The organism is Paenarthrobacter sp. NPDC058040 (genome assembly GCF_042885775.1).
Taxonomy (GTDB): domain Bacteria; phylum Actinomycetota; class Actinomycetes; order Actinomycetales; family Micrococcaceae; genus Arthrobacter.
Window position 1 is genome coordinate 55,049 of the sequence record NZ_JBHVRN010000007.1, and the last position, 53,926, is coordinate 108,974.

The 53,926-nt window shown below is 63.7% G+C and carries 57 protein-coding genes (1 of these 57 only partly in view); 25 read left to right on the plus strand and 32 right to left on the minus strand.

Translation table 11 applies throughout. The annotated features are described in order from the left end of the window. Positions 1 to 694 carry the 5' portion of an FUSC family protein gene (locus ACFVSJ_RS10960; protein ID WP_387437070.1) on the minus strand. 389 nt of this gene lie to the left of the window's left edge, so 694 of the gene's 1,083 nt are visible here — the first part of the coding sequence; the start codon lies at positions 692 to 694; its stop codon lies beyond the left edge, outside the window. Between the two features lie 120 nt (positions 695 to 814). On the opposite strand from ACFVSJ_RS10960, the gene ACFVSJ_RS10965 reads away from it, so the two are divergent. Then, positions 815 to 1,285 (plus strand): SRPBCC family protein, encoded by a 471-nt coding sequence (locus ACFVSJ_RS10965; protein WP_387436815.1) that lies wholly within the window; start codon positions 815 to 817, stop codon positions 1,283 to 1,285. After that, positions 1,282 to 1,797, plus strand: coding sequence for a GNAT family N-acetyltransferase (locus ACFVSJ_RS10970; protein ID WP_387436817.1), 516 nt, complete (start codon positions 1,282 to 1,284; stop codon positions 1,795 to 1,797). The genes ACFVSJ_RS10965 and ACFVSJ_RS10970 overlap by 4 nt, the downstream gene beginning before the upstream one ends. Positions 1,798 to 1,800: 3 nt before the next feature. On the opposite strand, the gene ACFVSJ_RS10975 is transcribed toward ACFVSJ_RS10970, so the two are convergent. From ACFVSJ_RS10975 to ACFVSJ_RS10985, 3 genes are read right to left on the minus strand one after another with little or no spacing between them, the layout of a single operon-like run. After that, entirely contained in the window at positions 1,801 to 2,202 is a 402-nt protein-coding gene (locus tag ACFVSJ_RS10975) for a VOC family protein (RefSeq protein ID WP_387436819.1), read from the minus strand. 9 nt (positions 2,203 to 2,211) lie between these two features. Then, positions 2,212 to 2,835: an FMN-binding negative transcriptional regulator gene (locus ACFVSJ_RS10980; RefSeq protein WP_387436821.1), complete on the minus strand. Its 624-nt coding sequence runs from the start codon at positions 2,833 to 2,835 to the stop codon at positions 2,212 to 2,214. Between the two features lie 28 nt (positions 2,836 to 2,863). Further along, the gene (locus ACFVSJ_RS10985) at positions 2,864 to 3,796 is read right to left on the minus strand and encodes a DMT family transporter (protein WP_387436822.1); all 933 of its coding nucleotides are present in this window, start codon (positions 3,794 to 3,796) and stop codon (positions 2,864 to 2,866) included. Here ACFVSJ_RS10985 and ACFVSJ_RS10990 point away from each other — a divergent pair. Continuing rightward, positions 3,795 to 5,327, plus strand: coding sequence for a PLP-dependent aminotransferase family protein (locus ACFVSJ_RS10990; RefSeq protein ID WP_387436823.1), 1,533 nt, complete (start codon positions 3,795 to 3,797; stop codon positions 5,325 to 5,327). The two genes, ACFVSJ_RS10985 and ACFVSJ_RS10990, sit on opposite strands and share 2 nt — an antisense overlap. Here ACFVSJ_RS10990 and ACFVSJ_RS10995 read toward each other — a convergent pair. Both ACFVSJ_RS10995 and ACFVSJ_RS11000 read right to left on the minus strand, forming a co-directional pair. Next, positions 5,324 to 6,943, minus strand: a complete 1,620-nt coding sequence (locus ACFVSJ_RS10995; protein ID WP_387436824.1) for an MFS transporter — start codon at positions 6,941 to 6,943, stop codon at positions 5,324 to 5,326. The genes ACFVSJ_RS10990 and ACFVSJ_RS10995 overlap by 4 nt on opposite strands. 261 nt (positions 6,944 to 7,204) lie before the next feature. Beyond that, positions 7,205 to 7,993, minus strand: coding sequence for a putative protein N(5)-glutamine methyltransferase (locus ACFVSJ_RS11000; RefSeq protein ID WP_387436825.1), 789 nt, complete (start codon positions 7,991 to 7,993; stop codon positions 7,205 to 7,207). A 266-nt stretch (positions 7,994 to 8,259) separates the two neighbouring features. Here ACFVSJ_RS11000 and ACFVSJ_RS11005 point away from each other — a divergent pair, with 266 nt between their 5' ends. Further along, complete coding sequence (locus ACFVSJ_RS11005) at positions 8,260 to 8,457, plus strand: hypothetical protein (protein ID WP_387436826.1); 198 nt, start codon at positions 8,260 to 8,262, stop codon at positions 8,455 to 8,457. Positions 8,458 to 8,502: 45 nt separating this feature from the next. Continuing rightward, positions 8,503 to 8,763: a hypothetical protein gene (locus tag ACFVSJ_RS11010; protein ID WP_387436827.1), complete on the plus strand. Its 261-nt coding sequence runs from the start codon at positions 8,503 to 8,505 to the stop codon at positions 8,761 to 8,763. Between the two features lie 92 nt (positions 8,764 to 8,855). Here ACFVSJ_RS11010 and ACFVSJ_RS11015 read toward each other — a convergent pair whose 3' ends face one another. After that, positions 8,856 to 11,390, minus strand: coding sequence for an ATP-dependent DNA ligase (locus ACFVSJ_RS11015; RefSeq protein ID WP_387436828.1), 2,535 nt, complete (start codon positions 11,388 to 11,390; stop codon positions 8,856 to 8,858). Positions 11,391 to 11,428: 38 nt separating this feature from the next. Here ACFVSJ_RS11015 and ACFVSJ_RS11020 point away from each other — a divergent pair, with 38 nt between their 5' ends. Beyond that, entirely contained in the window at positions 11,429 to 12,295 is an 867-nt protein-coding gene (locus ACFVSJ_RS11020; RefSeq protein WP_387436829.1) for a Ku protein, read from the plus strand. Between the two features lie 103 nt (positions 12,296 to 12,398). On the opposite strand, the gene ACFVSJ_RS11025 is transcribed toward ACFVSJ_RS11020, so the two are convergent. The 4 genes from ACFVSJ_RS11025 to ACFVSJ_RS11040 all read right to left on the minus strand — a co-directional run bounded on the left by ACFVSJ_RS11025 (position 12,399) and on the right by ACFVSJ_RS11040 (position 16,749). Further along, entirely contained in the window at positions 12,399 to 13,235 is an 837-nt protein-coding gene (locus tag ACFVSJ_RS11025; RefSeq protein ID WP_387436830.1) for a carbohydrate ABC transporter permease, read from the minus strand. Continuing rightward, complete coding sequence (locus ACFVSJ_RS11030) at positions 13,232 to 14,200, minus strand: carbohydrate ABC transporter permease (protein ID WP_387436831.1); 969 nt, start codon at positions 14,198 to 14,200, stop codon at positions 13,232 to 13,234. The genes ACFVSJ_RS11025 and ACFVSJ_RS11030 overlap by 4 nt, the downstream gene beginning before the upstream one ends. 7 nt (positions 14,201 to 14,207) lie before the next feature. Further along, positions 14,208 to 15,506, minus strand: a complete 1,299-nt coding sequence (locus ACFVSJ_RS11035; protein ID WP_387436832.1) for an ABC transporter substrate-binding protein — start codon at positions 15,504 to 15,506, stop codon at positions 14,208 to 14,210. A gap of 61 nt (positions 15,507 to 15,567) precedes the next feature. Continuing rightward, positions 15,568 to 16,749 (minus strand): aminotransferase class V-fold PLP-dependent enzyme, encoded by a 1,182-nt coding sequence (locus ACFVSJ_RS11040; protein ID WP_387436833.1) that lies wholly within the window; start codon positions 16,747 to 16,749, stop codon positions 15,568 to 15,570. A 280-nt stretch (positions 16,750 to 17,029) separates the two neighbouring features. Between ACFVSJ_RS11040 and ACFVSJ_RS11045 the strand changes: the two genes are divergently transcribed. After that, entirely contained in the window at positions 17,030 to 17,722 is a 693-nt protein-coding gene (locus tag ACFVSJ_RS11045; protein WP_387436834.1) for a FadR/GntR family transcriptional regulator, read from the plus strand. 38 nt (positions 17,723 to 17,760) lie between these two features. Here ACFVSJ_RS11045 and ACFVSJ_RS11050 read toward each other — a convergent pair whose 3' ends face one another. The 4 genes from ACFVSJ_RS11050 to ACFVSJ_RS11065 form a co-directional block, all read right to left on the minus strand. After that, positions 17,761 to 18,027 carry a Rho termination factor N-terminal domain-containing protein gene (locus tag ACFVSJ_RS11050; RefSeq protein ID WP_387436835.1) on the minus strand — a complete coding sequence of 89 codons (267 nt, stop codon included), beginning with the start codon at positions 18,025 to 18,027 and terminating at the stop codon, positions 17,761 to 17,763. A gap of 26 nt (positions 18,028 to 18,053) precedes the next feature. Next, a complete protein-coding gene (locus ACFVSJ_RS11055; RefSeq protein WP_387436836.1) occupies positions 18,054 to 18,758 on the minus strand; it encodes a DUF6766 family protein in 705 nt (234 codons plus the stop codon). A 3-nt stretch (positions 18,759 to 18,761) separates the two neighbouring features. Then, entirely contained in the window at positions 18,762 to 19,262 is a 501-nt protein-coding gene (locus tag ACFVSJ_RS11060; protein ID WP_387437071.1) for a DUF6328 family protein, read from the minus strand. A 139-nt stretch (positions 19,263 to 19,401) separates the two neighbouring features. Further along, entirely contained in the window at positions 19,402 to 19,572 is a 171-nt protein-coding gene (locus ACFVSJ_RS11065; protein ID WP_347109261.1) for a hypothetical protein, read from the minus strand. 272 nt (positions 19,573 to 19,844) lie between these two features. On the opposite strand from ACFVSJ_RS11065, the gene ACFVSJ_RS11070 reads away from it, so the two are divergent. After that, positions 19,845 to 20,324, plus strand: a complete 480-nt coding sequence (locus ACFVSJ_RS11070) for a Dps family protein (protein ID WP_387436838.1) — start codon at positions 19,845 to 19,847, stop codon at positions 20,322 to 20,324. Positions 20,325 to 20,345: 21 nt separating this feature from the next. Continuing rightward, positions 20,346 to 21,302: a DNA topoisomerase IB gene (locus tag ACFVSJ_RS11075; RefSeq protein WP_387436839.1), complete on the plus strand. Its 957-nt coding sequence runs from the start codon at positions 20,346 to 20,348 to the stop codon at positions 21,300 to 21,302. On the opposite strand, the gene ACFVSJ_RS11080 is transcribed toward ACFVSJ_RS11075, so the two are convergent. Further along, on the minus strand, positions 21,303 to 22,055 hold the full coding sequence (locus ACFVSJ_RS11080; RefSeq protein ID WP_387436840.1) for an FCD domain-containing protein: 753 nt from the start codon (positions 22,053 to 22,055) through the stop codon (positions 21,303 to 21,305). 170 nt (positions 22,056 to 22,225) lie between these two features. On the opposite strand from ACFVSJ_RS11080, the gene ACFVSJ_RS11085 reads away from it, so the two are divergent. From ACFVSJ_RS11085 to ACFVSJ_RS11120, 8 genes are all read left to right on the plus strand, one after another. After that, positions 22,226 to 23,185 carry a polysaccharide deacetylase family protein gene (locus ACFVSJ_RS11085; protein WP_387436841.1) on the plus strand — a complete coding sequence of 320 codons (960 nt, stop codon included), beginning with the start codon at positions 22,226 to 22,228 and terminating at the stop codon, positions 23,183 to 23,185. Further along, positions 23,182 to 24,636, plus strand: coding sequence for an aldehyde dehydrogenase family protein (locus ACFVSJ_RS11090; protein WP_387436842.1), 1,455 nt, complete (start codon positions 23,182 to 23,184; stop codon positions 24,634 to 24,636). The genes ACFVSJ_RS11085 and ACFVSJ_RS11090 overlap by 4 nt, the downstream gene beginning before the upstream one ends. A 2-nt stretch (positions 24,637 to 24,638) precedes the next feature. Further along, on the plus strand, positions 24,639 to 26,027 hold the full coding sequence (locus ACFVSJ_RS11095; RefSeq protein ID WP_387436844.1) for a dihydroorotase family protein: 1,389 nt from the start codon (positions 24,639 to 24,641) through the stop codon (positions 26,025 to 26,027). After that, positions 26,024 to 27,112, plus strand: coding sequence for an NAD/NADP octopine/nopaline dehydrogenase family protein (locus tag ACFVSJ_RS11100; protein ID WP_387436845.1), 1,089 nt, complete (start codon positions 26,024 to 26,026; stop codon positions 27,110 to 27,112). Before ACFVSJ_RS11095 ends, ACFVSJ_RS11100 begins: the two co-directional genes overlap by 4 nt. After that, positions 27,109 to 27,846: an SDR family NAD(P)-dependent oxidoreductase gene (locus tag ACFVSJ_RS11105; protein ID WP_387436846.1), complete on the plus strand. Its 738-nt coding sequence runs from the start codon at positions 27,109 to 27,111 to the stop codon at positions 27,844 to 27,846. The genes ACFVSJ_RS11100 and ACFVSJ_RS11105 overlap by 4 nt, the downstream gene beginning before the upstream one ends. A gap of 178 nt (positions 27,847 to 28,024) precedes the next feature. Continuing rightward, on the plus strand, positions 28,025 to 29,467 hold the full coding sequence (locus tag ACFVSJ_RS11110; RefSeq protein WP_387436847.1) for an MFS transporter: 1,443 nt from the start codon (positions 28,025 to 28,027) through the stop codon (positions 29,465 to 29,467). Continuing rightward, positions 29,460 to 30,446 (plus strand): ABC transporter substrate-binding protein, encoded by a 987-nt coding sequence (locus ACFVSJ_RS11115; protein ID WP_387436848.1) that lies wholly within the window; start codon positions 29,460 to 29,462, stop codon positions 30,444 to 30,446. Before ACFVSJ_RS11110 ends, ACFVSJ_RS11115 begins: the two co-directional genes overlap by 8 nt. After that, a complete protein-coding gene (locus ACFVSJ_RS11120) occupies positions 30,427 to 31,530 on the plus strand; it encodes a membrane dipeptidase (RefSeq protein ID WP_387436849.1) in 1,104 nt (367 codons plus the stop codon). The genes ACFVSJ_RS11115 and ACFVSJ_RS11120 overlap by 20 nt, the downstream gene beginning before the upstream one ends. A 74-nt stretch (positions 31,531 to 31,604) precedes the next feature. Here the strand turns inward: ACFVSJ_RS11120 and ACFVSJ_RS11125 are convergent, their stop codons facing one another. The 5 genes from ACFVSJ_RS11125 to ACFVSJ_RS11145 all read right to left on the minus strand — a co-directional run bounded on the left by ACFVSJ_RS11125 (position 31,605) and on the right by ACFVSJ_RS11145 (position 36,869). Then, entirely contained in the window at positions 31,605 to 31,880 is a 276-nt protein-coding gene (locus ACFVSJ_RS11125; protein WP_387436850.1) for an HPr family phosphocarrier protein, read from the minus strand. A gap of 29 nt (positions 31,881 to 31,909) precedes the next feature. Further along, positions 31,910 to 33,925, minus strand: a complete 2,016-nt coding sequence (locus tag ACFVSJ_RS11130; protein ID WP_387436851.1) for a fructose-specific PTS transporter subunit EIIC — start codon at positions 33,923 to 33,925, stop codon at positions 31,910 to 31,912. Between the two features lie 2 nt (positions 33,926 to 33,927). Further along, positions 33,928 to 34,914, minus strand: a complete 987-nt coding sequence (locus ACFVSJ_RS11135) for a 1-phosphofructokinase family hexose kinase (RefSeq protein WP_387436852.1) — start codon at positions 34,912 to 34,914, stop codon at positions 33,928 to 33,930. Further along, entirely contained in the window at positions 34,911 to 35,705 is a 795-nt protein-coding gene (locus tag ACFVSJ_RS11140; RefSeq protein WP_387436853.1) for a DeoR/GlpR family DNA-binding transcription regulator, read from the minus strand. The genes ACFVSJ_RS11135 and ACFVSJ_RS11140 overlap by 4 nt, the downstream gene beginning before the upstream one ends. A 732-nt stretch (positions 35,706 to 36,437) precedes the next feature. After that, positions 36,438 to 36,869, minus strand: coding sequence for a hypothetical protein (locus tag ACFVSJ_RS11145; RefSeq protein ID WP_387436854.1), 432 nt, complete (start codon positions 36,867 to 36,869; stop codon positions 36,438 to 36,440). Between the two features lie 160 nt (positions 36,870 to 37,029). Here ACFVSJ_RS11145 and ACFVSJ_RS11150 point away from each other — a divergent pair, with 160 nt between their 5' ends. The 3 genes from ACFVSJ_RS11150 to ACFVSJ_RS11160 all read left to right on the plus strand — a co-directional run bounded on the left by ACFVSJ_RS11150 (position 37,030) and on the right by ACFVSJ_RS11160 (position 39,669). Beyond that, a complete protein-coding gene (locus ACFVSJ_RS11150; protein ID WP_387436855.1) occupies positions 37,030 to 37,803 on the plus strand; it encodes a GAF and ANTAR domain-containing protein in 774 nt (257 codons plus the stop codon). Between the two features lie 241 nt (positions 37,804 to 38,044). After that, positions 38,045 to 38,503: a hypothetical protein gene (locus ACFVSJ_RS11155; protein WP_387436856.1), complete on the plus strand. Its 459-nt coding sequence runs from the start codon at positions 38,045 to 38,047 to the stop codon at positions 38,501 to 38,503. 38 nt (positions 38,504 to 38,541) lie between these two features. Next, entirely contained in the window at positions 38,542 to 39,669 is a 1,128-nt protein-coding gene (locus tag ACFVSJ_RS11160) for a glutamate--cysteine ligase (protein WP_387436857.1), read from the plus strand. Positions 39,670 to 39,745: 76 nt separating this feature from the next. On the opposite strand, the gene ACFVSJ_RS11165 is transcribed toward ACFVSJ_RS11160, so the two are convergent. Together ACFVSJ_RS11165 and ACFVSJ_RS11170 are read right to left on the minus strand one after the other, a co-directional pair. Further along, entirely contained in the window at positions 39,746 to 40,147 is a 402-nt protein-coding gene (locus tag ACFVSJ_RS11165; RefSeq protein WP_387436858.1) for a VOC family protein, read from the minus strand. A 19-nt stretch (positions 40,148 to 40,166) separates the two neighbouring features. Beyond that, a complete protein-coding gene (locus tag ACFVSJ_RS11170) occupies positions 40,167 to 40,601 on the minus strand; it encodes a helix-turn-helix transcriptional regulator (protein ID WP_387436859.1) in 435 nt (144 codons plus the stop codon). A gap of 26 nt (positions 40,602 to 40,627) precedes the next feature. Here ACFVSJ_RS11170 and ACFVSJ_RS11175 point away from each other — a divergent pair, with 26 nt between their 5' ends. The 4 genes from ACFVSJ_RS11175 to ACFVSJ_RS11190 all read left to right on the plus strand — a co-directional run bounded on the left by ACFVSJ_RS11175 (position 40,628) and on the right by ACFVSJ_RS11190 (position 45,662). After that, positions 40,628 to 41,251: an alpha/beta hydrolase gene (locus tag ACFVSJ_RS11175; protein WP_387436860.1), complete on the plus strand. Its 624-nt coding sequence runs from the start codon at positions 40,628 to 40,630 to the stop codon at positions 41,249 to 41,251. A gap of 281 nt (positions 41,252 to 41,532) precedes the next feature. Continuing rightward, the gene (locus ACFVSJ_RS11180) at positions 41,533 to 42,531 is read left to right on the plus strand and encodes a LacI family DNA-binding transcriptional regulator (RefSeq protein WP_387436861.1); all 999 of its coding nucleotides are present in this window, start codon (positions 41,533 to 41,535) and stop codon (positions 42,529 to 42,531) included. Positions 42,532 to 42,539: 8 nt separating this feature from the next. Continuing rightward, complete coding sequence (locus ACFVSJ_RS11185) at positions 42,540 to 43,271, plus strand: HAD family hydrolase (RefSeq protein WP_387436862.1); 732 nt, start codon at positions 42,540 to 42,542, stop codon at positions 43,269 to 43,271. 30 nt (positions 43,272 to 43,301) lie between these two features. Beyond that, complete coding sequence (locus ACFVSJ_RS11190; protein ID WP_387436863.1) at positions 43,302 to 45,662, plus strand: glycoside hydrolase family 65 protein; 2,361 nt, start codon at positions 43,302 to 43,304, stop codon at positions 45,660 to 45,662. 3 nt (positions 45,663 to 45,665) lie between these two features. On the opposite strand, the gene ACFVSJ_RS11195 is transcribed toward ACFVSJ_RS11190, so the two are convergent. From ACFVSJ_RS11195 to ACFVSJ_RS11205, 3 genes are all read right to left on the minus strand, one after another. Next, positions 45,666 to 45,857, minus strand: coding sequence for a YegP family protein (locus tag ACFVSJ_RS11195; protein ID WP_387436864.1), 192 nt, complete (start codon positions 45,855 to 45,857; stop codon positions 45,666 to 45,668). Then, positions 45,857 to 46,252: a hypothetical protein gene (locus ACFVSJ_RS11200; RefSeq protein WP_387436865.1), complete on the minus strand. Its 396-nt coding sequence runs from the start codon at positions 46,250 to 46,252 to the stop codon at positions 45,857 to 45,859. The genes ACFVSJ_RS11195 and ACFVSJ_RS11200 overlap by 1 nt, the downstream gene beginning before the upstream one ends. Before the next feature lie 133 nt (positions 46,253 to 46,385). Further along, positions 46,386 to 47,126: an ANTAR domain-containing protein gene (locus tag ACFVSJ_RS11205; RefSeq protein WP_387436866.1), complete on the minus strand. Its 741-nt coding sequence runs from the start codon at positions 47,124 to 47,126 to the stop codon at positions 46,386 to 46,388. A gap of 350 nt (positions 47,127 to 47,476) precedes the next feature. On the opposite strand from ACFVSJ_RS11205, the gene ACFVSJ_RS11210 reads away from it, so the two are divergent. Then, the gene (locus ACFVSJ_RS11210; protein WP_387436867.1) at positions 47,477 to 48,004 is read left to right on the plus strand and encodes a MarR family winged helix-turn-helix transcriptional regulator; all 528 of its coding nucleotides are present in this window, start codon (positions 47,477 to 47,479) and stop codon (positions 48,002 to 48,004) included. Here ACFVSJ_RS11210 and ACFVSJ_RS11215 read toward each other — a convergent pair. From ACFVSJ_RS11215 to idi, 6 genes are read right to left on the minus strand one after another with little or no spacing between them, the layout of a single operon-like run. Beyond that, the gene (locus ACFVSJ_RS11215; protein ID WP_387436868.1) at positions 47,999 to 49,297 is read right to left on the minus strand and encodes a prenyltransferase; all 1,299 of its coding nucleotides are present in this window, start codon (positions 49,295 to 49,297) and stop codon (positions 47,999 to 48,001) included. The genes ACFVSJ_RS11210 and ACFVSJ_RS11215 overlap by 6 nt on opposite strands. After that, a complete protein-coding gene (locus ACFVSJ_RS11220; protein WP_387436869.1) occupies positions 49,294 to 49,650 on the minus strand; it encodes a lycopene cyclase domain-containing protein in 357 nt (118 codons plus the stop codon). The genes ACFVSJ_RS11215 and ACFVSJ_RS11220 overlap by 4 nt, the downstream gene beginning before the upstream one ends. Beyond that, the gene (gene crtI / locus ACFVSJ_RS11225; RefSeq protein WP_387436870.1) at positions 49,650 to 51,317 is read right to left on the minus strand and encodes a phytoene desaturase family protein; all 1,668 of its coding nucleotides are present in this window, start codon (positions 51,315 to 51,317) and stop codon (positions 49,650 to 49,652) included. Before crtI ends, ACFVSJ_RS11220 begins: the two co-directional genes overlap by 1 nt. Then, entirely contained in the window at positions 51,314 to 52,219 is a 906-nt protein-coding gene (locus ACFVSJ_RS11230; RefSeq protein ID WP_387436871.1) for a phytoene/squalene synthase family protein, read from the minus strand. Before ACFVSJ_RS11230 ends, crtI begins: the two co-directional genes overlap by 4 nt. Further along, positions 52,216 to 53,322, minus strand: coding sequence for a polyprenyl synthetase family protein (locus tag ACFVSJ_RS11235; protein ID WP_387436872.1), 1,107 nt, complete (start codon positions 53,320 to 53,322; stop codon positions 52,216 to 52,218). Before ACFVSJ_RS11235 ends, ACFVSJ_RS11230 begins: the two co-directional genes overlap by 4 nt. Further along, positions 53,319 to 53,867, minus strand: a complete 549-nt coding sequence (gene idi, locus ACFVSJ_RS11240) for an isopentenyl-diphosphate Delta-isomerase (protein ID WP_387436873.1) — start codon at positions 53,865 to 53,867, stop codon at positions 53,319 to 53,321. The genes ACFVSJ_RS11235 and idi overlap by 4 nt, the downstream gene beginning before the upstream one ends. Positions 53,868 to 53,926 lie beyond the last annotated feature (59 nt).

Consider the following 53,926-nt stretch of genomic DNA (forward strand, 5'->3'; position numbering starts at 1 on the left):
GCACTGCGGCTGCGGCCATGGCCCAGTGCGGATGGCCGCTGCCGCTGAGGACGCCGATGGTTCCAGCAGCTCCGACAGCCAGAACATAGCGGGCTGCGTGGATCAGTGCTGTTTGACCGAACGGCCCCCGGAACATTGGCATCTCCCGGACAGCCCTGCGATCCCAAGTCCTGGTCCGGATCCAGCCCGCGAAGCCAACCACCATGGAGAAGGCGGCAGACCCAGCTCCGATGAGTACCGCCGTCGTGAACGGAACGCTGGTGGGAACCGACGCGCAGGCGCCCAAAGCAAGGATCCCGAAGAACGGACCGATGGGCCTCAGCCGTGCGGAATCCGCATAGAGGGAGCCCAGGCCTGCGAACATCGTCGCCACCAGGACGAGCCACCAGGAATGGATATGGTTCACCGACAGGAAGACGCCGATGGTCAGTCCGCCCACCAACAACAACGCCGCCTGTGCTTGATGCTTGAGCCGAAGTTGATGGGTCTCATTGCGGCCATACATTCCCGTCAGGGCACCAAAAACGGCGTACATCATGAGATCCGGGCGGCCGGCAACGATCAACACCAAGGCCGGGACGGCGACGCTGAGGGCCACCCGGACTGCCGAAAGCCGATCGTTGTTGGCCGGCCCCAGCCGGTGAAGTTCCCGCGCATGCGTCATGAACGAGGACACAGGAACACCACCAATCATTCGGGGCTTGTGGGTGAAGGTCTCAAGTTCGAAAATTATCAGGATCGGATTGTGGCCGCCATAAGCCCGGTCACACGCCGTTAAAGCCACGCATCGTTTGGAGTCTGGGAAAATCGAAGTATGCCCGTAGCTTTTGTCTGTCGCACCCGCTCCACCATGTCCCCGCAGGAGCTGTTCGACCTCTCCAGGAACATCGATGCCCACGTGGGCTCCATGACCAAAAGCCGGGAACGGGCCATCGCCGGCACCACTACGGGCCTTATCTCGGAAGGTGAGACTGTCACGTGGCAGGCGTGGCACCTCGGGGCCCGGTTCCGCATGACCAGCCGTATCGTACGGATGGAGGCGCCGACGTCGTTCTCCGATGAACAGGTCGAGGGCCCTTTCAAGTACCTCCGCCACACGCACGAGTTCCGGCCCGACGGCAGCGGCACCTTGATGGTTGACACCATTGAATTCGCCGCTCCCTTTGGGGCGCTGGGCCGCTTGGCAGAGAAGCTCGTGTTGGCCCGGTACATGCAGAACCTCATCGAAGAGCGCAACGAATTCCTCGTTGCCCAAGCACCGCCGGTGCCGGAGCCAAACACATGATCCGGCTGGCCCACACAGATGATCTGGGGCAGCTGCAGGACATTGAGCAGGCTGCAGGGGAGTTGTTCCGTGCCTTGGGAATGGACCAGATCGCAGATGACGAGTCGTTTCCGGTGGAGACGCTGCAAAGCTATGTGACCGGCGGGCGGGCCTGGGTGTACGCGGACGGCCTCGACTTTCCCGTGGCGTACATCCTTGTGGATGTGGTGGACGGCAACGCCCACGTGGAGCAGGTCAGCGTCCATCCGGACCAAGCACACCAAGGCTTGGGCCGCGAATTGCTCCATGCAGCCCGAATCTGGGCCAGGGGCCACGGAATGCAGCGCCAAACCCTGAGCACCTTCCGCGATGTGCCGTGGAACGCTCCGTACTATCGTCGCCTCGGCTTCGAAATGCTCGACGCCGGCAGCTGGGGTCCCGAATTGACCCGCCTCATGGAGCACGAGGCGGAGTTGGGCCTGACCCGCTGGCCCCGCGTCGCGATGTGGCGCCCGGTGGTCCCGCCCAGATAGTTACTACCCAGCCACCAACTCAACCTCGTAGCTGTCCGTGTTGATCAAGTACGCAGCGTAGTGGTCCGGGCCGCCGGCGTGCGGGTACTTCGACTCGAACATTTCGTACCAGCCCGCGTCGCTACCGAGCTCACGGATCCGGTCAACGTCCTCCCGTGTTCCGGCATGAAATGCCAGGTGGTTGATCCCAGGGTCGGTGCGACGGTGGGCGGTGGCGGTGATGGCATCGGAACATTCCACCACGATGTACATCCCGCCAAGCCGCCAACTGCAACCTGTTGGCCACTCCTGGAATGGCTCGTAGCCGAGCTCGCCCAGGAGCCACCCCCACTCCGCCCTGGCACGCTGAAGATGCGGTACCCAGATTTCGATGTGATGGATGGACCCCGTCTGAACCTCACGCATGGGGCGAGTCTATGGGGTCCGGGCGCGCTCCACAGCGGTGGCGCTCGCCGCGTCGCCCACCGAGCGGAGTCCGGCGACCACCCCGTCCACGTCGGCCGGAGTCCGGTTCTGGCTGAGTTTCGACTTAGCCTCTACCCGTGTGATCACGAGTTCGACGCCGACAATCGCCTTGAGCTGTCCGGCGATGAACCGTTCGGGTGCTTCGTCGACGGTCCATGGCCTGGGCATGGCTTCCTCGTGCTGGTTGGACAGTTGCCGGACGTGCCTGCCCAGCCACTCGGCGTCGTCGTGGATGACCAGCTCGCCGTAGACGTGCGCCGTGGAGTAGTTCCATGTGGGAACCACCCTGCCGTGTTCGGCCTTGGATGCATACCAGGTCGGTGAAATGTAGGCGTCCGCGCCTTGCACGATCATCAGGGCCTCGCCGTTGACGGGGGATGACCATTGGGCGTTGTTCCGCGCCATGTGGGATTGCAAGGCGCCGTGCTCACCTATGGTCGGATCGAACACAAAGGGCAGGAGCGTGGCCAGCAGCCCGTCCGGAGAATAGGTGACGAGGTTGGCTGCACCGGAGTTCCGGAGCAGTTCCTCAACGGCCGAAGCCGAAGCGGCGAAATGGGCGGGGGTGTACATGGATTCTTCCTTTCGCTGGTGGAGACGGTTACGAGCCCGACGGCGGTGCGAGCCTGACGCGGACAGCGGCACCTGCGCAGAGGACCACGAAGAGACCGCCAACAACGGTGGTCAGAGTCAGGGATTCGCCAAGAAGCAGTGCAGCCCACGCGATGGTCATGACGGGCTGGACCAGTTGGATCTGGCTGACCTGCGCCATGGGGCCGATCGCGAGTCCGCGGTACCAGGCAAAGAAGCCCAGATACATGCTGATCACGCCCAAGTAAGCGAAGGCCAGCCACTGGACGGGCGTCGCAGACGGCATTCCGGAGCCCAGGGAAACCACAGTCAGCGCGATCATTACAGGCGAGGCCACCACCAATGCCCACGAGATGGTCTGCCAGGAGCCAAGTTCACGGGCCAACAGTCCGCCTTCCGCGTAGCCGATGGCCGCTGCGAGCACGGCTCCGAGCAGCATCAAATCAGCCCAGTGCAAGGAGCCGAAACCGCCCGACTGAACCAGGGCGAAGAGCAGCGCCGCGATCACCCCAATAACAGTCAGGACCCAGAAGATGGGGCGCGGACGTTCCCGCCCGCGCAGCACTGCTATCGTTGCCGTGGCTGCGGGCAGTAGCGCGATCACCACAGCTCCATGGCTCGCCGATGTGCTGGTGAGGGCAAAAGTGGTCAGCAGCGGAAACCCTGCAACAATCCCGCCGGCGACAACGGCCAAGCGGAACCACTGCGTGCCGCGGGGAAACCGTTGCCGGGTGAGAGCCAACGCTGCGGCGGCCAGGACTGCGGCCACCACAGCCCGTCCCGCGCCAATGAACAGTGGCGACATGCCCTCGACTGCAACGCGTGTCAGGGGAACAGTGAAGGAGAACGCGAAGACACCCAGCAGGCCCCACAACAGTCCGGCGGACGTGCGGGTGGATACCACTGGTGGCGAAACAAGAGTAGCGCTACTATGTTGACTCATGAATAACGATAGCAGCTCCCGCATCGTCTCGCGACTGAAGGAATGGATCGCACGTGCTGCTCCGGGGGCCAAACTGCCATCAACCCGCCAACTCGTTGCGGATTACCAAGCGAGCCCGGTCACCGTGCAGAAAGCGCTGCGGACCCTCACCTCCCAGGGCCTCATTGAGAGCCGTCCCGGAGTCGGGACGTTCGTCAGGGCCTACCGCATGGCCCGTCCCTCCGATTACGGATGGCAGACTGCGGCGCTCCGTTCCGCCCAGGCAGCCAAGCCGTTGAACTCCGCCGCAATGCGCAGCGCCTCCAATGATGTCATTGCGTTCCACTCGGGCTATCCCGCCCGTGAACTGCTCCCCGAAAGACTCGTCCGCGCCGCGCTCACCCGGTCGGCAAGGGGAGATGCCGCCCTCTCCCGCCCACCTGCGCAAGGCCTCCCGGAGCTCCAATCCTGGTTCGCGCACGAACTCAGTACCTCTACGCCAGTGGGCGTCACGCCGCCCCAGCCGAGCGACGTCGTCGTACTTCCCGGGAGCCAGAGCGGACTGAGTTCGGTCTTCCGCGGGCTGGTGGGGCACGGGCAGCCGTTGTTGGTGGAGTCGCCCAGCTACTGGGGCGCGCTGCTGGCAGCCGGCCAGGCGGGAGTCCGCGTGATTCCGGTGCCGAGCGGTCCGGAGGGGCCGGATCCCGATGAGCTGGACCGGGCATTCGCTGAATCCGGGGCCCGGATGTTCTACGCGCAGCCGAACTTTGCGAATCCAACAGGCGCCCAGTGGTCGGCCCAGCGCGGTGAGGAAGTCCTGCGGATCGTCCAGCAACACGGCGCTTTCCTTGTGGAGGACGACTGGGCGCACGACTTCGGCATCACTGCCCCCTCCGCACCGATCGCCGCCAAGGACGATTCCGGCCACGTGGTGTACATCCGTTCGCTGACCAAGAGCGTCTCGCCGTCCATCCGGATTGCCGCGATCATCGCGCGGGGACCTGCGCGGGAACGGATCATGGGCGCACAGGCTGCGGAGTCGATGTACGTCAGCGGCCTGCTCCAGGCTGCAGCGCTCGACGTCGTGACGCAGCCCGGGTGGCAAACGCACCTTCGCGGCCTCAGCCAGCAGCTGCAGTCGCGTCGGGACCTGCTGGTCACCAGCTTGCGCGAGCATGTACCGGAAGCGCACTTGAGCCATCTGCCCAAGGGCGGCTTGAACCTGTGGCTGCGGATGCCTGACGGGTTCGACGCCGAACAGCTCACCAAGGACTGCGAGGCGGCGGGCGTCCTGATCGCGGCCGGAACGGAGTGGTTCCCGGCCGAGCCCGAGGGCCCCTACGTCCGGCTCAACTACGCCGGGCCCAATCCAGGGGCGTTCCCTGAGGGTGCCAGGATCATCGGCGGGAAGGTCCGCGCCCAGTTGGGGGACTTAACGGCCGTAGCCACCAACCCCAAGGAGAGCGCCTTGTGGTTGGTGGCTACAGTGGGCGGCTGTGGACCGCGGACTATCGGAAGCGCTGCGCAGAAGTTGCAGGCAAGTGGCTCCTAGACGCCGGCGAGGTCCTTCTTATCGTTGCCGAAGGACACGTCGCTGACGGGCTGGCCGTCGAACGGCATCTCGTCCAGGTTGATCAGCGGGTTCTCATCCTGCGTGGCGACGAGTTCGCGGGCTTCGGCCTCAGTGTCCACGCTGGGCATGGAGCCGGGCAGCGGACGCTGCGCGGATTCACGCAGGAAGAAGATCGCGATGGCGCCTACGATCGACGTGGCCATCAGGTAGTACGCGGGCATCATGTCGTTCCCGGTGCCCTCGATGAGGCCCTGCACGATGAACGGCGTGGTTCCACCGAAGATGGCAACCGAGAAGTTGTAGGCAATGCCCATTCCGCCGTAGCGGCTGGACGTCGGGAACAAAGCCGGCAGCGCGGACGCCAGGTTGGCAACGTAGAACGTCACGGGGAAGGCCACCAGGGCCAGTCCGGCCAACGTTGACCAGATGTCGCCGATGCCTATGAGCATGAACGCGGGAACAGCGAACAAGACGGTGCTGCCCGCGCCGATCCACAGGACCGGGCGGCGGCCGATGCGGTCGGACAGCTTGCCGGTCAACGGGATGCAAACAGCCATGATCACCAGGACCGGGATGGTCAGCAAGGTGCCGTGGACGGGGTCGTAGCCCTTGGAATCCGTGAGGTACGTCGGCATGTAGGACGTGAGGGCGTATCCGACCGTGTTGGCTGCAGCGGCGAGGATCATGGCCAGCACAATCTGGCGCCAGTAGGCCTTGATGATGCCGATGGGTCCCTTGGCGACATCGGCATCCTGTGCTGCGGCGTCCTTCGCGATGGCCTCCTGGGCATCCAGGGTTGCCTGGAACTGCGGAGATTCTTCGATCTTGCTACGGAAGTACACGGCGATCAGGCCCAGCGGGCCGGCGATCAGGAACGGAAGCCTCCAGCCCCATTCCTCCATGGCTGCCTGGCCCAGCGTGAGCTGCAGGATGGAAACCAGGGCTGCACCCAGCGCGAAGCCGATGTAGCTGCCCATATCAAGGAAGCTGGCAAAGAAGCCACGGCGCTTGTCCGGAGCGTATTCGCTGACGAAGGTTGTGGCACCGGCGTACTCGCCACCGGTGGAGAAGCCCTGGACGAGCTTCAGGATGACCAGCAGCGCGGCGGCCCAGATGCCGATCTGCGCGTAGCCGGGCAAGAGTCCGACGGCGAACGTACTTGCCGCCATGAGCATCAGTGTTGCTGCGAGCACCTTCTGGCGGCCCACCTTGTCGCCAAGCCAACCGAAGACGACGCCGCCGAGCGGGCGGGCGATGAAGGTTGCGGCGAAGGTGCCCAGAAGGAAGAGTGTTTGGACGGACTTGTCGGCTTCCGGGAGGAAGACGGGTCCCATGGTGGTGATGAGGTAGCCGAACACGCCGACGTCGTACCATTCCATGGTGTTTCCCACGATGGTGCCGCCGAGTGCCTTCTTAAGCATTGGCTGGTCCACCACGTTCACGTCGGATTCCTTCAACCGGCGCTTCGGGCGGAGCTTCATTTTCTTCGGGTTCTTAACAGTGTCGGCGGCGGCCGGGGTGGTGGCTGCAGCCGGGTTTCCGTCGGCGTTCCTTGCGCCGTCCGGAGAGACGATCTTGCTTTGGTCTATGGGCATTTGGGCTTCTCCTAGGGAGGTCATTTGCTTGCGACTTCTGCTGCCCCGCTCTGGGCAGGGTTTCAATTTTACGCGTTTCTGGCCCGAAACCCGAGTTGAGATCCGATTTATTGGCCATTTCTGGGTCAAAATTGCCCAGATTCCTTACTTCTTTTTGCCCGGTCTTGCCCTGTGATCACGCGGTTTTTGGCCCTCGTGGGTGCACTGTTACCAAATTGTTTAGCCGAGCCCATGCAACGGGGCAGATTTGAGCGGAAAAGCTTACGGATGGAGCGAGGCGCCCGGCGCCAGGCCCAGCGCCACGGTGGCGTCCACGTCCATGTCGAAGGCAAGCCGGACCGTGAGCCCTGCCCCGGACATTATCCGCGCCGTTTCCGGGGCCTGTTCAGCCGAGGACTCGATCAGCACCAGTCCACCCGGCGCCAGCCACTCAAGTGCCCCCTCCACAACCCGACGCTGGACCGCCAAACCGTCAGTGCCGCCGTCGAGCGCTGTCCGCGGCTCGTGAAGGCGGGCCTCCGGCGGCATGGTGCGGATCGAATCCGTGGGGACATAAGGAGCGTTGACCAGCAGGACGTCTATCCTGGCCATGAGTTGGCGGGGGAGCGGGGCGAAGAGGTCGCCCTGGTGGACGCTTCCACCGCGGGGTTCGATGTTTCGCCTCGCACAGGCCACAGCCACGGGGTCGATATCTGCCGCGTACAGCTCGCTTGTGCCCAAGGCGTCATGGACAGCGGCGCCTATCGCTCCGGAACCGCAGCAAAGATCGACGACGACGGCACCCGGCTTCGCCAGCGACGCCGCCTGCCGTACCAGGAACTCCGTGCGCCGCCGTGGGACGAACACGCCCGGTTCCACGATCATGCGGGTTCCATGGAATTCCACCCATCCAAGGATGTGTTCCAGCGGCATGCCCCCGATGCGTTGCCCCACCATGCGTTGGAGGTGTGCGGCGTCATGGGCAGCCTCCATGAGCAGTGCTGCCTCGTCTTCCGCGAAGACGCAACCGGCAGCCCGGAGTGCGCCGACAATCGAAGACCCAGGAGACATTGCGCCCATGCTAGCAAGGCGTCCGTCCGCCCGGGGTTCCCAAACGTGCCGGTCTTTGGTTAGGGTGTGACGCATGGGAACACTGATTTTTGAGTAAACCGCCTGCGCTCATTGCGGCGCAGCCGAGTTTCACCTGACAAAAATCCACGCCTGTTGAGGCCATGCCTCCATGCCGTTCCCGTTGTCTTTTAAGCACCCTGACCACACCGTGACGCCGTGGTTCGCGCACCTCTTTCAGGCTTTCGCACCTCTTTAGGAGTCTACGAATGACTGCCAATACGCCAGACACCAACCAAACCGCCGAAGGCGGAATCAAGTCCAAACTGACCGACGCCCAGAAGGCAATGCTCGCCAGCAAGTCAGGCGGGGGCGCTCCCGGCGGATGGCAAAGCACCGGGAAGGGCCACAAGCCCACCCACGCCAGTGGAAAGCAAGCCAAGACCGTGAAAAAGGTCCGCTGGTAGGCCTAAACTTGAAATCCCTTCGTTTCACTGAGGAAAGGAAGAACCATGACTGCGAACCACCACGACGGAAGCATCAATCCTGAGGTCGCCAGCCACTTGGTGGAGTCCATGGATATGGCTCCGATGCCCGAGCCGGCCGCCGTAGCAGCAACGCTCGGCACCGAGCAGGGAAACCAATGGCCGGATGGCAACGGAAAGCGGCGGCACCCCAAGGACCGCGACCAATCCCACGGACGCGCAGGCCAAGGAGCCGCCGCCACCGCTGTCCACCGGACCAGCCGGCCGCAGATGCCGCACTCCTCCTGACCGGCCCCTGACTGAAACCCACCCGACCCCGCCGGCCCAACTGGGTCGCATTAGTGCGCGTTTTGAGCCGTCATAACGCGCACTAATGTCACCTAGTTGGGCTGGCTTACGTCGTCCGGGGACTTGTCCGGGCGCCAACCCCGCCAGACCGGATGGCGCAACCGCCCCGGGCCGGTCCATTCGCCATAGCTCACTTCCGCCACGAGCTCAGGATCCACCCACGTGGCTCCGGCTGCGTCTTCGCGCGGAATGTCCAGGAAAGGCGATTCGCTTGACTTCCGGGATTCCAACTTGGCCAGGATGTCTTTGAGCTGCCAGTCGGAGAACCCGGACCCCACTCGTCCCACGTACCGCAGTTTGCCGCCATCGGGAATGCCCAGCAGCAGCGAGCCGAACGTCCCGCTCCGTGCACCTGAGCCAGGCCGCCAGCCGCCAATGACCACCTCCTGGCTCTGCTCCAGTTTCAGCTTGATCCACGAGCGGCTGCGCCGGCCCACGACGTAGCGGCTGTCCGCCTTCTTGGCCATGACGCCCTCGAGGCCAAGCTCGGCCGCCACCGCCAAGAGATCGTCCACGTCGTGGTCCAGGACTTCGGACACGCGGACGGGACAGCCACCGCTGATGCGCCCGGCGAACGAGGTCAAACGCTCGCGGCGCTCGCGGAAAGGCTGGCCGCTGAGGTCCGCCCCGCCGTCGTACAAGAGATCGAACAGCATCAGCTGCACCGGGACGGCGGAGCGGGCGCGCTCGATGTCCGCCGCTTTAACCAGGTTCATCCGCTGCTGCAGCCTGCCGAAGTCTGGCTTGCCACCTTTCCCGAAAGCCACGATCTCCCCATCTGCCACGAAATCGCCGTCGGGCCAGCAGGAACGGTCGGTTAGCTCCGGATAGGCGGCAGTGAGCACATTGCCGTTTCGGCTCATCAGCCGGATCCCGCCCGCCGTGCCGGTGATGATGGCGCGGATCCCGTCCCACTTGAGTTCGTACAGCCAGTCGCTGCCACGCAGTTCTCCCACGGTTCCGGCCGAGGCCAGCATAGGGGCGTAGCCGGGCATGGGTTGAGGCACGACGACGGATGGCGGCTTCGTTTCCGGAGGCACCTTCGCGGTGGTCTTCTTCCGCGCACCCGGTTGCTCCTTCATCAGGTGGATCAGCCAGTTCTGACCTGTGTTGATCAGCGCAAAGCGCTTGGTGCCACCCAGGCCGCCGCCCGGCTCGCCGGTGAGAGTGGCGATGACTTCCTTCCCGTCGCGCCACTTCTCGCAGGTGTACTCGCCGCGGTCCCAGATGGTCACCGTTCCGCCGCCATACTCGCCTTTGGGGATCACCCCTGCGAAGTTGGCGTAGTCCATGGGGTGGTCCTCGGTATGGACGGCGAGGTTGTTGCGGTCCGGAGTTTCAGGAACGCCACGCGGCAGTGCCCAGGAGACCAGGACGCCATCGTGTTCCAACCGGAAATCGAGGTGGTAGCGCCGGGCGTGGTGCTCCTGGATCACAAAGATTCCACCGGGCGGCAGGGGGTCACCGGGCTTGGGCTGATCGGATGACCCCTGGGGGGTGTTCCCAGCCGCCGACGACGACGGGAACGGTTCCGGAGTCTTGCCCGGATCACGCATTCCAACGTACTTGGCGAGACGGCCCTCGACCGTCACCTTTTCCCGGCCACCCGGTTTGGGCGACGCTGAACCGCCGGCGGGAGTACCGCCGTCGTTCTCCTCGCTGTGGGGCGGCAGGTGCCTGCCGGAGATGGACACGAAGTGGTCTTCGCCCGTGGCGACCCTTTCCATGACTTCCGTGAACTCAAGGTGGTCGAGGCCCGGGTCATTGAGCTCCTCCCAGGTCCGGGGCGCCGCGACGGTGGGGTGCGCCTTGCCTCGGAGCGAGTACGGGACGATGGTGGTCTTGTTGCCGCTGTTCTGGCTCCAGTCCACCAGCACCTTGCCGCTGCGCAGCGACTTCTTCATATCGCTGACCACGAGCTTGGGATGGTCGGCTTCAAGCGCTCGGGCGAGCTCGTGGGCGAACGCTGAAACCTGCTCGGACTTCAGCGTCCCTTCCAGCCCGGTGTAAAGGTGGATGCCCTTGCTCCCACTCGTGACCGGCACGGGTTCCATGCCCATGTCCTGCAGGATGGAGCGTGCCAGCCTGGCCACTTCAACGCACTCGGGCAAACCCGCGCCGGGACCGGGATCGAGGTCCAGGACAAAGCGGTCCGGCCGCAGGGGGTTGCCCGCCGGGTCCACTTGCCACTGCGGGACGTGGATTTCCAAGGAAGCGATCTGTGCCATCCAAGTGAGCGTGGCCAGGTTGTTGACCATGGGGTAAACGTTGGCGTGGTCCGAGTGGTGGATGGTGGCACGCGGGATCCACTTCGGAACGGAGCTTTCGAGGTTCTTCTGGAAAAACACCTGCCCGGGGTTGTCAGCCGTGCCCACGCCGTTGACCCAGCGCTTGCGGGTCACGGGCCGGTTGGCCGCTGCGGGAATCAGGAAGGGTGCAACGGCAGCGTAGTAAGCCAGCACTTCAGCCTTGGTGGTGCCGGTTTCCGGGTAGATGATTTTGCCCAGGTTGGTGAGGGTCAGCTCGTGGCCCTCGACGTTGACGCGTTCCTTCTGGTTGCCTGCCACCTCTTCTCCTCTGCTGGCTTGTGCTGTTGACTGGGTGCATGAGGGCCATATGGAAGGGATCTATCGCGTTCGGTCTGGTCAACGTACCAGTTAAGCTCTACAGCGCCACGGAGGACCACGATATTGGTCTCCATCAAGTCCACAATAAGGACGGCGGCCGCATCCGGTACCAGCGGAAATGCGAAATTTGCGGTGAAGTGGTGGCGTACGAGGATATCGACAAGGCCTACGAGGAAGAAGGCCGGACGGTTGTCCTCACATCCGCGGAATTGAAATCTCTGCCGGAAGAAAACAGCCGCGAAATCGAGGTAGTGGAATTCATTCCGGCCGAACAGCTGGACCCGATCATGTACGAGCGCAGCTATTTCCTTGAACCCGATTCAAAATCGCCCAAGGCCTACATGTTGTTGCGGCAAACCCTGGAAGACACGGACAGGATCGCAATCGTCCAATATGCCCTGCGCCAAAAAACCCGCCTGGGTGCCCTGCGTGTGCGCGGTGACGTATTGCTCCTGCAGGCTCTGCTTTGGGGCGACGAAGTGCGCGAGGCCAAGTTCCCCTCCCTGGAAACGGACTTCAAGATCTCTGACAAGGAACTCGAAATGTCCTCCGCTCTGGTGGAATCGATGGCCCACGATTTCGATCCGGACGAATACACCGACGACTACCAGGTCCAGCTGCGCACGCTTATAGAGGCCAAGCTGGAGAAGGGCGAGGCCCTGGATACCGAAGCCACCTTCGGTGTGGTGGAAGGCGAAGGCGAAGGCGGGGACGTCATCGACCTCATGGAAGCTCTCAAGCGCAGCCTCGACAAGAAGCGCGGCAAGGAAAAAGCGTCCGACGACGATGCTGCCGCCGGCAAAGCCGAAACCAAACCGAAGGCGCGGGCCAAGAAAAAGGCGTGAACCGGCGTCGTACCATCCGTCGCAGACCCAACTGGGTCGCATTTGAGGTCGTTCCCAGCGCTGGGAACGACGCGAACTGCGACCCAGTTGGGTGATTGGGGGCTTAGCCTTTGACGGACCCGGCCGTCAGTCCCTGGACGATGAACTTGCTGGCGAAGGCGAAGATCACCAGTGTGGGAACCACGGTGAGGACCGCGGCAGCGGACATGGAACCCCAATCGATGTTGAAGCTGGAGATAAAGCCGGCCAACGCCGTCGGAATGGTCTTGTTGCTGTCGCTGTTCATCAGGGTTACCGACAAAAAGAGTTCGTTCCAGCAGTTGACGAAATTGAAGACGAAGCTCGCAGCAATGCCGGGCAGCATCACCGGAACGATGACCCTGAAAAGCGCGCCCAGCCGGGAACAGCCATCGATCATGGCGGCTTCCTCCAGGGCGTCAGGGACGTTCTCGAAGAACCCCCGAAGCATGATGGTGCAAAACGGGATGCAGATGGCGATGTAAATCAGGATCAGCCCGGTCTTGGAATCGACCAGCCCGAAGTCGGTCATCATCAGGTAGAGCGGACCCAAGGCGATGAAACCGGGGATCATTTGCGTGATAAGGAACGCGCCCAGCACTGCCCCGCGTCCGGAAAACTGGAACCGCGCCAGGACGTAGGCAGAGAGCAGCGAGATGAGCGTGGCCACAGAGGCTGCAGCCAACGCCACCACCAGGCTGTTGAGCATGTACTGGCCGAAGTCGGACTTCGTGAAAAGCCCGACGTAGTTCTCCAGCGACAACTGCCGTGGCCAGTAGTCCAGGGGCAGGGAATAGATGGCACCTGGCGCCTTGAGGGAAGTCACCACGATCCAGTACAGCGGGAAAACAGTGACGATCAGGCACAAGCCCAGAAACAGAACCTTTGAAATGCGCCCTATGAGCGTTGGACTGTTGATCATTGGGCTCCCTTTCGAAAGCGGACAGCCATGAGGTAGAAGGCTGCAAACAGCATGAGGGTGACCATCACGATCAAACCGAGGGCGGATGCCTTCCCGTAGTCGCCTTCCTGGGTAATTTTGATCATGTACGTGGTGATGATGTGGGTCTGGTCCGCCGGGCCGCCGCCGGTCATCGCGAAGATGATGTCCGGGAAGTTGAAGATCCAAATCACCCGCAGCAGGATGGTCAGCGCCAGCGTTGTGGAGATGCTGGGCAGGGTGATGCTGAAGAACGTCCGCACCTTGCCGGCACCGTCCAATGCTGCGGCCTCATACATCTCGTCCGACACCGACTGCAGGGCGGCGAGGATCATGATGGCGAAGAACGTCACGCCGTACCAAATGTTGGCGATGATGATGGCTGTCATGGCAAAGCCCGGGTCGGACAGCCAGGGAATGGGCGAGCTGATGAGGCCCGACTTCATCAGGAGGTCGTTGACCACACCGAACTCGGCGTTGAACATCCACCGGAACAGCATTCCAATGAGGAAACCGGATACTGCCCAGGGGAAGAAGATCATGGCCTGATAGGCCCCGCGCATCCTGAACCGCTTCTTCAGGAACAGCGCCACCGCGAAGCCGATGACCACCTGCGGCACAAGGGAGCCAACCACCCAGACAACGGTGTTGCGGACGATTGTCCCGAACTCGGGGGCATCGAACAAGCTCTGGAAATTCCCGAAACCAACCCAGGACGTATCGGAAAGGTCATTCAGGTTCCAGTTCCGGAAGGCCATCTGGCTGCCCGCGATCATGGGGTAGTACGTGAAGATCCCCACGAACACCGCGGCCGGGGCCAGGAAGGCCAGCAAGGTCAGCGCCGTCCGGGCGCTGAACCGCCTTTTTGAGTTGCCGCCGCCCTGCTCCGGTTGCACGTCCCTGCGCCCCGAAGGGGGCGAAGTGGACCGCTTGACGTCGAGACTCATGGGGCGGCTAGCCCTTCATCTTTTCTGTCCAGTAGTTGTCCCAGCTGGCCAGCAGTTCAGTAGTGCTCATCTGGCCCGTGAGCACCCGCTGGAGTTCGCCGTCGGACTTCTTGATCCATTCGGTCCACCAGGAAACGCTGCGTGGCTGGATGGCCGAAACGTAAGTGTCGGGGTTCTCCGTCATCTTGACGTAGGCAGCCCAGGGGCCGGTGCTGTAGAAGGTGTCCTTGGCGGCAGACTTCAGTGTGGGGACAAGGCTGTTGTCCTTGCTGAACGTGGTTGCGGCGTCGCCCTGGGCCAGATATTTGATGAGCTTGACGGCCTCCGGCTTGGCGTTGGAGGACTGTGCAATGCCCCAGCCCGCCGAGGCCACTGGCTGTATTGCCTTACCGCCCGGTCCCACGAGCAGGGGCGCTACGTTCCACTGGTCCTGCTTTATGGCCTGCGACTCTTTGACGGTGGCGATCACCTCGGGGTCTTGGAGCAGGAAAGCCGTGGAACCGTTGCTGAATCCCTGCACCATCTCCGGGTATCCCCATGCCACCGAGGACGGCGGCGAGCCCTTCTTGAAGAGGTCGATGTAAAGATCCATGGCTTCCTGGGCCTTGGGGGAGGAGAAGATCGTCTTGCCGCTGGTCAACTTGAACGCATTCTCGCGGTCGATCTCGTCAGCAACGTAGGCCTCGATGATGGCTACGGCGTTGGAGTTGGCGTTGGTGCCCCCGCGGAATGCGTAGCCGAATTTGTTTTCTGATGGCTTGTTCAGGGCCTCGGCCTGTTTGGCCATCTCGGACCAGCTGCTGGGAGGACCGTCGAACCCGGCGTCTTTGACCAGGTCTGATCGGTAGAAGAGGGAGAGCCCGTAGAAGCCGTACGGGATGTAATAGGTCTTGCCGTTTTGCTTGGAGTAGGTGACGGCGTTCTCCGTCAGGTTGTTCCAGCCATCCCAGCCGTCCAGGTCCTTGGTCATGTCGTAGAGCCAATTGTTGGCGCCGAAGGACCCCACGGTGATGTCACGAGCCTCGACTACGTCGACGCCTTTGCCGGACTGGAGCATTTGCTGGATCTTCTGGTCCGCCTGGTCCGTGGGCGGCGAAATGAGATCGACCTTGATGTTGGGGTTGGCTTGCTCAAAACCGGCAAGGAGCTTCTTCAGGGTTTCTGTCCGGGTGGGGTTGGTGAGGCTTTCCACCATCTTCAAAGTGACTTTGCCATCGGCGGCGCTCTGTCCGCCACCGCCACAGCCTGCCAAGGCCAGAACTGCCGCGAGGCCTGCAGCAGCAGTTGCCATGATTCTGGATTTCACGTGGGCCCTCCGTTGATTGGTTAAAGTGGTTTGCGCCTTGCAGCGGCGCGGACGTTGGTGTCTAAAGGGATCTGGCCAGCCGGACGAGTTCCGGCACGGCCCGTTCTGCGAAGAGTTCGTAGTCCTTGGGGGAGTTGTAGAGGTGGGCGGATAGCCGCAGGAAGCCTTCGCCGTTAAAGGTGGTCACCGCGCTCTCGATGTCCAGCTGGTCCGAAATGAACGCCCGAACGCTGTGGGAATCCTCGTGCGAGGTTGCCAGGCCCGCCGGCAGGCTAAGCAAGCGCAGCGGTCCCACGGGCATGCCTGCATCCACGGTGTGGTTCTCTCCGGTGAGGTCCGCAAAAGCAGCGCCGATGATGGCTTCCCCGTAATCGCAAAGTGCCGTGGCATAGCTGCGGAATGTCGACCAACCGTACCGTTGCGCGATGGTGTTGAACGAGGTACCCGCCGCCATCCAGGATGTGATGTCCTGCGTGCCCACATGGTCGAAGTTGTCCGGGAAGCTGTAGGGAAAACCCCACGAATCGATGAGTGGCGTCAAGGAAGCGGCACGGTCCCCACGGGAAACAAGTGCCGCCGTGCCCCTGGGGGCGCAGGCGAACTTATGGAGGTTGCCAACCCAGAAACCATCAAATTCGGGCACGGGAGCCTCCAGCACACCTGGTGCGTGGGCGCCGTCCACGAGCAACGGCACCCCGACGGCTTGCGCTGATTGTGCGATGGACTCCACCGGAAATGCCCGTGCCGTTGCCGAGGTGATCTGGTCCAGCACGATCAGGGCCGTCTTGGGGCCGACTTCCGCCATAATCAGCGCCGTTGCCGTCTCTGCATCTGCTTCCAGGGGAATGTCGGCAATGCGCACGCTGCCGTGGCACTTCCGCGCTATGCGGTAGGCGCCATGAAGCACGGCTCCGTAGGCGTGGTTGGTCATGACAATTTCCGCACCGGGATCAAAGTCAAGGGAGTTATAGACGGCGGTGACACCTGCGCTGGCATTGAGCACGAGTGCCATGTCCCCGGCATCGACCGCCAGAAAGGCTGCTACGTCGGCCCGGGCTGCCGCGACCGCCTTGTACTGGTCCATGAACCACGTGCAAGGGTTTGCGTCCATTCGTGCCTTGAGTTCCAGTTGAACGTCTTGTGCGGCCCGGGGAACGGCGCCGTAGGAGCCATGGTTCAGGTGGATCTTGGAGGGTGTGAGGGTCCAGTCGGAAAAGGAGGGATTGCCATCGGGTGTTGTCATGGGACGCGGGGCCGTGAGGTTGCTGGCTGGGTGCACAAGGGCCTTCTTGTTCGGTGAGGCGGGACTGCCTGTAAGTTACCTCACATCCCCAAGCAAGACAACAGACCACTATGCAAAGTCATAAGATGACTTTGGGACAATTCCCGGGATGCGGGCCGTTTGACCTATGAATTTTCGCAAGAGGTACGATGTGTCCTATTTTGAAGTCTGATCACTCGTCCCATCGGGGCGCCGCTGCCTGAGTGCTGTAGCGTGTACCAAGTCTGGAGGAGGCGGGTAAATGGGTGCAGTCGAAACGGCCATGCAAGGCCTGCGGAACAAGATCGCTTCGGGCGAGCTGGCACCCGGACAAAAATGCCCCCCGGAAGCTGAACTGTGCGCCCAGCTGGGGGTGTCAAGGAGTTCCCTGAGGGAGGCCGTTCGCGCCATGTCGGCACTCGGGATCATGGAGTCAAGGCATGGTTCGGGAACCTACATATCGTCCTTGGAACCCACTGTGATCCTCCAGAACTTCGCGTTGCTGGTGGACTTGCTTCCTTTGGATGGATTGCTGGAGCTGTTTGAAATCCGGCGTTTGATGGAGTCGCATGCGGCGTCTGCTGCGGCGGCCAACGCGTCTCCTGCCGCACTGGAGTCTCTCACCGCACTGGTTGCGGGCATGGAAAACACGGACGACCCTTCCGAATACTCTGAATTGGACTCACGGTTCCACGAGGAAATCTGCCGGGCAAGCGGCAACTCCACGCTGGCCGGCTTGGTGCGTCTTTTCCGCTCCCGTGGTGGTCACTTCCACATTTTCGACGGCGATGAGGGCACCATCGTGCGGGAAGGCAGCACGGCTGGCCACGCTGCGATCCTGGAGGCCATTGCCCAGAGGAACCCCACCCTGGCCGCCATCGCCATGGGCGCGCATATTGCACAAACCGAGGCCTGGCTCAAGAGGCTGAGGCCTGAACCGCGGCTTACGGATTGACCGGCAGGCGGCGTCTATTGCCGCCAGGCCGGGTAAGTTCAGTGGTTCCTCAGCATTGAAATGAGTTCGGATTTCTTCTTGTCCGAATATCCTTTCAACCCGAGTTCCTTGGCGCGGGACTTGAGCTTGTCCACGGTCCAATCGTCGTAATCACCGGACTTTCCGCCTTTGCGGCCAACTTTGTCGCGGCCCTGTTTTGCCGCGGCATTGGAAATCCGGGCGGCTTTCTCCTTGGAAGCTCCGTCATCGCGGAGTTCCTCATAAAGTTCGGGGTCCTTGAGGCTGGGATTCTTTTTGCCTGGCATGGTGATGTTCCTTTCTTGATGTGTGGTCAGGCGCCCGTCTCATAATGCGGCTCGGCTACGGGTTTGGATTCCGGCGATCCGCGCTGCCGCAAGTAGACGGAGGCGCCGACGAGGACTCCGACAGCCAGGAATTCGCTCTGCCAGTTCTGGAATGATTCGAACCAGAACTGGCTTGAGCCCAGGTATTCCCACGTTGAAACCGGTGGCAGGCCGTGGCTGAGTTGTTCCTCGTTGTAGGCGGAGGTTCCTCCGATTGCGTGCATGGCGAAGGAAGCCAGGAAGAGGATGCCGAGGAGTGCTGCGAGTGAATGCTCGTAGATCTTGAGGACCCAACCGCCGCGCTTTACCGGCCAGGGAGTCTTCTCGCTGGCTTTTGCAGCCCGAGGGTCTTCATCCTGTGGCGCGGCCTTGCCCATGGGCTTGGATTCGGACGAGCCTTTTTGGAACAGGAAGATGGTCAGGACCACGTACATGGCCATCTGCAGGAACTCGGATTCCCAGTTTTCAAATACTGCTTCCACGAAGCTGCCGGTCGTCAGATATTCAAGAATGCCCACGGGCTGGCCTCCGTGGGTCTGCTGCTCTTCGCTGTAGTTCGCCGCTCCGGAAATGATCATTCCGCCGAGGAAGGCAACGAACAGGCCCATGTTCGCCAGCAATAATCCGTGCTCCTTGGCCCACTGGCGCGCGGGGCTGCTTTTTTTGGTTGGCGTGTCTGTTGTTCCGGCCAAAGCTCAGTCCTCCTTGTCCTGGAGCGCCTTGTGATGAATCCAGAAGGGGAGTCCCACAACAAAGACCAGCACCACCAAAATGATGAATGCGCCGGTGAGGAGGCCCGCTGTTCGGCCGATGGTTACGTCGAAAACCAGGGCAGCCGAGCCGACGATCAGGATGGACAGGCCGGCCAGGGCGAGTTTGGTGATCGTGTCCGCGCTGGAAACCAGGGTTGCCTTCAGACCGCGCCGGAAGAGCCGGCGGTGGACGCTGACGGGAAGGACGATGGTGATGGTGGTCAACGAAGCGACCAGGACGTTGAAGAGGTAGAGGCCGGTCTGCCAATCGTCCAATTCCGCGAAGCGCGATTGGAACGGCAGGGTCAGCAGGAAACCACCGAGGATCTGGACTCCTGTTTGCAGGACGCGCAGTTCCTGGATCAGCTCCAACCAGTTGCGGTCCATCTTTTCTTCGGTGGATTCGTTGCGCCCGGTCCTGACGACCGGTTCCGCGTCTGACAATTCAGGCACCTCCGGCTGGCTTGGGTGTGCCGGAGGGCTGTCCCCGGGTGCAGGTGCGCGGCGGGGACAGCCCTCACGGTCTGTTGATATTCAGGGTGTGCCGGCCTCAAGGTCCGGCTGGGTTGTCGCGCTCCGGGCTCTATACCGTGTGGCCTCGGCGACCTGACATGAAGCTGAGAAGCCAGCCGATGGCTGCGACCACCAGGAGGACGATGCCTACCCACAGCAGCCAGTTGAGGGCCGACGAGAAGCCGCCCACAAGAAGAAGGACAATCGCCACTACACCAGCAATGATCAGAAGCGTGTTCATGGTCAGCACATTCCTTTCTGGGAGGAATCCAGCGGTAAGCCGCTGTGGTTCCTGACATGCATTCCGTTTACTTCAATTGAGTTATGCCGGTACCTGGAAACAGTTTCCAAGGTGCCTTTGTCGTGGCCACAAACCGGCTCCCACGGTTTCCCGCTTCGCCAGCTGTGAACAGCGACACTCCTCATTGTACTACTAAGCACCCTTATGAAAGAGTTGTTGATGTAGCCACTTGGACTGGGTGAATGTCCATGCAGCGTCCACGAGAGGAAATTATGAAAGCGTCACAGCAGCTCGCAGACAATCTTCAAATCGTCCTGACGGACCTGATTGAGCTTCAGCTACAGGGCAAGCAGGCCCACTGGAACATCGTTGGTCCGAACTTCCGGGATCTCCACCTCCAGTTGGACGAACTGGTTCTCGCCACGCGGCAGTTCGCCGACGAGACCGCAGAACGCATGCGCGCACTCCACGCACTCCCGGATGGCCGTAGCGGCACCATCGCAAAGGGCACCCGCCTGGAGGAATTCCCCGGCGGGTTGGTGAACACCAAGAATGCCGTCAAGCTGGTCACCGACCGCGTGGAGCGGGCCGTGCAGACCATGCGCGACGTCCACGATGAAGTTGACGAGGAAGACCCCACGACGGCGGACCTCCTGCATGCGTTCATCGCCCGCCTTGAGCAGTTGGCGTGGATGATCAACGCGGAGACCATGGGCGTCGGCACTGCAGTGACCGACCCCGACGAAGCCTAGTCCGCGGACGGGCAGACCGGCGTGGCCAGGCTTCGGCGCAGTGACCTTTCCAAGCCCGGCATCGCCCGCCGCCGTTCGGGCAAGGGCTTCAGCTACCGGCACCCCGACGGAACCTTGCTGGACGCGGAGGATCGCCAGCGCATCAATGCGCTGGCGATCCCACCCGCGTGGACGGATGTCTGGATCAGTCCCTACGGGAATGCCCACATCCAGGCCACGGGCGTTGATGCAGCCGGTCGAAGCCAGTACATCTACCATTCGCGTTGGCGGGAGCGTAAAGACACCGAGAAGTTCCAGCGCGCGGCCGAGCTCGGCTCGGTTTTCCCGTCCATCCGCCGCGCGGTCACGCTGCACCTCAAGGATGGGTCCTCGCCCAAGCAGCAAACGCTCGCGGCGGCTGTCCGGTTAATGGACCTCGGCGCCCTGCGGGTCGGCTCGGAGAGCTACATGCGCCAAAACGGCTCCTACGGGCTCACCACCCTCCGGTGCAGGCACGCGCGCATCAAGGATGATGCGGTCGCGTTGAAGTTCCCGGGCAAGAGCGGCCAGTGGTGGGACACGTCCATCAATGACCCCGTCCTTGCGGCCTTCCTCGAACCTTTGGCGCGCAGGCCCGGCAAGGAGCGGCTGCTTTCCTTCAAGGACGACGGCGGATGGGTCCCGTTGGATGGGTCCATGATCAACGAGTACCTTCGCAGCATCGCCGGTGAGGCCTACACCTCCAAGGATTTCCGTACGTGGAAAGGCACTGCCGCCGCAGCCCTGTGCCTCATGAAGAACGACGGAACGATGACCCGGCCCCAAGCCCTGGTCAAGGCCATGAAAGAGGCCGCGCAGATGCTGGGCAACACGCCGGCCGTGGCCCGCACGTCCTACGTGGACCCGAGGATCGTGGACGCCTACCTCGAAGGCGAACTCGAAAAGGTCAAGCCCACGGAGCCCTCGATCGCGGAGTTCCTGATGGGGAAGCAAAGCTGATCATTTTCCCAGGGTGGCGGTCTTCTCCAGATAGGTTCGGACGGCCTCAATAAGGTGTCCGACGTGCTGGTTCATGAGCTGGCCGGCCAGTTCAACGTCGCGATTCACCAAGGCGGCGGCCAGTTCTGAATGGTCGTGCGCCTGCTCTGCTACGACCTTTGAGTTCAGGGAGACCTCTTCAAGAACGCGTGTCAGGTTGGGGTTGGCCGGTTCAATGAGGAGATCCGCCATGGAGATGAGGATGCGGTTGCGCGTGGCCGCAGCCACGGAGCGGTGGAAAGTGGTTGATGATTCCCGGTCGGGGGACGATCCTGCCTCCACCGCGTCTCGATGGCTCGCCGCCTGACGGGCGATCTCTTCGAGGTCCTCATCGGTGGCATCGGCTGCGGCCAGGCGTGCCCCCTCTGATTCCACGGCCCGACGCACCACCAGGATGTCCAAAAGTTCGCTGAGATCGGTGGTGCTGGCGGCCAGGACAAGGTTGGCGCCATTTTCCTGGACCCGAAGGGCCCCTTTGAGTTCCTCAAGGCGCTTTTGCCCCAATTCGGTGACAACGCGACCCTGCTTGGGGCGGGGGATTACCGTGAAACCTTGCTTGTCCAGGGAGCGCAGGAACCGGCCGGCCGTGGCTTCTGCCAAATGGATGCCGGACTCGTTCAAAGCCTCTGCCAGGCGGGACGAACCAACGGGTCTTTCTGATTCCCGGATAAGCGTGAGGGCCAGGATTTCCATCTCGATATTCGGCGATGTCACCAGGTGCGCCCCACTTCCACGTTGAATCGTCCGCTCGGTTGCATCAAGCCATCTTCCCATAGCCTTACCCGCCGTCGAGCGGTTTTGCGGCCTGTTGACTATGACTTGTTTCTACATCATCATTGGTGATGAAGTAGTCAACGATGACGACCAGGAAAGGGGTGGAGGCAATGACTGATTCTTCGTACGACGCTGGCCCTGCGCGGGACTTCATCGGATACGGGAGGAACAAGCCCAAGGTCTCGTGGCCGGGAAATGCCGCTGTGGCGGTGAATTTTTGCATCGCCTATGAGGAGGGCGCCGAGCGCAGCGTCCTGGAAGGTGATCCGCACGGCGAAAGCCTGGGGCCGGGACGCGACCCACAACCGGGGAAGCGGGACCTCGCCGTGGAATCCATCTACGAATACGGCAGCCGGGCCGGCATCTGGCGGATCGCCGATTTGCTCGACGAATACGGTCTTCCGGCCACGCTCTTTGCGCCAGCCGTGGCGCTGGAGAAGAATCCCGAGGTCAGCGCATGGGTTGCCGAGAGGGGCCATGACGTTTGCGCCCACGGATGGCGCTGGACGGATCCGGCAGAGCTCACACCGGAGCAGGAACGGGACCGCATCAAGCTCGCCGTCGAATCGATTGAACGGACGTGCGGACGGCGCCCCGTGGGATGGCGATCCAGAACCGGCCCAAGCCTGCACACCAGGCGGCTTCTTGTTGAAGAGGGCGGGTTTATCTACGACTCCGACGCGTACAACGACGATCTTCCCTATTTCCTGGAGGTCGGTGCCCGCGAGCACCTGGTGGTTCCCTACACCCTGACCTACACCGAGGGGCGGCTGGTCCAGCCCATGGGGTTCACGAGTCCCTTCGATTTCTGGGAGACCTGCTCACGCGGCCTTGACGAACTAAGGCGGGAAGGCCGCCGGGGCACGCCAAAAATGATGTCCATCGGAATCCACCCAAGGCACACCGGCCAGGCGGGCCGAATGGCCGGCCTCCGCGACTTTGTGGAGCACGCCTTGGGTGCGGGCGATGTTCTGTTCAGCACTCGCGAGGCGATAGCCCGGCACTGGATTCACCAGAGGCCCTCAGTTCAGGGGCCACTGCACGCAGCGCAACCAGGAGGAAAACCATGACGCAGCAATCCCTCGAAACACATCGCCGGATGGCACACATCAATGGCAAGGCAGTGGATACGGACGATTCGTTCCTTGTCCTGGATCCCGCCACCGGACGGCCCCTGGCGGAGGTCGCCGCCTGCGGCGCGGATCAGGTGGACCATGCCGTCACGGTTGCCCGCCGGGCCTACGACGCCGGGTGGAAGCGAACCACTGCCGCCGAACGTGCCACGATCCTCCGGAAGATTTCTGCTGGGATCGTGGCGAATGGCGACGAACTGGCCAGGATAGAAAGCCAGGACACGGGCAAACCGCTGCGGCAGGCAGTGGTGGATGTGAATTTTGCCGCCCGGTTCTTCGAGTTCTACTCGAACATGGTGGAGGCGGTGTTCGGCAGCATCATCCCGGCGGGGACGGACCGGATGACGTTTTCGATCCGCGAACCGTACGGGGTAACAGGCCACATTACTCCTTGGAACTACCCGCTGGGGCTGGCCACGCGGACCATCGCCCCCTCGCTGGCTGCCGGCAATTGCTGCGTGCTGAAACCAGCCGAAGAAGCTCCGTTGTCCACTCTCCGCCTGGCCGAAATCATGAGCGATGCCGGGTTGCCAGACGGGGTGCTCAATGTAGTGCCGGGCAGGGGGGCGGAGGCGGGAGCTGCGCTGGCAGCGCACTCCGGCTTGGGGAAAGTCTCCTTTACGGGCTCGGTTCCGGTCGGCATCAAGATTGGACAGGCGACGGCGGCCAACCTGGTCCCTGCCGACCTCGAACTGGGCGGCAAATCGCCTAACATCGTGTTCGACGACGCCGATCTCGCCACGGCATCCAAAGTAGTGGCCCAGTCGATCCTCCAAAATGCAGGCCAGACGTGCTCGGCTGGCTCGCGCTTGCTGGTGCACCGGAGCGTCCACGATGAATTCGTTGAGCGGCTGGTCCGGATCTTCGCGGACACCACACTTGGCCATGGACTGGACGATCCTGGCCTCGGACCGGTGATCTCGCGCAAGCAGCAGCAAAGGGTGCTTGATTACATCGCCTTGGGACGCACTGAGGGGGAGCTCTTGGTGGGCGGGGGAGTGCCCGGGGACCCGGCGTTGGAGGGTGGAAATTTCATCCTGCCCACGATTTTCGACGCCGTAGCCTCCTCCGCGGCCATCGCCCGGCAAGAGATCTTTGGACCTGTCCTCACGGTCACCACCTTCGATGACACCGATGAAGCCGTCTCGCTCGCGAACAGCACCGATTACGGGCTGGTGGCCGGGGTCTGGACTGCCAATGTGGGCAGGGCCCACCGTCTGGTCCGGGACCTGAACTGCGGCCAGGTCATGGTCAATACGTTTTCGAACGGTGTGGAACTTCCCTTCAGTGGCCGCAAGCACTCGGGTTACGGCACGTCAAAGAGTTACGAGGCATTGCTGGGTTACACCCAGACCAAGGGTGCCGTGATCATGATGTCGGAGCAATGAAAATGCCGACCGAGCTGTTGATAACCGGTGGGCGTGTGGTGCTCCCGGAACGCGTTGTCGAGGCTGACCTCCTGGTGAAGGACGGTAAAGTCGCGGGTCTCCTGGACCGTCGTGTAGCCAATCCTCCGGACGTTTCCCGGTCGGTTGAGATTGTCGACGCGAGCAAACTCGTGGTCATGGCCGGGATGATTGACACCCACGTCCACCTGCGGGATCCGGGGCATCCACACCGTGAAACCTTTGCCACGGGAACCAGCGCTGCCGCGGTTGGCGGCGTGACCACAGTGCTGGAAATGCCTTCGGGGATCCCGGCAGTGGCGGACGCCGAGAGCTGGCATTACAAGTATCAAGTGGTAGCGCCCAAGGCCTACGTCGATTACGGACTGTATGGCGGGGCCGGGCATACCAATACGAGCCGCATAGCGGAACAGGCCGTCGCGGGTGCGGTGGCGTTCAAGTCGTTCATGAATGCCCCCGCACCCAATGCCGATCCCGGGTTCGATACGCGGGCGCTTCCTGACGACGCTTCCTTCCTTGCTGCCATGCAGACGATCGCAGCGACCGGTCGGGTCGCCGTCGTGCATGCTGAAAGCGACTCCATCTGCGGGTGCCTTACCGCGCAGATGAAGAACCTGGGACGGAAGGACCTGCGCGCCCACGCCGAATCCCGGCCGCCCGTGGCTGAAGAGGAAGCAGTAGCACGGGCGATACTCCTGGCCGGTGCTGCGGGTGCCCGGTTGTCCATTGCACACATCAGCACGGGTGCTGCGGTGGAGCGGGTGCGGCGGGCAAAGGCCGAGGGGCAGGCAGTGACGGCCGAAGTGTGCCCGCACCACTTGTTCCATACCCTGGCCGCCAGCGAGCACCTGGGCCCCTACGCCAAGGTCAACCCGCCCCTCCGTGGAGACGAAGACGTCGAAGCACTGTGGGCGGGGCTCGGAGACGGGAGCATCGACTACATCGGAACGGACCACGCCCCTTACACGCCCACGGACAAGGACAAGGGATGGGATGACATCTGGCGGGCTCCCTCCGGTGTCCACGGCCTTGAATCCGTGGTTTCGGCACTTCTGACAGCGGTCAACGAAGGGCTGATCACCTTGCCCCGGCTCACGCGTGCGATCTCCCAGCGGGCCGCCGAAGTCTTCGGGCTGGGGTCCAAGGGCGAATTGCGGGTGGGCGCCGACGCCGACATTATCCTGGTGGACCTGGACCGCGAGGGCATCATTGATCCCCTTGGTCAACATTCGGTGAGCAGGGACGCCGCCAGGCTTTGGGCTGGCCGGCCGACGCGAGGTGCCGTCGTGGCGACGTATGTCCGGGGTAGCCTCGTTGCCAAAGACGGCCAAGTGACCGGACGTCCCGGATACGGCGAGTTGGTCCGCCCATGAGCCGGGTTGGAATTATCGGCTGTGGAAGCACGGGCCTGGCTTTGGCCGCCCATCTCATGCAGCGGGGTGTGACGGTCCAAAGCATGGTCGATCAGAGCCACGCGTTGCTGGTCCGGCTTCGGCAGTCCAGGAAGATTTCCTTGACCGGACTCCTGGGGGCCGGCGACTATCCGCCTCCCCTGTACACGGACGACTACGCCAGCCTGGTGGGCTGCGACGTGATTTTCGTGGCTACTACGGCCGACAGGCATTTCTCCGTGGCCCGGCTCTTGGGGCCTGTGCTGCAACCAGGCCAGCTTTGCGTCCTGGCCACGGGATACGTCAACGGGGCCGCCGCCTTCGCATCCGCACTGTCATCGGCCGGCGCGGCGGTGGCCGAGGAAAGCGTCGTCGCTCTTAACACCACGCCACACCTTTCCTACGCCCCCGGGGACGGGCGGGTGCACATTGCTGCCATCAAGACGTGGTTCGAGGTCTCCGCTGCCACCCAGGCCGCTTCCAAGGAAGCAGCCGCCCGGCTGTCTCCGTGGTTTCCTGCGGCAACGCCCGCGCGCCATCAGTTGGCTTCGTCCCTGAACAATCCCAATCCCATCGCCCATGTGCCGGCGGCAGTGCTCAACGCTGTGCCCGCGTCAAGAGAGGCGCATGGCCTGGTGGCTCCATTTGGCGCCTTCCATTTGGGCGACTTTGGTGCCCCCGCCCTGGAGGCACTGCGGAACGTGCTCGACGCCGAACGGCTGGCTGTGATGCGGGCGCTCGGCCTGGGTGCCCATCACGTGGGCAGAAACGACTTCGGCCTCCGGGCCTATGGTCCCGGCGCCCGTGAAACGGATCCACCCAGAGTCGGTCCGACGTTTCAGCGGCGGTTCGTCACCGAGGATGTTCCTTGCGGCCTGGTGCCGATCGAATCCCTTGGCCAGTGGACGGGTGTGCAGACGCCCTCCATCTCCGCCCTCATTTCGTTGATCTGTGCCCTGGAGGGTCGGGACTTCCGAGTTCACCCAGCCGTGTGGCCGCGCTTGGTCGGATGGCCGGGTGCTGGAAGGGCCAGGCAACCAGTCCGCGAAGGAGCGGCCCTGACATGAACCAACACCTCCCTTTCAGTGGCAAACGGATCGCGGTGACTGGCGGTGCCCGGGGGATAGGCCGGGGCATCGCCGAGCGCTTCGCGGCGGCGGGGGCTGCGGTCTTCCTGCTGGACGTAGATGGCGAGGAGGTGCAGTTGGCTGCGGAGGTCATCCCCAGGGCCACGGCTGTGCACCTTGATGTGGCTGATTCCCGCACAACCCAGGAATTTTTTGCCTCGGAACCCCCGTTCGACGTGGTCATTGCCAACGCCGGGGTGTCACTGCCCAAGGCGTCGGTGCTGGAGACGGGCGACGAAACCTGGGATTGGCTCATGGACAACAACCTCAAGGGTGCCTTCAACACCATGCGCTCCGGGGCAGCGGGGATGCTCGCTCACGGCGTCCCGGGAAGAATCATCGCTACGTCCTCGGTGGCCGGACTCACCGCCGAACCCGGATACGCCGTCTACGCGGCTGCGAAGTGGGGACTCACGGGTCTGGTCAAGTCCATGGCCATGGAATTGGCGCCTTCGGGCATCCTCGTCAATGGCGTGTGCCCCGGCGATGTCCGAACCGGCTTTTTCGATGCGACGGCGGGAAACGACGTTTACAGCGGAGCGCTGGGCAGGCCGGCCGGAATCGACGAAATCACGGGAATCTACCTGTGGTTGGCCGGTCCGGAAGCGGGCTACGCAGTGGGCGAGATGGTGGTGTTGGACGGCGGCCTGTCGCTGTCGGCCATGGCCCGCTAGGTTCTGCGCCAGGTCAAATAAAGGCTTGCATCATCATCGATGATGAAGTACGTTGGTGATACGGATCACAGCGGCACCCATCGGGGCCGGCTCTCCGGTTTCAGGGACAACGCATCGGGCGGCAAAGGTGCCGCCCAATTCTTCGAAGCACTCAGCCCATCTTCAGGAGGCACAAAAAATGAGTTCCCTAGACATCAAGGGCAGCAGCCCCAGACTTAATTCCATGCTGTTGAAGCTCTCCGAATCGGTCGACAAGATCCCGCTCACCAAAACACACTGGGCAACCATCCTGTTGGTTGTAGCGGGCATGTTCTTCGACATCCTGGAGTCCAACTCCCTGGGCCTCGCGGGCCCACAAATCATTGCGGCTTTTGGCATCTCCAAGGCCGAGTTCGCCCTGATCAGCTCCATGACGTTCATCGGACTCACCGTTGGCGCCTACCTGGGCGGCATGCTCTCCGACATCAAGGGCAGGAAATTCGCCCTTGTTGCCAACCTGGTGGTCTACTCCGTTGGCGGAGTGCTGTGTGCACTCGCCCCCAACTACGAAGTCCTCATGGGGTCCAGGCTCATTGTTGGCATTGGCCTCGGCGGCGAGCTGGCGGTGGGCATCGCCCTCATTTGTGAAATCATGCCCACCAAATACCGTGCCCAAGCCGTTGCGGCGCTGAACGTCGGCTCAGGCGGGCTCGGAAACGTCGTCGCTCCGGCCTATGCGGCCCTGGTCCTCGTGGCCCTCGGCAACTTCTTCGGTGGCCCCCAGGTGGCATGGCGCTGGCTGTTCGGCCTGTTGATTCTGCCGGTCCTGCTGGTCCTGGTGATCCGGCGCAACATGCCGGAATCGCCGCGCTTCCTGCTCACCCGCGGTGACATTGAAGGCGCCAACAGAAGCCTCTCCGCGCTGGCCGCCGGCAAGGTTCCGGACCACGAGATCCACATCCGTGAAGACCAGTTGGAAACAGACAGCAGCGTCGCCGCGATCCGCCCGGAGAAAATCCGCCTCGGCGAAATCTTCACCCGTGGACTCCGCCGACGCACGGCAACGGCCAGCGGGGCCTACTTCATGGTGGTCGCCGCGCAGATGTCACTGCTGACGCTCATGCCCACCTTCCTGGTGGCCCGCGGCTCAACCCTTGGCCAAAGCCTCCTGTATACCCTGATCATGCAGATCGGCAGCCTCCTCGGCGCACTCTGCGCAGCGACCGTCACATACCGGTTCCGGCGGCGGACGGTGATGGTTACCGGCGCGATCCTCGGCTGCCTGGTGGGCCTGGGCTTTGGACTCCTGGCGAACACGGATCCCCTCATCCTCATCTTCGGCTCGCTCTTCCAGTTCTTCACCCTCCTGCTGACCACCACCTTGTGGTCCTGGGCTCCCGAACTGTTCCCCACCCGCGTCCGCGGCTTCGGAGTCTCGTTCGTCAAGGGCACCGGTGGCCTTGGCATCATCGTGATGCCGCCACTGATCGCCTTGATCTTCGACCAGGCTGGTTTGCCTGGCGTGTTCACCACCATGGCCATCATGTTCGCGATAACCGCGGTCCTTGCCCTCGCTGGAGTGGAAACAAAGGACCAGACGCTCGAGGAAGCCAACGAAGCGAGGCCGGTCTTCCATGGCTGATCACCACACGGGCCGCTGTGCCGTTCGTATCGCCGCAGCCCGCAACCTTGCCTACCTTCCTCATTACGTGGGTATCTCGCGCGGCTACTTTGCCGAGCACGGTTTGGATGTCCGCATCGTAGAGCAGGCCCCCGGACACGGCACCATCACCGATGCCGTTGTCCGGGGGGACGCAGACCTGGTGCTGGGCAGCGTCATCTTCGCCGACCGGCTGAACAGGACCACCCCGAGCATGGTGGCGGCAGTCAGCAACACACAGACCAGGCACTTCCTGTTCAGGAAGAGCCTGGCCGGGACTGCCGCCGTTTTGAGCTCCGATGCCCAGCGGCAGGAAGGAACGCCGGAAGTGTTCGATTGGCAATCCCTTCGCGGCAGTGTGGTGCTGGTGGCACCCAGCTACGTGCCGACGTCGTGGGTTGCCTTCCTGGAGGTCCTCCACCGGAACAACATTCCGCTGGGTGAGATCAAGCTCCTGGTGGGCTACCAACCGGAGGCCGTGGTGCAGGAATTTCTCACCGGCCCGGGCGACTTTCTCCTGGCGGGCGGCCAGGAGGCCCAGGACCCGCGGTTGGTGGAAGCAGTTCCGCTGGCGGAGGAGCTGGGCCCGGTGCCATGGTCCGTATATTGCGCGACGGGGATCTGGGCGCGGGACCACAGCGGGGAACTTGAGGCGTTCCGCGCGGGCCTCGGAAAAGCACAAATGTGGCTTGCTGGGCGGACCGCCAAGGGTGCGGCCGCAGCCGCGGGGGAATGGTTTCCGGACATTCCAGCCGCAGAACTCGAAGCCACCGTGGCCCAGTTCCTGCGCATCGGATTCTGGGCGAAGTCGCCGCTGCCGGTTCCCGAGCAGTTCGCCGCGTGGAAGACAGCGCTGGTCAGGGCAGGGTTGTTGGCGTCCGACACCGCACTCCTCACCATGATCGACGAGGTTTCTGGACGCCATAAGGAAGGAAAAGACCGTGACACAGACGCAGCTTGAGCACCCTTTCTTGTCCAGGATGCCGGGCCGGGACGAGGAGCAACGGGCTCTGGAGCTCCACGCCCGCGCCACCGTGGTTGATACCTGCGGTGCGATCCCTCCCGGCGGAGACGGCTCCCTTGACGACTCCATCGCTTTGCTGCGCCTCGGCGGTGTTGACTGTGTTGGAATGACGCTATCGGCCGAGGAACACGACCAGCGGGCGGCCATGGACCAAATCACCTTCTGGAACAGGAACATCCGCAAACACTCCGCGGACCTGGTGAAGGCCACCTGCGCGGACGACGTCCGCCAGGCCAAGGAAGACGGACGCATTGCCGTGTATTACCTTTTCCAAAACGCCAAGCCGTTCGGTGATGATCCTGGAAATGTCGAGCTGTTCAGGGACATGGGCGTGGTGTCATCAGCCATTACCTACAACAAGCGCAATTTCCTGGGGGACGGTTGCGCCGAGCCCGAGGATTCCGGGATCAGCACGATTGGCCGGGAAATGATTGCCGAGATGAACCGGGTGGGAATGCTCGTGGATCTTTCCCATGGCGGCAAGCGCACCCAGTTGACGGCCGCGCAGGCTTCCACCTCGGCGCCCTACTTCTCCCACAACAACTGCTTCTCCGTGTTTGGCAACCGGCGCAATGCCACGGACCAGACCATGAGAGTGGTGGCAGAGAAGGGCGGCATGATGAGCTCAATGCCGCTGGAGATCAGTGATCATCCGCAAGCGACGGTAGCGCAGATGGGTGACCATCTCATGCACACGTTGGAGATCTTCGGGCCCAGTGGCGTGGGCATCTGTACCGACTTCCCCAAGGGCAGGCGTAGCGTCTACGAGACCGCGTACATCGACCAACAGGGATATCTCAACATCCAGTACGACGGAACCCTGTACGTCAAGCGAATGAAATGGGAAGGCCCGGGCTGCCTGCAGACACCCCCGTGGTACCCCTACGCCGAGGGTGTCACGAGTTATGCAGGGCTGCCCAACATCACGCGGGAGCTGGTGCTGAGGGAGGTAGAGGACAGCACCATCGTGGCGGCTCTCGGCGGAAACTTCATCGACCTGATGAGCCGGGTGGTTGGCTGATCCAAGCTCGGACGCAAAAACGCCTGGCTACACCCCATCCGGGTGCAGCCAGGCGTTTTCGCGCATTGAAGCGATCAGGCGTCGTGGTCCGTTTCCAGGATCTTCACGAGGCTGTCGAGGGCGGCATCCGCGCCCTCGCCTTCAGCCCGCAGCACCACGACGTCCCCGTGGGAGGCGCCGAGGCTCATGAGGGACAGGATGCTGGCAGCGTCCATGGCGTCGTCGGCTGGTTCGCCTTCGCGGGCGATGGTGACCTCGAGGTCCAGGTCCCCTGCTGCCTCGGCGAAGATGGCTGCCGGGCGGGCGTGGAGGCCGACGCGGCTGGCGATGGTGGCGGTACGTTCAGGCATTGATGCTCCTTTGTGAGGTTGTGGAGAGTCTAGACGGTTGCGGGTACGGGTTCGGCTTCAACAGCCTCCGGCTTGCGGACTGCCCAGCGCTTGAGGGCAACAACAATCAGCGCGGAAGCAACGGTGCCCGCCAGGATGGAGATCACGAACATCGCCAAGTTGCCGATCGCGAAGAAAACGAAGATGCCGCCGCGGGGAGCCTGCGATGTCACGCCGGTCGCCATGCAAAGTGCGCCGGTCAGGGCGCCGCCCACCATGCTGGCGGGGATGACGCGCAGCGGATCCGCAGCGGCGAACGGAATGGCACCTTCGGAGATGAACGAGGCTCCCAGGAGCCAGGCCGCCTTGCCGTTCTCGCGCTCAGCGAGGGAGAACAGTTTCTTGTCCAGCACAGTTGCCAAGGCCATGGCCAGAGGCGGAACCATTCCGGCCGCCATGACGGTTGCCATGATCTGCCAAGGTGCCTGGTTGGCTGCGCTTCCTGCTCCGAGTCCAGCAACGGCAAAGGCGTAGGCGACCTTGTTGACCGGGCCACCCAGATCGAAGCACATCATGAGGCCGAGGATGATTCCGAGGATGACTGCTGAGACTCCGGTCATGCCGGACAGCCAACCGTTGAGGGCTTTGGTGAGGCCGGCGATCGGTCCGCCGAGTACCAGGAACATGAGGCCGGATGCGACGATGGAGGCCAGGAGCGGGATGATGACCACGGGCATCAGGCCCCGGAGCCAGCGCGGCACCTGCCATGTCCCGATCAAATATGCGACATAGCCCGCCAGCAGGCCACCCACGATGCCGCCCAAGAAGCCTGCGCCCATGAATCCGGAGACAGCACCGGCGACGAAGCCCGGTGCGATGCCCGGTCGGTCTGCAATCGCGTAGGCAATGTAACCCGCCAACGCCGGAACAAGGAAGCTCATCGAAAGGGCACCGATCTTGAACAAGACCGCGCCGAGATACAAGGCCAGGTTGCCGTCGGGAAGGTTGAATAGCGTATTGGCTGCGAGGATGTCGTTGGCCTTGGTGCCAAGGGCGATGTCGAAGCCAGCCAGCAGGAAGCCCAAGGCAATCAGCAGGCCGCCGCCGGCAACGAACGGAATCATGTAGGACACACCCGTGAGGAGCGCCCTCTTCAGCTTCTGGCCGATGTGCTCACCCTTTTCCTCGGCCTCGCGTTCGGCTTGCTCTTCAGCGCCAAAGTGGGCGACGCGGTGGGCGTGCGGGTCGTCGGCGGCAGCGAGTGCCTCCTGGACCATCTTGGCCGGCTCGTCGATGCCGCGCTTGACGGGAGCGTTGATGACCGGCTTTCCGGCGAAGCGCTCCTTGCCGCGGACATCGACGTCGACGGCGAAAATCACCGCATCTGCCGCAGCGATCACCGCCGGGTCCAGCGGCTTGGCGCCGGAGGAACCCTGGGTCTCGACCTGCAGGTCAACACCCATCTCCTTGGCAGCGGCAACCAGCGAGTCGGCAGCCATGTAGGTGTGCGCGATACCGGTGGGGCATGCAGTAACCGCTACGAGCCGCTTGGGTGCGGCAGCCGCCGTCGTGCTTTCAGCGGGTGCGGCCGAAGCGGCAGGTGCGGCAGCCGGCTTGTCCGCCAAGGCGCCGTCCACGAGGTCCACGATGTCCTGTTCCGTGGCAGCCGCGCGCAGCGCAGCCGTGAAGTCCTTCTTGATGAGCGAGCGGGCCAGCTTGGAGAGGAGCTTCAAGTGCTCCTGGTCCGCGCCGTCCGGGGCAGCGATGAAGAAGATGAGGTCCGCCGGGCCGTCCTTGGCGCCGAAGTCCACCTTGTGGGACAACCGGGCCATGGCCAGGGCGGGCTCCGTGACGGCCGCCGAGCGGCAGTGCGGAATGGCAATGCCGCCGGGAACGCCGGTTGCGGTCTTCTGCTCGCGGGCGAAGGCGTCCGTGAAGAGTCCTTCAACCTCGGAAGCACGGCCAGCAGCGGCAACCTTCCCGGCCAGGACACGGATGACGTCGGCGGGGGCATCGCCCAGGTTCTGGTCGAGGGTGACCAATTGGGGTGTGATCAGCTGGGTCACTGTTAGTCCTTCTGGAGGGCCGTGATGGTTACGGCGTCTGGGGTTGTCTGGTGAACTGCCGGGACAGTGGAGCCCGGCAGCGAAGCAGCAGCGGCACCATGTGCCACGGCTTGACGAAGGCAGTCCGGGGCGGAACCACCTTGGGTTGCGGCCAGCAGGTAGCCGGCCAAGGACGAATCACCGGCGCCAACAGTGCTGACGGCCTGGATCGGCGGATGCGTGGCGAGCCACGCTCCGTCTGCCGTCACCAGGACTGCGCCCTTGGATCCGAGTGTTGCCAGAACGGCACCCACACCGCTTTCGACGACGGCGGCAGCAGCTTGGGCGGCTTTGGCCGGGTCTGCTTCCAGTTCGTCAGCGGTGGAGACAGCGGCGAATCCCGCGGCGGCGGCAAGCTCTGCGAGCTCTTCCGCGTTGGGCTTCAGGAGGTCCGGCTTTCCGGCGGCGTCGCCCACCAGGGCGGCCGCAAGCGGGGCCCCGGAGGAGTCGATGGCGATGCCGGGGGCAGCCGTTCCGTCGGCGCGTGAGCGAAGCCGGCGGGCGATAGTGGCGTAGAAGTCCGCCGGCACTCCTGGTGGGAGGGACCCGGCGAGGACCACCCAGCTGGCGCCACGGGAGCGCTCCAGCAGCAGCCCGATCAGGGCTTCCTGCTGTTCGTCGCTCAGCTCCGGGCCGGGTTCGTTGATCTTGGTGGTGACGCCGTCCGGCTCGGTAAGCGTGACGTTGCTGCGCAGCGCCTCACCGATTGGCAACGACGCAAACGGCACGCCGCCGTCGCGCAGTCCTGCCAGCACCGGGTCCGAGTCCGCGCCCGGAAGGACGGCAAGTGTTTCGAGGCCGGAGGCCACGAGCGCCCGCGAAACATTGACGCCTTTTCCACCGGATTCCTGGTGGACATGGATTGCGCGCTGGACCTCGCCGCGGGCCAGCGGCCCGGGCAGCTCCACGGTGCGGTCAAGGCTGGGGTTGGCTGTCAGCGTGACGATCATGCGACCACCACGTCTACGCCGGCGTCGGCCAGGGCTGCCGCAAGTTCCGCGGAGGGTTCCCTGTCTGTGATCAAAGTATCCACATCCTTCAAAGTGGCGAACTGGACCAGGGTTTCGGCGTCCAGCTTGGAAGAGTCGGCCAACGCCACCACGCGGCGGGCAGACTTGACGAACGCGGCCTTCACGGCTGCTTCCTCGGGATCGGGGGTGCTGAGCCCGAAGGTGGCGTGGATGCCGTTGGCGCCAACGAACGCGATGTCCGGGCGGAGCTTGAAAGCGGCCTCCACGGTGGACTGTCCCACCGCTGCCTGCGTCAGTCCGCGAACGCGGCCGCCCAGGATCTGGAGGGCGACGCCGGGAGTGGAAGACAGCTTGCCGGCGATGGGAATGGCGTGGGTGATCACCACGAGCTCGTCTGCTGACCCATTCGATGCCGGCGTCCGCTGGGCAAGGAGGTCGGCAAGGGTTTCCGTGGTGGAACCGGCATCGAGCAGGATGCTGCCAGTGGTGGGTTCGGGAATCATTGCGAGGGCGGCTGCGGCGATGCGGAGTTTTTCGGCCTGGCGCTGAATGGCGCGCTCCAGGATGCTTTCTTCGCGGGTGCTGAGCCGGTCCGAGGGGACAGCGCCGCCGTGGACGCGGCGCAGGTTGCCGGAAACCTCCAAGGCTGCGAGGTCCCGGCGGATGGTTTCGGTGGTGATGCTGAATCGGTCTGCGAGTTCGGTAACGCTCACTCGTCCGCGCTCTGCGACGAGTGCGGAGATCAGTTGTTGGCGCTCTTCGGCGAACACTTACCCTCCATTGCGGTAAAGCCTGTCTTCGATGCATCCACTCCAAGTGACTGCTGTCACAACGATGTGGAATTGCTTGACTCTATCTTTGTTTGTGTTGGTAAGTCAAGAGAAAACAACACAAACAAAGATATGGCTCTCGTGGAGGTGGTTACGGTCCCTGGACACACCAAAGGGCATGACGCACTCCCTGTAGTGCGTCATGCCCTGGTTCGGGTCCCGACTGGGGGATTTGCCAGGACCCGGCTTGGGGGTGTTAGCCGCCCGCGCCGCTAGGGATCGCGGGGCGGCCCGTTCTGCCGGGGCGGGTCCGGCTCCCTCTCGGGGGTTGCTCCAGGCGTCGGAGTGGGCTCAGGCACGGGCGGTGGCCCCGGCTCGGGCAGCGGCACAGGCTCGGGCGTCGGCCCGGGCCCCCTTGCCGGCCCGGGCTGGCCTTCCGGCCCAGGTGTCCGTTGGGAGGCGGGCTCGGTCACGATGTGCCGTTCCGTCCGTGGCTCCGGTGCTGCGGGCGCAGGGTCCGCGGCGTGGAAGGGGGGAACTTGCTGGAATCCCAACCCACTCCTGTGTAATCGATGGGGAGGTTGTCCGGGTCCGGTGGATCCGGAAGCTTGTGCTTGCGTCCTGACGGGGGCTCGGAATTGGTCGCCAGTGACGCTTTCCTGCGCTTCTCTGTGTGCATGCATTCTCTTCCTCTAGGTCCGGGCCAGCCCGGATTCGCCGAAGGGACCCGGATCAGTCCGGGATCTCCATCCGGAAGCCACAGGTGCATCCAAGGACGCGGGTGTTGATGTAGGTCTCGTAGAGCCTCAGGGGTGCCCCCGGTTTGAGCGCCAGGGGTGCCTGGATCCGTCGAAGTTCGCAGCTGCGCGTCTTCATGGGGTTGCCGCAGTGCAGGTGCTGCCCGCCGAATTGGAGCACGCCTTCGGATCTTCCCGGACGGTTCAGGATGTCGGCCACCTTCTGGACACTGGCCAGTTGCTCGTAGGAGTACCTGCACGCAACGCACTGGTAGCTGACGTCCACCCTGTTGGGCGCCGGCGGGTAGTGGGACTGGATGGCATCCACCAGGAGATGCTGGTCGGTGTTGCAGCGCGGGCACCACAGCGGCTCGTCGGGTGGCGGGTGTGCTTCATCTGGAACCCTCGAAGCAGGCTGCGCGGGCATGGTATTCACCTTTGTGTGAATTGGGGACGCCCGTCTGCATGAGCTGTGAAGCCTGGTCCGTCGAAGCGGACTGTAGCTAGATTGTGCACATAGGTGCACCCCAGATGCAAGGATTTTGGGGGGATCCGCTGGCCAGGGAAGAGGTGTAGATAATAGGGTCATGGACGATATTCACCCGGACGCGGCCGTGTCCGTAGACGTGCCGGCTACCGATGACGTCCCGGTGGCCGAGCAGCTTCAGGACCTCGTGATCGACAGCGAGGATGTGGGTGGGTTCCTTGGCGAACTCGCTGTGTTTTCGGCTGATTCGGTATCCGCCACCGTAGGGCTGGGCGTGCTCTGTGGCGTCACCCTGAGCCGCCGCCGCAAGGCCCTGACCGTAGCCGGCAACAGCCACGAAGCCCGGTTGATCGACGAGGTCCAGCGGACGTTCGGCGACGGTCCTTGCCTCGAAGCCATGCGGACGCACACCACCGTGCTGGTGGAGGATACGGCCACCGAGGAGAGATGGTCGGACTACTGTGGCGTGATCGCGGACCGCGGGCATTTGTCCGTCCTGTGCGTGCCCTTGCAGTTGGACGAGGGAGCCACTGCCGCGCTCAATTTCTTCGCTCCCCAGGCCCACATCTTCGATCAGGCAACCATCCGTGATTGCGAGCTCTATGCCAGCCAGGCGGAGCGTTCCCTGCGCCTGGCGGTACGCATTGGAACCAAGCAGCAGCACGCGGACGATCTGCGGGACGCCATGGTCTCACGTACGGCGATCGACCTCGCGTGCGGGATCATCATGGGCCAAAACCGCTGCAGCCAGGAGGAAGCTTTCGGCATCCTCAAGAGGGCCTCCAACGGCCGTAACCAGAAGCTGCGCGATGTGGCCGAAGCCATGATCAAGGCCGTTGCCGGGACAGCATCGGTATCCCATTTCGACCTCTAGCCGCCTGCCGTTAAGCCACCCATCTCTTGTGACCCACGGCACTGTTGAACTACATTCATTACTGGGTTAAGCCAATAGCCCCTGGATCCCCACGACCTCGGAGCGCGGCTGACCAGCCGTTCCAGGCACGCAGGTTCCGATAGGAGCATCAGCTTCTCCCGACGCTGTTCAGTGCGTCCCGCAAGGGATTGTTGTCGGAAACCACCGCAGTGGTGGTACTTGCAATAAAAGGAGAATGGCAATGACGCTTGGTTCCCCGATTCCCGCCCCGAAACGTTTACCTGGGGCAACTCCCACAACTGCTGACACCGGCGCCCGTCCGTGGTGCACGGTCTGCGATACGGATTCCTACATCTTTGTTGAAACAGTGGTTGAGGCCGAACCGAACCAGTCCGAAATTGTTGAAGTCAGCTACACCTGCAGCGAATGCGATACGTTCTACGCCCATGCCGTCCGCCTGGCCGAGCTTGTTCCCGAAATCCAGACGGAATTCCTGTCCACCTCCGCGGCGGGCCTGTGGTTCAGCTGCACGCATTGCGGCGAACCCATGACGCTGGGCCGCGCCGCGGAGCGGTTCATCGAAGCGCCCCGGACCACCGATGACCCCGAAACTCCCAGCCTCCTTGAGGTCTACCTGCAGACCCAGGTGCTCCACTGTCGTTGCGGCTTCCAGATGGAGGTTCCGCGACACGTGGGATAAGGGCGTCTCCGACGACCAAGCCGTGGGGAGGGGTGGCTATGCGAACATTCGGCGTAGAGGAAGAGTTGCTCATTGTCGATCCGATTGACGGGATGCCGTTGGCCCTTGCGTCCGGAATCCTGGACATCGCCTCGCAGCAGGACCAAGGCGATGGGCCGTCGCTCAAGTCCGAGTTCAAGCAGGAGCAGATAGAGGTCAACTCCCGCCCGCGCAGCACATCGGCGGGCCTTCGCCAGGAAATCCAGCTGGGGCGGGCCCTCGCGGACAAGGCAGCGAGGACGGTGGGTGCGCGGGTCGCGGCACTGGCGACGCCGCCGGTGTTCCACGCAACACCAACCCTGGGCAACCAGCGCTACGCCACCATGGGCGTGGAGTTCGGCCTGATCGCCAGGGAGCAGATTACGTGCGGCTTCCACGTCCACGTGTCCATCGAGTCCCCGGAGGAAGGGGTGGCCATCCTGGACCGGATGCGCCACTGGCTGCCGATCCTGCTGGCGTTGAGCGCCAACTCGCCCTTCTGGAAAGGCGTGGACACGGGCTTTGCGAGCTACCGCACGCAGATCTGGAACCGCTGGCCCACAGCCGGTCCCATGGACGTCTTCGGATCCGAAGCCGGCTACCGGGCGGTCCTGCGGCAACTGCTCACCACCGCGGTTCCCCTGGACGAAGGCATGATCTACTTCGATGCCCGCCTCTCCCGGGGCCAGCCAACAGTGGAACTGCGCATCGCCGACGTCTGCCTCTACGCCGAGGATGCCCTGACCATCGCGGTCATCGCCCGGGCCTTGGTTGAAACGTCGGCGAGGCAGTGGCGGGAGGGGCTGCCGCCGTCGGATGTCCTGACCAGTGTGCTGCGCATGTCCAACTGGCGCGCCAGCCGCTTCGGCGTCAACGAGCAACTGCAGCACCCCTTGGAACAAAGCCCGTACCCGGCCGCGGACATCGTCAGTGCGCTCCTGCGTCATGTGGGGCCTGCACTGGTGGCAGCCGGCGACGACGATGTAGCCGCGGCCGGCGCCGCGGCCATCCTGCGCCGTGGATCGGGCGAACGCCTGCAACGGCACGCCTACGCCCGGCGCCTGCGCCTGAGCGACGTGGTCTCGGCTGCCATCACCTCCACCAACCAGGACGGCGAGCGGACCGACGCCGGACTTGCCACCCACTAAGGACGGAAAGCTCGACGGCGGTAGCTTGCCTTGGGCGCCCAAGGCAAGCAACCGCCGTCGTACTTGGTGCGAAGCGTCAGCCTTGGTTGATGCGGATCATGTTGCCGGACGGGTCGCGGAAGGCGCAGTCGCGGGGACCCCACGGCTGGTCGATGGGCTCCTGCAGGACCTCGGCGCCGGAGGCCCGGAGCTTCTCGAAGGTGCCGTCCAGATCATCCGTGTTGAAGACGAGCATGGGCATGACGCCCTTGGTGAGGAGTTCCTGGATGGCGTCGCCGTCGGCCTGGGAGCGGCCGGCGTGCGGCGGGGACAGAACCAGTTCAAGGTCCGGCTGGGCATCGCTGCCGAGGGTGACCCAGCGCTGGCCGTCGGAGCCGACATCGTTCCTGACCTGCAGGCCAAGGGCGTCCCGGTAGAAGGGAAGGGATTCGTCCACATCGTTGACGGTGACGTGTGCATATTTCAGTGAGATGTTCATGTCTCACACGCTATTGCAGCTACGGAACGGGCGCTTCTTCGATCCTGCTCTTCTTCGGGTTCCTGTCCGGGCGCGTGTGCTGTTTGGCGATGCAGTTGGGCATGGCCTTCACAGCTTCGTGTTCCCGGGCGCGGTACTCGCTGGGTGTCAGGCCAACGATCTCCGTGAAACGTGAACTGAAGGAGCCAAGCGAGGTACAACCGACCTCCATGCAGGCATCGGTGACGCTGGTCCCGGCCCGCAACAGTGCCATGGCCCGCTCGATCCGGCGGGTCATGAGGTAGTTGTAGGGCGATTCGCCATAAGCGGCCTTGAACTGGCGGGAGAAATGCGCGGGGGACATGAGGGCCCCTGCTGCCATGGTGGGCACATCCAGCGGACGCGCGTACTCCCGGTCGATGAAGTCGCGTGCGCGCCGCAGATGGGCCAGATTGGCCAGTTCCTGCGGTGTCATGCGGCCAGTCTACTAGGCTCATGCCCATGGATTCAGTGGTTTGGTCGAAGCCCGAAAATGAGCGCGCGGGCACTCCTTTGCTGGTGATGCTGCACGGCTACGGCACCAGCGAGGAACGCATGGTTTCCCTGTTTCCGCACCTGCCGCAGGAGTTCACGTGCGCGGCCTTGCGCGGGCCGAAAGTGATCGGCGACCACTATGGCTGGTTCCTGCTGGACTACTTCCTGACCAACGATTTCGCCGACGTGATCGCCTCCACGAACAAGGTCTTTGATTGGATCGGCTCGGTCCGGAAGAACCACAGCAGCGTGAGCCTGCTCGGCTATTCGCAGGGCATGGCCATGGCCAGCACGCTGCTGCGCCTGAAGCCGGAGCAGTTCACTGCGACCGTGGGCCTGTCCGGGTTCGTCCTGGACAACGACCTCCTGGCACTGTCCGAGTCCTTTGATACGCCGCCGCCCTTCTTCTGGGGGAGGGACAAGGCGGATCCGGTGATCAACGAGGACGCCATTGCGCACACCAAGGAGTGGCTCAACGCGAACACGGCCCTCACCGCGCGGACGTACCCGGGGATGGGGCACAGGATCGAGAAGCCGGAACTCGTGGACGTCAGTGCCTTCCTGCGGTTCTACGTGCTGGCACCCAACTAGGTCGCATTAGTGCGCGTTTTGGGCCGTCTAAACGCGCACTAATGCGACCCAGTTGGGTCAGCAGTTGGGTCAGGGAGGACAGGATTAGACGGCATGCGGGGCCTCCGAATCAAGCTCTTGGTGAGATTCCCGTCACAATTCCGCATCCAGCCCCACTCTATTGAATGACAAAATTGTAAGCGCTTACACTTTTGGCTGCGGGCCACCAGCGCGCCGCACCCCAAGGGGTTGTTCGAGTATGGAAAGGGTTGAGGCCGTGTTGCATGGTTAGGACTCACCGGGTGACGATCCAGGATGTCGCCCTCCTCTCCGGATTGTCCATTTGCACCGTCTCCAGGGCACTCCGGAATCTCCCCAACGTTTCAGAAAAGGCGCAGCGGCAAGTGTCCGAGGCCGCTGGCAAACTCGGCTACAAGGCCTCGGCCGCGGCATCCCGCCTCGCAGGCGGCCGCACGGGTTCGGTAGCCATCATTGCTCCCACCGCCACCACTTGGTTCTTCGCCCAAGCCGTTGAGGCGGCCGAGGAAGTGTTCGGCGACAGCGGCTATGACACCGTGTTGATCAGCCTCCGCAACAAGAAGAGCGTCAAGCAGCAGGTCTTCGGCGACCTGGAGCGGCTTGCCCAGCGGGTGGACGGCGTGCTGCTGCTCAATGTTGACCTGGACCCCGCAGAAGTGGAAAGCTTGGAGGCTTCCGGTTTGGCAGTGGCCAGCGTGAGCATGCGCAATGTTCCGTGGGACAATGTTGGTATCGATGACGAGCACGCGGCATGGCGGGCAACTTCCCACCTGCTGGAGCTGGGGCATTGGGACTTGGCGGTTCTTGCGAGCAATGAACCCGTCGTAGCCGGCATTCCCCGTTTCCAGGGCTTCAGCCGTGCGCTCGATGAACACCACCTCACCGTCCACCCGGACCAGGTGGTGGGCTGCGAGCCCAGCATCGACGACGGTCGCCGGGCGATGACCGAACTCGTGGCCCGGGGCGGCAAGCCGACGGCAGTGTTTGCCCATTGTGACGAGGCGGCCTTCGGTGCGCTCATGGCGTTGCGCGAACACGGCCTGTCCGCGCCCAAGAACGTGTCCGTGATCGGAATCGATGACCATCCCATGAGCTGGTTCCTTGGTTTGAGTACCGTGGCCCAGCCCGTTGCGGACCAGGGCGCTTTCGCGGCGAACCTGCTCTGCGAACGACTCGTGAATACCGAAACCCCCAACCCGCCCTCCAACCACCTGCTCGATACCAAGCTCATCGAACGCAAGACCACGCGTCACAAGCGCTGAACGGAACAATGCACATGACTGACCTTCGTACTGCCTGGAGTGGCGCTTCGGCGCTCCTTTTCGACCTCGACGGCGTGCTGACGCCCACTGCCGTGGTCCACGAGCAAGCGTGGCAGGAACTGTTCGACGACTACCTCGCGGAGCAAAACCACCCCGATGGCTACCAAGAGAGCGACTACTTCGACCACATCGACGGCAAGCCGCGCTTCGATGGCGTACGGGACTTCCTGACTTCCCGCGGCATCACCCTGCCGGAGGGGCCAACGGATGACGCCCCCACCAATGAAACCGTGCAGGGCCTGGGCAACCGGAAGAACGCGATCTTCAACGAGATCGTGGACACCCGTGGCGTAGAGCCGTACCCGGGCTCGGTGAAGTTCATCAACGCCGCCTTGGAACAGGGCCTCCACGTTGCCGTCGTTTCGTCCTCCCGCAACGCTCCCGCGGTACTGAAGGCCGCCGGACTGGACCACCACTTCGAGGTGGTGGTTGACGGACAGGTGGCCGCCGCCGTCGGACTTCCCGGAAAGCCGGACCCCGCAACCTTCACCTACGCGGCCTCCCTCCTCGGCGTCCCCACCGAGGAATGCATTGTGGTGGAGGACGCCGTGTCCGGTGTCCAGGCCGGCAGTGCCGGAAACTTCCAAGCCGTTATTGGCGTGGACCGCGGTGCCGGCCGCCAAACCCTTCTCGACGCCGGCGCGACGCTGGTGGTCGACGACCTCGACGATCTTCTCTGACCCAACTTTTTCGAAGGACTTCATCCGCCCATGGCACTCATCAGCTCTGACCGGCTGCGCTTCCCTTGCGAGCCTTGGAAGCTCGTGGAAAACATCCACGTCCCCGGTGACGAGGGAACCCTGGAAACACTCTTCGCGCTGGGCAACGGCCACCTCGGTATCCGCGGCGCCCACTCCACCCGCGGGGACGGCGAACTCCCGGGCACGTTCATCAACGGCTTCCACGAGATATGGGACATCAAGCACGCCGAAAACGCTTACGGATTCGCCCGCACCGGCCAGCGGATCGTCTACGTCCCGGACGCCAACAACTTCACGGTATCGATCGACGGTGAGGCCCTGAGCCTGGCCGAAACCACGGTGCTGGACTACCACCGCAGCATCGACTTTGCCACGGGCGTCTACGAGGAAACCACCACGTGGGCGTGCCGCTCTGGCGCTACCGTCACCACGGTGGAGCGCCGAGCGGTGGGCTTCGATTCGCGCGGCTGCCTTGGCCTGGAATTGTCCGTGAGCGCCGACCGTGACGTGTCCGCGGACGTCAGCTCCGCCGTCGTCAACCGCCAGGACCAGCCTGTGGAGGACCACTCCGTCCACGATCCCCGGCGTTCGGGCCGGCACGCCGGACGCGTGCTCCTGCCGCTTCACCTGCAGGGGGCCGACGGTTCGCTGCGCCTTGCCTGGGAGACATCGGAATCCCGCCAGCGCGTGGCCATGGCCGTGGACCACTGGATTTCCTACGAAGGCCAGCCCTTCGAAACGGCCGTGGCGGAAGACGAATCATCCGTTCGCTATGTCCTGGCCATCAACGCCGGGGAACCGTTCCGCCTGGAGAAAACTGTCAGTTACGTCGTTGCGGGCTCGGCAGGCGACGCCGAAGACCGCGGCGAGACCCTGGTTGCGGAAGCCGAAGCCAACCTGGTTCCGTTCAACGAAGTCCTGGCGCAAAGCCTGGCGCATTACAACACCTACTGGACCACGGCTGACGTTTCCATCGGCGGGCAGCCCGAACTGCAGCAGGCGGTTCGCTGGGCCATGTTCCAGCTGGCACAGGCAACGGCCCGCGCCGGAGTGGCGGGCATCCCTGCCAAGGGCGTGAGCGGCTCCGGTTACGAGGGCCACTACTTCTGGGATCAGGAGGTCTATCTCCTGCCCTATCTGACGTACACCAACCCGGATGGTGCCCGGAAGGTCCTGGAATCCCGCCATGCGATGCTTCCGGACGCCCGCGTGCGCGCCAAGGAACTCAGCGTGGACGGCGCCTTGTTCCCTTGGCGGACCATCAATGGGCTCGAAGCCAGTGCCTACTACGCCGCGGGAACCGCGCAGTTCCACATCGCTGCCGCCATCGCCTTTGCGGCAACCCGATACCGCTGGGCCAGTGCCGACGCGGGCTTCGAGTCCGAAGTGGGCGCGGACCTGCTGATCGAGACCGCGAGGATGTGGGCTTCCCTGGGCTTCTTCGGCAAGGACGGCATGTTCCACATCCACGGCGTCACCGGCCCGGATGAGTACACCGCCGTGGTCAACGACAATCTTTACACCAACGTCATGGCCCGCTTTAACCTGCGTGCGGCTGCGGCACTGGAGCACGAGGGCATCGCCGATACTGAGCGCCTGGTGTGGCGGCAGGCGGCCGAGCGCATGTCCCTGCCCTACGATCCGCACCTGCAGGTCTTCAGCCAGGACAACGATTTCATGACGCTGGAGCCGTGGGACTGGAACACCCCCAAGTCCAAGTACCCGCTGCTGCTGAACTTCCACCCCTTGGTGATCTACCGGCACCAGGTCCTCAAGCAGGCCGATACCGTGCTGGCGATGTTCCTGCAGTGGCAGGACTTCACGGCCGAAGAAAAGCAGCGCGCGTTCGACTTCTACGATCCCATCACCACCGGCGACTCAACCCTGTCCGCATGCGTGCAGGGCATCATGGCAGCCGAAGTGGGCTATGGCGATGTGGCGTTGAAGCACTTCACTGAAGCGTTGTTCATCGACCTGGACAATTCGCACGGCAACACGATCGACGGCGTCCACATCGCCTCCACCGGCGGCATCTGGAGTTCCTTGGTGTGCGGTTTTGCGGGCATGCGGGACCAAGGCGAGGTGTTGCGCTTCGACCCGCGCCTGCCGTCCGAGTGGGAAGGCCTCGCGTTCCGGCTGAAGGTCCAGGGGCGCCTGCTGTCGGTTGAGCTCTCGCAGGGTTCCATGGCGCTTGGCCTGGTTGACGCGGCCGGTTACAGCAATGAGCCATTGCGCGTGCAGGTCCGGGACCTCGACGTCACGGTCGGTTCCACCACGGTTGCGGTGCCGCTCGAGGCGGTGGCCGTTCCGCCGTCGTCGGTCTTCCCGAGTTCGTTCCCGACGGCGGGACTTCCCATTGTAGGTGTGTAACCGCTAGCTGGCGCTGGCTGTGTGGTCCTCGATCAGGCCGCTCGCTGCGATTTCGCGCAGCGAGTAGATGCCTTTCGCGGCTGAGTCCTTGTCATGGAACCGCATGGACAGCGCCAGTTCGGTGCCGTCCGCGTCCACGAGCCGTACACGGCAGTCGCCTCCGGATGCATCGACGACTTCGAAGTGCCCCGCCATTAGAGGGCGCCGCGTTCTTTGGGCTTCGGTAAGGTCAGCGTGGCTGTCGGCTTCCGCGGCGGCCCGCTTGCCGGGTGGGCTGCTTTGGCGGCTTCCCTCCGACGGTCGAGCTCCGAGGAAACGAGTTCCAGGAGGGCCTTGGCGGGTTCGGACAAATGGTGCGTGTCGGCCGAACCGAGTTGGTCGCAGTGAACCAGAACGTGGCGGATGCGTTCGAGTTCCCGTGTGGGGACCAGCGGCCACCGGCGGAACAGTTGCCGCACGGCGATGGCGCCCAGGAGGGCATCGGGTTTGTTGGGCAGATCGTGCGGCCTTGATGCTCCTCGTCGAGCAATGGGGGCGGCAAATGGAGCTACTCCATGGGAATAGGTGGATTTGGCTGAATTGGGGGCCATGCGGACCTCCCGAAAGTAGAGCGAAGGAAGCCGGCTGCGTGACTGTTAAATCAGCTTACAGAATGTGAGTTATGTCATGTCAATCGTTACGTTGGAAATTTGTACATCGGGTTTAGAATACCCAGTTTGCTGACTAATCCTCGAAGTGGGCAGTCTGCGTGTGCGGTTGTCCGGCGAGCCTGTTGACGATGTCCTGGGCAACGTCACGGAGCTTTCGGTTCCGGTCGCTCGAGGCCCGGCGCAGGATGTCGAAAGCTTCGTCGTGCGAGCAACGGTTCTGGGCCATGATCATCCCGCATGCAAGATCGATGATCGTCCGGCTTTCCATGGCGGCTTTGAGATCGTCGCCGCGCTGGTCCGCCGCTGCGATCCGGACCGCCAGGCGCAGGGCCTTGCTGGACATCGCGACGAACAGGACGGCGTCGCTTATCGACTTCTTGGTAAAAAGTCCGGGCTCGGCTGCGAAGAAGTTCAGGACGGCGGCCGACTCGTCGCCGAGCTTCATGGGTACGCCCAGCACGCTGCTGATTCCGGCGGCAAGCAGGGCCTCGGAATACGTGGGCCAGCGCGGATCGGTGGCGGCATCCTCGAGCACCTTTGGCACGCCGCTGTCCAATGCATCGACGCACGGACCCTCACCCAGGCCCTGCTCTATGCGGTCGAGGACCACGGCACGCTCGCTGCTGCCTCCGATGGTGGCCGTCCGCTTGCGGCGACGAAGGGTCACGGCACATTCGACGTGCGAGCCGGTGGCTTGTTTCATCATGTCCGCCGAGAAGCCGGTGAGGCCGTCCAGGAACTCCTTGATGTCTTCAGTGCCGGCGATGAGGTCCACCAATTGCTCGAAGTCCTCGGCCCTGTCTTCCGCAGTCATGGCTCCAAATCTAGAGTGATGTGCCACTGCCTACAAGGCGCTAGCTGTTGCGCCCGCCACGCACCCGCACTGGCACCGCCGTCGAGCGCATCCGAACGATCAGTCTGACCTAAACACGAAAAATAACCCCGGCCGCATCATGGCTCTGGTCCAGAGAGGCGGGTCCGGGGACTTCGGGACCAATCTTACCGAGGATGCAGTTGGTGTCCGTGCTCAGTGCCACGGTAATTTGGCGTACAAAATCCGAGTTCTCCGTCTTCACGTGCAGAGCCTCTTTCCTTGAAGGACCTCTCCGGACTTAGTATCAGATGCTAGGTAAACGAGCTTCACGCTTTGCGAAGGATTACTGGATGGACGCAGACGGCCACGCCAAGGGCTATTGGTACGGGAAGGATCCGGGGCAAAAGGAGCTTGCCGTCGGTGTCCTGAATGCCCTCCGGGACTACCGTGTCTCGGAACAGGCCATGCGGAAACGTACCCGGTCCTCCATGCTGATGGGCGAGAAGGACCTATTGGCCCTGCGGTACCTGTTCGAGGCCGAGGCCGACGGCCGCGTGATGAAGCCGAAGGACCTGGGCGACCGCCTGGGCATAACCTCGGCGTCCATGACCACCCTGATCGACCGGCTGGTGGATTCGGGGCATATCCGGCGCGAAGCCCACCCGACTGACCGGCGTGCGCTGATCCTGCGGCCCACTCCGGCATCGGACCAGGAAGTGCGGCACACCCTGGGCGCCATGCACCGGCGCATGCTGGATGTTGCCAGTGCGCTGAGCTCCGAACAGGCGGAAGTGGTGACGGAGTTCCTGCGCCACATGAGCCAGGCGCTGGACACGATCGACCACGAACCCGCCGCAGACGATCCACAGCCTTCATGAGGCGAGGCTCCACTGCAGGATCAGGATGAGCGTCACCAGGAATCCGGAACCGTAGTTGAGCCAGATGAAACGGCGCCAGGCCGTATTGGTGCGGGCCGCCGTCGAATCCGTGACATTCCACCACGGTGCGCAATTCAGGACGTAGGGCAGCGCGACGACGGCCGCCAACGGCCCGGGCCACGGCGTGGCCAGTATCCCGAGCCCAGCCAGGATCCACAGCACGACGGCGAGCCGCACCGTCGCGCGGGCGCCGATGACCGTGGCGATCGAGCCGATTCCGGCCTGCCGGTCCGGCTCGATGTCCTGCACGGCGCCGAAGGCGTGCGCGGCCATGCCCCATACGAAGAACGCGGCCAGCAGGATGATCAAGCCCGCTGTCGGCTCTGCGCCGGCGAGCGTCAAACCCACGACGGCGGGGCTCACAAAGTGCGTACTGGACGTCATGGAGTCCAAGAGGGGGCGCTCCTTGAAGCGGAGTCCGGCCACGGAGTAGGCCACCACGGCGAAGGCGCTGACGGCGATGGCTACCCACGCCGCCGGGCCACCGGCAGCGGCGAGAACCACCAGGAACGGCACGTTGGTGACCGCCGCCAGCCACAGCATGGGACGGTGCAGTCGAGGCGGAAGGAGGGCGCCCTCGATGCCGCCCTTGCGGGGATTCTGCAGGTCGGAGGCGTAATCGAAAACGTCGTTGATCCCGTACATCGCAAGGTTGTAGGGAATCAGGAAGTAGAAGGTGCCGACAATCAACACCCAGTCGATCTCGCGGTTGGCCAGCAGCATGGCGGCCGCGAAGGGGTAGGCCGTGTTGATCCAGCTGACAGGCCGGGAGGCAAGGATGGCTTGGGGGACCAGGCCGGCGAGGCGGGAGCCTGCGGGATCTCCGGGCTCTGGCCGCGAGGCGCTCCGGGGCTGGCCCTGCCCCGCCGAGGGGTCCGCTTTCCGGCGCGTCAACCACAACCACAGCCCGGGCAGCAGGAGCGCGGCGGCCAGCGGGTACGCAAAATCCTCTATGGGAGCCAAGCCGATCTTTGCCCCAAGCAGGTGGGCGTCGTCATAGTGGAACAGGTCCATGCCGATCATCACGGAATCGAACACGGCCGTGAGTACCGCGAGGGCGGCAAAGGACAGACCCACGGCCCGCCAGTGCGTTGACGTGGGACCGGAGGTGGTGCCGACGGCCGCAGCCCCGCGTGCCGCCGTCGGGCTCGCCGCGAAGGCCGCGCGCGCAAAAGCCGCTCCGGCCACGGCCGCGGCGCCCACGAAAGCCAGCGCAAGCCAGAAGTACGTCATGCGTTTTCCCGTTCCCGCTCGTGGATCCCGGCACGGCTGTGAAGCCGCTCAAGGATCCGCCGCGCTCCTGTGTACAGCACCATGGTGCAAAGGACCAGGAACAGCAGGAACACGGGCTCTTCGAGGGGGAGCTCGGGTGCCAGCAGGATCCCGGTGGCTATGGCTCCCTCGCCTCGCAGGAAAATGCCCAAACCGATTCCGGCGAGGTCCCAGCCGAGGAGGAACGCCAGTCCGACGGCGGTAACGGTCGCCGCTGCTTTGGCGTCGTGCCAGAAGAAGAGCCGGAACCGGTGATCGAGCAGCAGCATGCACGCGATGCCCGTGAGAAGGGCGGCAAGGTAGACGAATCCCATCAACCCACCTTCCTGCCCATCGTGCTCCGGTGGCGGACGGGGGTCGGTCCGGGGCTGTGGTCCCCACGGATCCGCTTCAACACCAACTCGGCGCTGATGAGGCACATGGGAACCCCGACGCCTGGCGCGGTGGTGGCCCCGGCATAGTACAAACCATCCACCTTCTTGGAAGCATTCTGTGCACGGAACATGGCACTTTGGCTCAGCGTGTGCGCCGGTCCGAGCATGCCACCGCGCCAGGAGTGGTAGTCGCGGGCGAAGTCTGCCGGGCCGATGGTGTGCCGGACAATGATGCGCTCGCGGAGGTCTAGGATGTTCGCCCACTCGGCGATCTGGGTGATCGCGGCGTCGGCAATCTCCTCGATCCGCGGGTCACCTGCGCCGTCCGCGCCGCCCGAACCCAGCGCTGGATCGGCCGGGATGGGGACCAGGACAAAGAGGTTCTCGTGGTCGCGGGGAGCGACGCCCGGGTCCGTGGCGCTGGGTTTGCAGACATAGATGGAAGCGGGATCCGGGACCCGGGCGGGCTTGCCGAAGATCGCGTCGAAGTTGGCCTCCCAGTCCCGCGTGAAGAACAGGGAGTGGTGCGGCAGTTGGGGGAGGTGTCCGCTCACGCCGAGCATCACCAGCACCGCACCAGGGCCGCTCGTCCGGCGTTGCCACCAGGAGCGTGGGTAGCTCCGGTCCCCGATGTCCAGGAGTTGGGTTTCCGTGTGGTGGAGGTCGGCTCCGGACACTACATGGTCGGCGACACTGAAGTGCTCCGCCCCGCTTGGGTCCCGCCACTTCACGCCGGTGACTTCCCGGGTTTTGCGCACCCGGAAAGGCGCGGGCCCTTGGAAGTGGCCGCGCGGAGTAAATCGGTCCTGTGTCTTGGGCCGGGCCTCGCGCGTGGCGATCCGGACCACCTCCGCTTCCGTCTGGATCCGCACGCCTGCTTCGAGGGCCAGTGCTTCGAGGCGTTGGACGAGTTCCCAGAAGCCACCCAGCGGATACTGCACGCCATCGCCCAGGTCCAGCGCGCTCATCAAGTGGTACATGGCCGGAGCGTCCGCGGGGTTGGTTCCGAGGAACACGGCCGGGTACCCCAAGACCTGGCGCAGCACCGGATGCTGAAAGCGCTGGGCAATGAACTTCTCCAAGGGCATGGCCAGCAAGCGGGCCAGCTCCGGGAGCCCCCTGAGCACTTCCGGCTGCAGGAGCGCCTTGAGCCTGGTGAAGGGGTTGTAGAGGAAGAACCGTTCGGCCATGTCCGAGGTGTGCTGTGCCGACGCCAGATAGCGGGACAGCTGTTCCGCACTGCCGGGCTCAACCCGTTCGAACGCCGCCAAAACCTGGTCGCTGCCCAAGGGAACGGTCAACGGCTCGGGCCGGGTACCGGCGTCGTGCGGTTCGCTGAAGACGCGGTACGCGGGACTCAGCGTGCGCAAATCCAGCTGTTCCTCCGTGCTGGTTCCGAGCAGCTCGAAGAAGTGGTCGAAAACGCGGGGCATGAGGTACCAGGACGGGCCGGTATCGAAGCGGAACCCGTCGCGTTCCAGGCTTCCGGCGCGTCCGCCAACCCGGGGGAGGCGTTCCAGGAGCTGGACCTCGTGGCCTTCGTGGGCCAGGAGCGTGGCGGTGGCAAGCCCAGCAATGCCACCGCCGATCACTACTGTCCTGGTCATCCCCGGGGTTCTAACCAGGTTGCTGCGACCGCCCGGGCGGCCAGGCCGGCTTTGAAGACATCGGGTACGCGGACGCGTGACTCATAGAGTTCGGCAACGGATGTGCGTTCGATCCGTCGGGTCAGCGCCGCGAAGAGAGCCAAGGCGCTCCGGACGGCCGCCCGGGCGTCGTGGGGAAGGAGGGGGATGACGGCGTTCGCATCGGCCAATTGTGCGTGGATGGTTTTCACCCATTCCTCCCTGTCAGTGTCTTCAAGGTGGTCAGAGGTCCCAAGGTAGCTCCGGCCAAGGCGGGCGGTGTCGTCGGAGAGATCCCGCAGGAAGTTGATGTTCTGGAAAGCGGCTCCCAGCCGCCCCGCGCCGTGCTCCAAAGCCGCGGCATCGCCGTCGTCGATTTTTTGGCCCCGCAGGAACACCCGCAGGCACATCAATCCCACAACCTCGGCCGAGCCGTACACGTACCCTTGGTGGGCCGCGGCGTCGAAACGGAGGGGCGCGGCAGGCGCGGCTGCCGGCCCGCCCAAGTCCGTCCGCATGGATGCGAAAAAGGGGTCGACGAGCGTTTCGTCGATGCCCGCTGCCCGGGCAGTTTGCGCGAAGGCGTGGATGATGAGGTCGCTGCTGTAACCGATTTTCAGCGCGCGGTGGGTCTCTTCCACAAAATGGTCAAGGGCTTCGCCCTGCTGCTCGTGGCTCAGGCCGGCTTCGGCTGTGACGCCGTCCACCAGTTCATCGGCCACCCGGACCAGGGCGTAGATGTTCCGGACGTGCTGCCGGTGCCGCGGGCCCAGCAGGCGGCAGGCCAGCCCGAAGGACGTGGAATAGGCCGCGATGACCTGGTTGGCGGCGCGTTCGGCGGTCTTGGTGAACTGGCCGAACGAGGTATCGACGTCGAGGCTCATGACTGCCGTCCTTCGAGTTGACCGGCCAGCTCCAACAGGACATCGCGCGCGCCGGCGGGAACGTGGGTGCTGGCGATGACCTCGCGGAATGCGCGTGTTTGTTGGTCTATGTGGCCCTGGACGAAGGTTTCCGCCCCGCAGTCGGACAGCAACTGCCGGACATTGTCAGCGTCGCTGCCACCCAGGTCCGCCCGGCCGAACCACGGTTCGATCTCAGCCCAGGCGCTGGTTTTCCGTGCGTAGGCGATGATGGCCGTTTGCTTGCCCTCCCGCAGATCGGAAAAGGGATCCTTTCCGTGACTGCGGGGATCGCCGAAGGTGGACAGGAGGTCGTCCTGGAGCTGGAACGCCAGGCCGAGGTGGCGGCCCGCTGCCGCCAACGCCGCTTCGATGGAAGGCTCGACGCCGGCCAAGGTTGCCGCCGCGCGCAGGGGCAGCTCGAACGTGTACGTGGCGGTTTTGTAGCCGCACATGGTGAGGATGGTTTCAAGCTCGGGAGCGATGATGCCGTCTCCCAGTCCCACATCGAGCTGTTCGCCGGCCACCGTTTCATTGATGGTGTGCTCCAGCAGGTCCAGGAGCCGGACGCGGGTTGGGTGGGGCAGTTCGGCGCGGGCAAACACCTGGTGGGTGGCGGCGAGCAGCATGTCGCCCATGAGGATGCCGCCTGTTTGTGCCCAGTGCAGCGCGCTGTCCGGACGGCCGGCGTCGGGCCTTTCCCCCGACGGCGGCAGTTGGCCGGCCTCCGCGAGGAGGGAGCCGATGAGGTTGGGCCGTCCGCGGCGGACGAGGTCGCCGTCGATCACGTCGTCGTGGAGCAGGAAGGCGTAGTGCAGGAGTTCGATGGCTGCGGCAATGGAGATCGCGGTGTGGCGGTCTTCGGTGTTCTTGTCCGCCAAGGCATCGAAGCTTTCCACCAGCAGGAGCGGGCGGACGAACTTCCCGCCGAGCACATTTTCTCCGGCAATGCTCCATAGGCGGTGGAACTCCGGGCCGTAACGGACGGCCGTCTTGGTGCGCTCGCCGATCAGCCCGGATAGTTCGGACTCGATCGCCGAGCAGAGATGCGGCCTAGCCCGGACCATGTTCGGCATGGTGGTCATGCCGGTGCTCCCGCTGAGAGGGCCTTGACTTCCAGGAGTTGCGGGAACTGCAGGGCGAGCCATGGGCTGAAGGCACTTGACGTGTGTTCCAGTGCGCCGGACAGGAGATCGGGGGAGACCCAGACCCAGTCGGCCACCTCCGTGGGGTTGGGGTTCAGTTCGCCATGGATCCGAGCCACATAGACGGGGCAGAGCTCGTTTTCCACTACTCCGGAGGGGTCAACGGCCCGGTAGCGGAACTCGGGGAGCACCAGTTCCAGCCGGGTGATGTCCGTTCCCAATTCGAAGCGTGCCCTTCGCATGACGGCCTCTTCGGGGTCCTCGCCCGGTGCCGGGTGTCCGCAGAAGCTGTTGGTCCAAACTCCCGGCCACGTCTTCTTTTCCGGGGAGCGGCGGGTCAGGAGGAGTTCCCCCGCCCGGTTCATCAGGTAGCAGGAGAAGGCGAGGTGAAGCGGGGTGTCCTGCGTATGGACGTTGGCCTTCCGGGCCTCGCCAATGGGGGTGCCGGCGTCGTCGAGGAGGACGACCATCTCTACGGTGTTCATGGTGAGCCTTCCTCCAACGCCAATATTGCTAGACAAGCTAGAAAGAAGATTACCATGTA

Excerpts from the sequence above, each read along its gene's own strand:
- ACFVSJ_RS10965 (WP_387436815.1), top strand. The coding sequence starts at position 815 with ATGCCCGTAGCTTTTGTCTGTCGCACCCGCTCCACCATGTCCCCGCAG.
- ACFVSJ_RS10970 (WP_387436817.1), top strand. The coding sequence starts at position 1,282 with ATGATCCGGCTGGCCCACACAGATGATCTGGGGCAGCTGCAGGACATT.
- ACFVSJ_RS10975 (WP_387436819.1), bottom strand. The coding sequence starts at position 2,202 with ATGCGTGAGGTTCAGACGGGGTCCATCCATCACATCGAAATCTGGGTA.
- ACFVSJ_RS10980 (WP_387436821.1), bottom strand. The coding sequence starts at position 2,835 with ATGTACACCCCCGCCCATTTCGCCGCTTCGGCTTCGGCCGTTGAGGAA.
- ACFVSJ_RS10990 (WP_387436823.1), top strand. The coding sequence starts at position 3,795 with ATGAATAACGATAGCAGCTCCCGCATCGTCTCGCGACTGAAGGAATGG.
- ACFVSJ_RS10985 (WP_387436822.1), bottom strand. The coding sequence starts at position 3,796 with ATGAGTCAACATAGTAGCGCTACTCTTGTTTCGCCACCAGTGGTATCC.
- ACFVSJ_RS10995 (WP_387436824.1), bottom strand. The coding sequence starts at position 6,943 with ATGCCCATAGACCAAAGCAAGATCGTCTCTCCGGACGGCGCAAGGAAC.
- ACFVSJ_RS11000 (WP_387436825.1), bottom strand. The coding sequence starts at position 7,993 with ATGTCTCCTGGGTCTTCGATTGTCGGCGCACTCCGGGCTGCCGGTTGC.
- ACFVSJ_RS11005 (WP_387436826.1), top strand. The coding sequence starts at position 8,260 with ATGACTGCCAATACGCCAGACACCAACCAAACCGCCGAAGGCGGAATC.
- ACFVSJ_RS11010 (WP_387436827.1), top strand. The coding sequence starts at position 8,503 with ATGACTGCGAACCACCACGACGGAAGCATCAATCCTGAGGTCGCCAGC.
- ACFVSJ_RS11020 (WP_387436829.1), top strand. The coding sequence starts at position 11,429 with ATGAGGGCCATATGGAAGGGATCTATCGCGTTCGGTCTGGTCAACGTA.
- ACFVSJ_RS11025 (WP_387436830.1), bottom strand. The coding sequence starts at position 13,235 with ATGATCAACAGTCCAACGCTCATAGGGCGCATTTCAAAGGTTCTGTTT.
- ACFVSJ_RS11030 (WP_387436831.1), bottom strand. The coding sequence starts at position 14,200 with ATGAGTCTCGACGTCAAGCGGTCCACTTCGCCCCCTTCGGGGCGCAGG.
- ACFVSJ_RS11040 (WP_387436833.1), bottom strand. The coding sequence starts at position 16,749 with ATGACAACACCCGATGGCAATCCCTCCTTTTCCGACTGGACCCTCACA.
- ACFVSJ_RS11045 (WP_387436834.1), top strand. The coding sequence starts at position 17,030 with ATGGGTGCAGTCGAAACGGCCATGCAAGGCCTGCGGAACAAGATCGCT.
- ACFVSJ_RS11050 (WP_387436835.1), bottom strand. The coding sequence starts at position 18,027 with ATGCCAGGCAAAAAGAATCCCAGCCTCAAGGACCCCGAACTTTATGAG.
- ACFVSJ_RS11065 (WP_347109261.1), bottom strand. The coding sequence starts at position 19,572 with ATGAACACGCTTCTGATCATTGCTGGTGTAGTGGCGATTGTCCTTCTT.
- ACFVSJ_RS11070 (WP_387436838.1), top strand. The coding sequence starts at position 19,845 with ATGAAAGCGTCACAGCAGCTCGCAGACAATCTTCAAATCGTCCTGACG.
- ACFVSJ_RS11085 (WP_387436841.1), top strand. The coding sequence starts at position 22,226 with ATGACTGATTCTTCGTACGACGCTGGCCCTGCGCGGGACTTCATCGGA.
- ACFVSJ_RS11090 (WP_387436842.1), top strand. The coding sequence starts at position 23,182 with ATGACGCAGCAATCCCTCGAAACACATCGCCGGATGGCACACATCAAT.
- ACFVSJ_RS11095 (WP_387436844.1), top strand. The coding sequence starts at position 24,639 with ATGCCGACCGAGCTGTTGATAACCGGTGGGCGTGTGGTGCTCCCGGAA.
- ACFVSJ_RS11100 (WP_387436845.1), top strand. The coding sequence starts at position 26,024 with ATGAGCCGGGTTGGAATTATCGGCTGTGGAAGCACGGGCCTGGCTTTG.
- ACFVSJ_RS11105 (WP_387436846.1), top strand. The coding sequence starts at position 27,109 with ATGAACCAACACCTCCCTTTCAGTGGCAAACGGATCGCGGTGACTGGC.
- ACFVSJ_RS11110 (WP_387436847.1), top strand. The coding sequence starts at position 28,025 with ATGAGTTCCCTAGACATCAAGGGCAGCAGCCCCAGACTTAATTCCATG.
- ACFVSJ_RS11115 (WP_387436848.1), top strand. The coding sequence starts at position 29,460 with ATGGCTGATCACCACACGGGCCGCTGTGCCGTTCGTATCGCCGCAGCC.
- ACFVSJ_RS11125 (WP_387436850.1), bottom strand. The coding sequence starts at position 31,880 with ATGCCTGAACGTACCGCCACCATCGCCAGCCGCGTCGGCCTCCACGCC.
- ACFVSJ_RS11135 (WP_387436852.1), bottom strand. The coding sequence starts at position 34,914 with ATGATCGTCACGCTGACAGCCAACCCCAGCCTTGACCGCACCGTGGAG.
- ACFVSJ_RS11145 (WP_387436854.1), bottom strand. The coding sequence starts at position 36,869 with ATGCCCGCGCAGCCTGCTTCGAGGGTTCCAGATGAAGCACACCCGCCA.
- ACFVSJ_RS11150 (WP_387436855.1), top strand. The coding sequence starts at position 37,030 with ATGGACGATATTCACCCGGACGCGGCCGTGTCCGTAGACGTGCCGGCT.
- ACFVSJ_RS11155 (WP_387436856.1), top strand. The coding sequence starts at position 38,045 with ATGACGCTTGGTTCCCCGATTCCCGCCCCGAAACGTTTACCTGGGGCA.
- ACFVSJ_RS11160 (WP_387436857.1), top strand. The coding sequence starts at position 38,542 with ATGCGAACATTCGGCGTAGAGGAAGAGTTGCTCATTGTCGATCCGATT.
- ACFVSJ_RS11165 (WP_387436858.1), bottom strand. The coding sequence starts at position 40,147 with ATGAACATCTCACTGAAATATGCACACGTCACCGTCAACGATGTGGAC.
- ACFVSJ_RS11170 (WP_387436859.1), bottom strand. The coding sequence starts at position 40,601 with ATGACACCGCAGGAACTGGCCAATCTGGCCCATCTGCGGCGCGCACGC.
- ACFVSJ_RS11175 (WP_387436860.1), top strand. The coding sequence starts at position 40,628 with ATGGATTCAGTGGTTTGGTCGAAGCCCGAAAATGAGCGCGCGGGCACT.
- ACFVSJ_RS11185 (WP_387436862.1), top strand. The coding sequence starts at position 42,540 with ATGCACATGACTGACCTTCGTACTGCCTGGAGTGGCGCTTCGGCGCTC.
- ACFVSJ_RS11190 (WP_387436863.1), top strand. The coding sequence starts at position 43,302 with ATGGCACTCATCAGCTCTGACCGGCTGCGCTTCCCTTGCGAGCCTTGG.
- ACFVSJ_RS11195 (WP_387436864.1), bottom strand. The coding sequence starts at position 45,857 with ATGGCGGGGCACTTCGAAGTCGTCGATGCATCCGGAGGCGACTGCCGT.
- ACFVSJ_RS11200 (WP_387436865.1), bottom strand. The coding sequence starts at position 46,252 with ATGGCCCCCAATTCAGCCAAATCCACCTATTCCCATGGAGTAGCTCCA.
- ACFVSJ_RS11205 (WP_387436866.1), bottom strand. The coding sequence starts at position 47,126 with ATGACTGCGGAAGACAGGGCCGAGGACTTCGAGCAATTGGTGGACCTC.
- ACFVSJ_RS11210 (WP_387436867.1), top strand. The coding sequence starts at position 47,477 with ATGGACGCAGACGGCCACGCCAAGGGCTATTGGTACGGGAAGGATCCG.
- ACFVSJ_RS11215 (WP_387436868.1), bottom strand. The coding sequence starts at position 49,297 with ATGACGTACTTCTGGCTTGCGCTGGCTTTCGTGGGCGCCGCGGCCGTG.
- ACFVSJ_RS11220 (WP_387436869.1), bottom strand. The coding sequence starts at position 49,650 with ATGGGATTCGTCTACCTTGCCGCCCTTCTCACGGGCATCGCGTGCATG.
- crtI (WP_387436870.1), bottom strand. The coding sequence starts at position 51,317 with ATGACCAGGACAGTAGTGATCGGCGGTGGCATTGCTGGGCTTGCCACC.
- ACFVSJ_RS11230 (WP_387436871.1), bottom strand. The coding sequence starts at position 52,219 with ATGAGCCTCGACGTCGATACCTCGTTCGGCCAGTTCACCAAGACCGCC.
- ACFVSJ_RS11235 (WP_387436872.1), bottom strand. The coding sequence starts at position 53,322 with ATGACCACCATGCCGAACATGGTCCGGGCTAGGCCGCATCTCTGCTCG.
- idi (WP_387436873.1), bottom strand. The coding sequence starts at position 53,867 with ATGAACACCGTAGAGATGGTCGTCCTCCTCGACGACGCCGGCACCCCC.